48 protein-coding genes and 1 tRNA gene (2 of these 49 running past the window's edge) are annotated in these 57671 nt (G+C 67.3%); 22 read left to right on the forward strand and 27 right to left on the reverse strand.

The window, feature by feature from the left end; all coding sequences use genetic code 11:
- The 3 genes from P9A17_RS01340 to P9A17_RS01350 form a co-directional block, all read left to right on the forward strand.
- Positions 1-756, forward strand: the 3' portion of a protein-coding gene (locus tag P9A17_RS01340; RefSeq protein ID WP_278036795.1) for an ABC transporter permease. The gene continues 105 nt to the left of window position 1, outside the view; 756 of the gene's 861 nt are visible here — the last part of the coding sequence; the start codon falls outside the window, past its left edge; the stop codon is at positions 754-756.
- The gene (locus P9A17_RS01345; protein ID WP_278036796.1) at positions 756-1556 is read left to right on the forward strand and encodes an ABC transporter permease; all 801 of its coding nucleotides are present in this window, start codon (positions 756-758) and stop codon (positions 1554-1556) included. Before P9A17_RS01340 ends, P9A17_RS01345 begins: the two co-directional genes overlap by 1 nt.
- A gap of 62 nt (positions 1557-1618) precedes the next feature.
- Positions 1619-2227, forward strand: coding sequence for a DUF3887 domain-containing protein (locus P9A17_RS01350; protein WP_278036797.1), 609 nt, complete (start codon positions 1619-1621; stop codon positions 2225-2227).
- A gap of 56 nt (positions 2228-2283) precedes the next feature.
- Here the strand turns inward: P9A17_RS01350 and P9A17_RS01355 are convergent, their stop codons facing one another.
- On the reverse strand, positions 2284-3135 hold the full coding sequence (locus P9A17_RS01355; RefSeq protein ID WP_278036798.1) for an endonuclease/exonuclease/phosphatase family protein: 852 nt from the start codon (positions 3133-3135) through the stop codon (positions 2284-2286).
- Positions 3136-3371: 236 nt separating this feature from the next.
- Here P9A17_RS01355 and P9A17_RS01360 point away from each other — a divergent pair, with 236 nt between their 5' ends.
- On the forward strand, positions 3372-4223 hold the full coding sequence (locus P9A17_RS01360; protein WP_278037007.1) for a glycoside hydrolase family 16 protein: 852 nt from the start codon (positions 3372-3374) through the stop codon (positions 4221-4223).
- A gap of 60 nt (positions 4224-4283) precedes the next feature.
- On the opposite strand, the gene P9A17_RS01365 is transcribed toward P9A17_RS01360, so the two are convergent.
- The 7 genes from P9A17_RS01365 to P9A17_RS01395 all read right to left on the reverse strand — a co-directional run bounded on the left by P9A17_RS01365 (position 4284) and on the right by P9A17_RS01395 (position 11837).
- Positions 4284-6086 carry a lipocalin family protein gene (locus P9A17_RS01365; RefSeq protein WP_278036799.1) on the reverse strand — a complete coding sequence of 601 codons (1803 nt, stop codon included), beginning with the start codon at positions 6084-6086 and terminating at the stop codon, positions 4284-4286.
- Positions 6087-6181: 95 nt separating this feature from the next.
- Complete coding sequence (locus P9A17_RS01370; protein ID WP_278036800.1) at positions 6182-6679, reverse strand: hypothetical protein; 498 nt, start codon at positions 6677-6679, stop codon at positions 6182-6184.
- Positions 6680-6782: 103 nt separating this feature from the next.
- Positions 6783-8003, reverse strand: a complete 1221-nt coding sequence (locus P9A17_RS01375) for an alpha/beta fold hydrolase (RefSeq protein WP_278036801.1) — start codon at positions 8001-8003, stop codon at positions 6783-6785.
- A 78-nt stretch (positions 8004-8081) separates the two neighbouring features.
- Positions 8082-9437: an MFS transporter gene (locus P9A17_RS01380; protein WP_278036802.1), complete on the reverse strand. Its 1356-nt coding sequence runs from the start codon at positions 9435-9437 to the stop codon at positions 8082-8084.
- Entirely contained in the window at positions 9434-9922 is a 489-nt protein-coding gene (locus P9A17_RS01385; RefSeq protein WP_278036803.1) for an RpiB/LacA/LacB family sugar-phosphate isomerase, read from the reverse strand. Before P9A17_RS01385 ends, P9A17_RS01380 begins: the two co-directional genes overlap by 4 nt.
- Positions 9919-10836, reverse strand: a complete 918-nt coding sequence (locus P9A17_RS01390) for a ribokinase (RefSeq protein ID WP_278036804.1) — start codon at positions 10834-10836, stop codon at positions 9919-9921. Before P9A17_RS01390 ends, P9A17_RS01385 begins: the two co-directional genes overlap by 4 nt.
- Positions 10833-11837, reverse strand: coding sequence for a LacI family DNA-binding transcriptional regulator (locus tag P9A17_RS01395; protein WP_278036805.1), 1005 nt, complete (start codon positions 11835-11837; stop codon positions 10833-10835). Before P9A17_RS01395 ends, P9A17_RS01390 begins: the two co-directional genes overlap by 4 nt.
- 205 nt (positions 11838-12042) lie before the next feature.
- Between P9A17_RS01395 and P9A17_RS01400 the strand changes: the two genes are divergently transcribed.
- Positions 12043-13617: an alkaline phosphatase D family protein gene (locus tag P9A17_RS01400; RefSeq protein WP_278036806.1), complete on the forward strand. Its 1575-nt coding sequence runs from the start codon at positions 12043-12045 to the stop codon at positions 13615-13617.
- Between the two features lie 96 nt (positions 13618-13713).
- On the opposite strand, the gene P9A17_RS01405 is transcribed toward P9A17_RS01400, so the two are convergent.
- Positions 13714-13787, reverse strand: a tRNA-Gly gene (locus P9A17_RS01405).
- A gap of 138 nt (positions 13788-13925) precedes the next feature.
- Between P9A17_RS01405 and P9A17_RS01410 the strand changes: the two genes are divergently transcribed.
- From P9A17_RS01410 to rfbA, 9 genes are all read left to right on the forward strand, one after another.
- Entirely contained in the window at positions 13926-15071 is a 1146-nt protein-coding gene (locus P9A17_RS01410) for a hypothetical protein (protein WP_278036807.1), read from the forward strand.
- Positions 15072-15091: 20 nt separating this feature from the next.
- Positions 15092-15664, forward strand: coding sequence for a dCTP deaminase (gene dcd / locus P9A17_RS01415; protein ID WP_278036808.1), 573 nt, complete (start codon positions 15092-15094; stop codon positions 15662-15664).
- A 230-nt stretch (positions 15665-15894) separates the two neighbouring features.
- Positions 15895-17523 carry a hypothetical protein gene (locus tag P9A17_RS01420; RefSeq protein ID WP_278036809.1) on the forward strand — a complete coding sequence of 543 codons (1629 nt, stop codon included), beginning with the start codon at positions 15895-15897 and terminating at the stop codon, positions 17521-17523.
- A gap of 76 nt (positions 17524-17599) precedes the next feature.
- Positions 17600-18940 carry a UDP-glucose/GDP-mannose dehydrogenase family protein gene (locus P9A17_RS01425; protein ID WP_278036810.1) on the forward strand — a complete coding sequence of 447 codons (1341 nt, stop codon included), beginning with the start codon at positions 17600-17602 and terminating at the stop codon, positions 18938-18940.
- Between the two features lie 9 nt (positions 18941-18949).
- Positions 18950-19273 (forward strand): DUF1330 domain-containing protein, encoded by a 324-nt coding sequence (locus P9A17_RS01430; RefSeq protein ID WP_278036811.1) that lies wholly within the window; start codon positions 18950-18952, stop codon positions 19271-19273.
- Positions 19273-20607 (forward strand): cytochrome P450, encoded by a 1335-nt coding sequence (locus tag P9A17_RS01435; protein ID WP_278036812.1) that lies wholly within the window; start codon positions 19273-19275, stop codon positions 20605-20607. The genes P9A17_RS01430 and P9A17_RS01435 overlap by 1 nt, the downstream gene beginning before the upstream one ends.
- A gap of 2 nt (positions 20608-20609) precedes the next feature.
- A complete protein-coding gene (locus P9A17_RS01440; protein WP_278036813.1) occupies positions 20610-21353 on the forward strand; it encodes a maleylpyruvate isomerase family mycothiol-dependent enzyme in 744 nt (247 codons plus the stop codon).
- Between the two features lie 10 nt (positions 21354-21363).
- Positions 21364-21717 carry a nuclear transport factor 2 family protein gene (locus P9A17_RS01445; RefSeq protein WP_278036814.1) on the forward strand — a complete coding sequence of 118 codons (354 nt, stop codon included), beginning with the start codon at positions 21364-21366 and terminating at the stop codon, positions 21715-21717.
- Positions 21717-22580 carry a glucose-1-phosphate thymidylyltransferase RfbA gene (gene rfbA, locus P9A17_RS01450; protein WP_278036815.1) on the forward strand — a complete coding sequence of 288 codons (864 nt, stop codon included), beginning with the start codon at positions 21717-21719 and terminating at the stop codon, positions 22578-22580. Before P9A17_RS01445 ends, rfbA begins: the two co-directional genes overlap by 1 nt.
- Before the next feature lie 2 nt (positions 22581-22582).
- Here the strand turns inward: rfbA and P9A17_RS01455 are convergent, their stop codons facing one another.
- The 4 genes from P9A17_RS01455 to P9A17_RS01470 are packed head-to-tail and all read right to left on the reverse strand — an operon-like array spanning position 22583 to position 27461.
- Entirely contained in the window at positions 22583-24685 is a 2103-nt protein-coding gene (locus P9A17_RS01455) for a xanthine dehydrogenase family protein molybdopterin-binding subunit (RefSeq protein ID WP_278036816.1), read from the reverse strand.
- Positions 24682-25674: a xanthine dehydrogenase family protein subunit M gene (locus P9A17_RS01460; RefSeq protein WP_278036817.1), complete on the reverse strand. Its 993-nt coding sequence runs from the start codon at positions 25672-25674 to the stop codon at positions 24682-24684. The genes P9A17_RS01455 and P9A17_RS01460 overlap by 4 nt, the downstream gene beginning before the upstream one ends.
- Positions 25671-26192 carry a 2Fe-2S iron-sulfur cluster-binding protein gene (locus P9A17_RS01465; protein ID WP_278036818.1) on the reverse strand — a complete coding sequence of 174 codons (522 nt, stop codon included), beginning with the start codon at positions 26190-26192 and terminating at the stop codon, positions 25671-25673. The genes P9A17_RS01460 and P9A17_RS01465 overlap by 4 nt, the downstream gene beginning before the upstream one ends.
- Before the next feature lie 42 nt (positions 26193-26234).
- The gene (locus P9A17_RS01470) at positions 26235-27461 is read right to left on the reverse strand and encodes a YibE/F family protein (protein WP_278036819.1); all 1227 of its coding nucleotides are present in this window, start codon (positions 27459-27461) and stop codon (positions 26235-26237) included.
- Positions 27462-27528: 67 nt separating this feature from the next.
- On the opposite strand from P9A17_RS01470, the gene P9A17_RS01475 reads away from it, so the two are divergent.
- Positions 27529-28176: a DUF4304 domain-containing protein gene (locus P9A17_RS01475; protein WP_278036820.1), complete on the forward strand. Its 648-nt coding sequence runs from the start codon at positions 27529-27531 to the stop codon at positions 28174-28176.
- Here P9A17_RS01475 and P9A17_RS01480 read toward each other — a convergent pair.
- From P9A17_RS01480 to P9A17_RS01500, 5 genes are all read right to left on the reverse strand, one after another.
- Positions 28160-29455: a pyridoxal phosphate-dependent aminotransferase gene (locus P9A17_RS01480; RefSeq protein ID WP_278037008.1), complete on the reverse strand. Its 1296-nt coding sequence runs from the start codon at positions 29453-29455 to the stop codon at positions 28160-28162. The two genes, P9A17_RS01475 and P9A17_RS01480, sit on opposite strands and share 17 nt — an antisense overlap.
- A gap of 112 nt (positions 29456-29567) precedes the next feature.
- Positions 29568-30569, reverse strand: coding sequence for a nucleoside hydrolase (locus P9A17_RS01485; RefSeq protein WP_278036821.1), 1002 nt, complete (start codon positions 30567-30569; stop codon positions 29568-29570).
- A gap of 15 nt (positions 30570-30584) precedes the next feature.
- A complete protein-coding gene (locus P9A17_RS01490; RefSeq protein ID WP_278036822.1) occupies positions 30585-33785 on the reverse strand; it encodes a (Fe-S)-binding protein in 3201 nt (1066 codons plus the stop codon).
- A 142-nt stretch (positions 33786-33927) separates the two neighbouring features.
- Entirely contained in the window at positions 33928-36417 is a 2490-nt protein-coding gene (gene iniR, locus P9A17_RS01495) for an isoniazid response ATPase/transcriptional regulator IniR (RefSeq protein WP_278036823.1), read from the reverse strand.
- A 7-nt stretch (positions 36418-36424) separates the two neighbouring features.
- Entirely contained in the window at positions 36425-38221 is a 1797-nt protein-coding gene (locus P9A17_RS01500; protein WP_278036824.1) for an Hsp70 family protein, read from the reverse strand.
- 210 nt (positions 38222-38431) lie between these two features.
- Here P9A17_RS01500 and P9A17_RS01505 point away from each other — a divergent pair, with 210 nt between their 5' ends.
- From P9A17_RS01505 to P9A17_RS01530, 6 genes are all read left to right on the forward strand, one after another.
- On the forward strand, positions 38432-38947 hold the full coding sequence (locus tag P9A17_RS01505; protein ID WP_278036825.1) for an Rv0340 family IniB-related protein: 516 nt from the start codon (positions 38432-38434) through the stop codon (positions 38945-38947).
- 317 nt (positions 38948-39264) lie between these two features.
- Positions 39265-40359, forward strand: coding sequence for an IniB N-terminal domain-containing protein (locus P9A17_RS01510; RefSeq protein ID WP_278036826.1), 1095 nt, complete (start codon positions 39265-39267; stop codon positions 40357-40359).
- Between the two features lie 91 nt (positions 40360-40450).
- Positions 40451-42298, forward strand: a complete 1848-nt coding sequence (locus P9A17_RS01515; protein ID WP_278036827.1) for a dynamin-like GTPase family protein — start codon at positions 40451-40453, stop codon at positions 42296-42298.
- 253 nt (positions 42299-42551) lie between these two features.
- The gene (locus tag P9A17_RS01520; protein ID WP_278036828.1) at positions 42552-44438 is read left to right on the forward strand and encodes an Hsp70 family protein; all 1887 of its coding nucleotides are present in this window, start codon (positions 42552-42554) and stop codon (positions 44436-44438) included.
- Between the two features lie 99 nt (positions 44439-44537).
- Positions 44538-46022, forward strand: coding sequence for a dynamin-like GTPase family protein (locus P9A17_RS01525; protein ID WP_278036829.1), 1485 nt, complete (start codon positions 44538-44540; stop codon positions 46020-46022).
- A gap of 38 nt (positions 46023-46060) precedes the next feature.
- The gene (locus P9A17_RS01530) at positions 46061-47860 is read left to right on the forward strand and encodes an Hsp70 family protein (RefSeq protein ID WP_278036830.1); all 1800 of its coding nucleotides are present in this window, start codon (positions 46061-46063) and stop codon (positions 47858-47860) included.
- Position 47861: 1 nt separating this feature from the next.
- Here the strand turns inward: P9A17_RS01530 and P9A17_RS01535 are convergent, their stop codons facing one another.
- The 9 genes from P9A17_RS01535 to P9A17_RS01575 all read right to left on the reverse strand — a co-directional run bounded on the left by P9A17_RS01535 (position 47862) and on the right by P9A17_RS01575 (position 56747).
- Positions 47862-48374 carry a hypothetical protein gene (locus P9A17_RS01535; RefSeq protein ID WP_278036831.1) on the reverse strand — a complete coding sequence of 171 codons (513 nt, stop codon included), beginning with the start codon at positions 48372-48374 and terminating at the stop codon, positions 47862-47864.
- Between the two features lie 26 nt (positions 48375-48400).
- A complete protein-coding gene (locus P9A17_RS01540; RefSeq protein WP_347403820.1) occupies positions 48401-48823 on the reverse strand; it encodes a hypothetical protein in 423 nt (140 codons plus the stop codon).
- Between the two features lie 40 nt (positions 48824-48863).
- The gene (locus P9A17_RS01545) at positions 48864-49808 is read right to left on the reverse strand and encodes an LLM class F420-dependent oxidoreductase (protein ID WP_278037009.1); all 945 of its coding nucleotides are present in this window, start codon (positions 49806-49808) and stop codon (positions 48864-48866) included.
- Positions 49809-49830: 22 nt separating this feature from the next.
- Positions 49831-50454: a TIGR03085 family metal-binding protein gene (locus P9A17_RS01550; protein ID WP_278036833.1), complete on the reverse strand. Its 624-nt coding sequence runs from the start codon at positions 50452-50454 to the stop codon at positions 49831-49833.
- Between the two features lie 14 nt (positions 50455-50468).
- Positions 50469-52265, reverse strand: a complete 1797-nt coding sequence (locus P9A17_RS01555; RefSeq protein ID WP_278036834.1) for a glycoside hydrolase family 15 protein — start codon at positions 52263-52265, stop codon at positions 50469-50471.
- Entirely contained in the window at positions 52258-53658 is a 1401-nt protein-coding gene (gene zwf, locus P9A17_RS01560) for a glucose-6-phosphate dehydrogenase (RefSeq protein ID WP_278036835.1), read from the reverse strand. The genes P9A17_RS01555 and zwf overlap by 8 nt, the downstream gene beginning before the upstream one ends.
- Positions 53655-55040 carry a mycothione reductase gene (locus P9A17_RS01565; protein ID WP_278036836.1) on the reverse strand — a complete coding sequence of 462 codons (1386 nt, stop codon included), beginning with the start codon at positions 55038-55040 and terminating at the stop codon, positions 53655-53657. Before P9A17_RS01565 ends, zwf begins: the two co-directional genes overlap by 4 nt.
- A gap of 66 nt (positions 55041-55106) precedes the next feature.
- On the reverse strand, positions 55107-55649 hold the full coding sequence (locus tag P9A17_RS01570) for a hypothetical protein (RefSeq protein WP_278036837.1): 543 nt from the start codon (positions 55647-55649) through the stop codon (positions 55107-55109).
- Positions 55650-55721: 72 nt separating this feature from the next.
- Positions 55722-56747 (reverse strand): M48 family metallopeptidase, encoded by a 1026-nt coding sequence (locus tag P9A17_RS01575; protein WP_278037010.1) that lies wholly within the window; start codon positions 56745-56747, stop codon positions 55722-55724.
- A 230-nt stretch (positions 56748-56977) separates the two neighbouring features.
- On the opposite strand from P9A17_RS01575, the gene dnaK reads away from it, so the two are divergent.
- On the forward strand, positions 56978-57671 hold the 5' end (the start) of the coding sequence (gene dnaK / locus P9A17_RS01580) for a molecular chaperone DnaK (RefSeq protein WP_278036838.1). 1172 nt of this gene lie beyond the right edge of the window; only the first 694 of its 1866 coding nucleotides appear in the window; its start codon is at positions 56978-56980; the stop codon falls past the right edge of the window.

Raw genomic sequence — 57671 nt, forward strand, 5'->3', positions numbered from 1 at the left:
CTGGGATCACTTGCCGTGCTGTTGGTTTCGGCCTTCTGGAGCACCAACAGCTTCACCGGCCGAGTGGTGCACACGTTCACGACCGACAACCTGGTGCGGGTGTTCACCGACGACGTGGTCCGCGCCACGACGCTGCGGACCGTCGGGGTGGCGGTGACCGTGACGGTGTTGTGCGCGGTGCTGGCCGTCCCGTTGGCGCTGTACATGGCCAAGGTCGCCTCCCCGGCCGTGCGGATCGCTCTGGTGGTGGCGGTGACGACGCCGCTGTGGGCGAGCTATCTGGTGAAGGCCTACGCGTGGCGGATGATGCTGTCGCCGGAGGGGCCGCTGGCATGGGTGTCCGGGTGGACGCCGGGGTACGGGCTGGTCGCGACGGTGATCACGCTGACCTATTTGTGGTTGCCGTACATGGTGATTCCGGTGTTCGCGGCATTCCAGCGGGTGCCAGATGCGTTGACGGACGCCAGCGCGGACCTCGGCGCGTCGGACCTGACGACACTGCGTCTTGTCGTCGCACCTATGGTGTTCCCCGGTATCGCGGCCGGGTCGATCTTCACCTTCTCGCTGTCATTGGGTGACTACATCGCCGTCCAGATCGTCGGCGGCAAGACGCAGATGCTGGGCAACGTCATCTACGGCCAGTTGGTGACGGCGAACAACCAGTCGATGGCGGCGGCACTGTCGCTGATCCCGCTGCTGGCCATTGTGTTCTACCTGCTGGCCATGCGACGCACCGGCGCGCTGGAGAACGTCTGATGCTGACGCGCAGGCTCCGGGCCGGCACCCGCGCATGGACCGTGATGGTCCTCGTCTTCATCTACGCACCGTTGGCTCTGGTGATCGTCAACGCGTTCAACACCTCTCGCACGTTTGCATTCCCACCGTCGGGATTCACGCTGCAGTGGTGGAGCACGGCATGGCGCAGTGAGGGCATGTGGACCTCACTCGGCAACTCCGCGGTGGTGGGGCTCGCGGCGACCGGCGTTGCGCTGGTGCTGGGCACGATGTGCGCGTTCGCGGTTCAGCGGTACGACTTCTTCGGCAAGCAGACGGTGAATCTGCTTGTGGTGCTGCCGATCACGCTGCCGGGCATCGTCACCGGCATCGCGTTGAATGCGACGTTCACGTCGGCGCTGGGCATCACGCTCGGTATGGCCACGGTGATCATCGGGCACGCGACGTTCTGCATCGTCATCGTGTTCAACAACACCCAAGCGCGGTTGCGGCGTCTCGGAACGAGTTTGGAGGATGCATCGGCAGACCTCGGCGCGTCGACGTGGCAGACGTTCCGGTTCGTGACGCTGCCGATGATGCGCGGGGCACTTGTCGCCGGGGCGATTCTGGCGTTTGCGCTGAGCTTCGACGAGATCGTGGTGACGACGTTCACGGCGGGCCCCGCGGTGCAGACGTTGCCGATCTGGATCTTCGGGAACCTGTTCCGGCCGAACCAGGCGCCCGTGATCAACGTCGTCGCCGCGGCCCTGACGATCGTCGCGATCATTCCGGTATGGCTGACCCAGCGAATCGGGGGAGACCCGGCGGGAACGCGTATCTAGGCCTGCGAGGCGTTGTAAATAGATTGTTGACAGAACATCGACTGTCAAGATTAAATTGACACGTGGCTGATTCGTTCATCGCGACCGGCGAGCAGCTTCGCCGCAAGCTCGGCCAGCTCCTCGCCGCTCCGGTTCTGCGGGGCGACTCCGACTCGCTGGCGCTGATCCGCGCGGCGCGCGAGGTCCAAGAGGGGTCTGAATCGCTGATGGCTGCCGCGGTGGACCAGGCACGAGACGCGGGCCGGACGTGGAAGGAGATCGGCGAGGTGCTGGGCGTATCGCGCCAGGCCGCCTTTCAGCGTTACGGCAAACCCATCGATCCGAGAACTGGAGAGATCATGAACACCGAAGTGCTTCCCGGAGTGGACGAACTGGCCAGAAAAGTCATCGACGATCTAGCTCATGCGCGCTGGGCCGATATCACTGCGCGATTCGATGCCACGATGCGCGATCGGCTGACCGAGGACGGGTTGGCGGAGGCGTGGGCCCATATTGTGGGTTTGGCCGGGGCGTACGAGGGCCACGGAGACACCGACTCCGCGCGCGCCGGCGACTTCACCACCACCAACACGCCGCTGGCCTTCGAAGCGGGTGATTTCGTCGCGCGCATCACTTTTCGCGACGATCAGACAATTGCCGGGCTGTACATCCTCAATCCCGACGTCGGTTGACGCTGGCCGGAACGTCTTCCGCAGCAATCGAATACGAGTCCCGCGCCACCGCGCGATCAGCGGTTGAAGTTGCATCGCACCCCGAAGTGATCAGACGGGAACACACGGGGATGCTCGGGCGAAATCGGCTCGGTGCCGAGCAATTCGATGGATTCGGGTCGCCACCGCTGCCCCTTGACGAGAACGCGGTCGAACCGGACATGGCGTTTCTTGGCCGTGCTGTCGTAGCGCATGTCGTTGATCGAGGTGTCCTCGGTGTAGCCGTCTTCGCCGGGCCGCAACGCGGGCCAGACATCGTGGAACGGTGGGGCGATGAGATGGTTCTCTTTGTCGCGCATATTGAAATCGCCGAGCACGACAGCATCGGAGTCGGCCGCCAGCGCACGAAAGATTCGGCGGATCTGGCGTACGCGCAGCGGAGCCGACCGTTTACCGCTGTCGAGGTGAACCGAACAGAGCGCGGTGCGGGCACCGTCGATGACAAGATCGGCGCGCAGGAAGCCGCGCCTGGCGCGGGTGGGCACGCGTGTGTACGTCACATCGGCGATCGGCACGCGTGACAGCAGCAGCATCCCGTAAGTCCCGACTCGCCTGCCGACGATCGATGCGCTGACGTAGTGATCGCGGATCCACCCCTGCGCAAGGAACACGTCGAGCGCCGCGTCGGTGACCTCTTGAAAGACCATGACATCGGGCGGATCCGCGGCCAGCAGATCCGCGATCGCTTGATATCTGACGTCGGCGAAAAACGGGTCGAACCAGACGTTGAACGTGGAGACAGACAGTTGCGACCGGGAGGTGCTGTGGGACAGCGTCGCCGGGCCCCACTGGCCGCTGGTGCCGTCGTACCGGAGCACGTCGATCCGTCGGCTGCGCCGCCAAATGCCGAGCTTTCGGATCCATTGCACGATGGTCCGATCGTATCGGGCATCAGTGCCGACTCACCGGACGTCAAGGCAGTACTCGAACGTGCGCTGAGGGTGGAAATAGCGACGATCCGCCACCCTGGACGCACAGTCGGCTCAATGATTCTGCCGTTGAGCACATCTCGTGAGTGCCGAAGCGCAAGTGCGCAAACGCGGTGTTAGTGGGTGAATTACCGGTCATTTCGTACGACGTCGATTACGGTGCAGCCATGCCTGACATCGATCGTCGTAGTGCGCTGCTGATGATGGGATTGGGTGTGGCCGCGGTTGCGACGCCGGCCACCGCGCACGCCCAGCCGCCTGCGGTACCCGTCGAGCCACCGCCGGAGCTCGCTCAGCCGGCCCCGCTGATGCTGTTCCAAGACGAGTTCGACGGAGCGGCGGGGTCGCCCCCCGACCCGGCCCGGTGGTTCATCGTGCCCGCCCGCGAGACCATCAGGAACCCCGTCGAGTGGGACAAGCCGTTCAACATGGGCCGCTACGTCACCGACCAGGAGCATGTCTTCCAGGACGGGAACGGCAACCTCGTCATCCGTGCCACCCGGGGTGAAGGCGCCAACATCCAGGAGAAGTACGCCAGCGCGAAGATCATGGGTCTGTGGCGCGGCGGAATCGGCACGACGTGGGAGGCCCGCGTCAAACTGGACTGCCTGACCGACGGTGCCTGGCCCGCGTTCTGGCTCGTCAACGAGAACCCGGTGCGCGGCGGCGAAGTCGACCTCGTCGAGTGGTACGGCAACCGGGACTGGCCGTCGGGGACCACGGTGCACGCCCGGTTGGACGGCACCGCGTTCGCGACCGATCGTCATCCCATCGACAACGCGTGGCATACCTGGCGGATGACGTGGCAGCCGACCGGAATGTACTTCTGGAAGGACTACGAGCCGGGCATGGAGCCGTTCTTCACCGTGCCCGCCAATTCGCTGCCGGACTGGCCGTTCAACGATCCGGGTTTCACGATGGTCCCCGTGTTCAACATCGCCGTCGGCGGCTCCGGCGGACGTGAGCCTGCAGGAGGCACCTACCCCGCCGAGATGCGGGTCGACTGGATTCGCGTCTTCGCGAGCTAGCGGCTTGGTGCCTGTCAGCGCGAAAAAGGTTCAGTCACGGCGCCATTCGACGGCTCTTCCTCACACTGAGGTCGTGGTCGCCGCCGGCTGCCGAGTAGGGGTGATGCGACCCTTGACGCCGTAGACGGAGGCCCGGTCGAGCAATTCGCGATAGAACGCTTCGGAGACGACGGCGTCGCGGGTGAGCAGGAATCCGCTGCGGCCTGTCGAGTCGGTGACGACGGCCCAGCCGTAATTCGGGTCGAGATCGACGATCCAGTAGTTGCCGGGCGGGCTGGCCGATGCCGGTCCGAAGAAGCGGACGTTGAGCTTGTTGTTGGTGGAGTCGACGGGCAGCGCCGATCCGACGATCGTCGACTTCGGGCCGTTGTTCACGAAGTAGTTGCCGGAGTTCTCCACCTTGATCGAGCCGTCGGGGTTGAGGCTGTACACCGCGGTGGTGTTGACGAGCCCGATCGAGAAGAACTGCTTGACGCTGCCCACCTCGAACCAGGTGCCCAGGTAGCGATCGAGGTCGACGACCGGCGGCGGCGCGAGCACGACACCGGCCGCGTCCCCCAGCACGAGGTACTGGTCAGGGGTTCCGTAGATGCCCGTGCCGTCGTCGGGACCCAGCCCCTGGTAGAGGTCGTTGATCCAGCCGGTGGCCAACGTGTACACCGCTTGGGTGTTGCCGCGCGGCGAGATTCCGGTGGCCAGTTGCGCGAAGACATCGAAAAGCGGGTTTCCACCGATCAGCGAATCGACGTGCGAGCCGCCCGCCAGCGTGACACCGACGAACTGGCCGGCGCGCGCGGCCACCAACTCCCTTGTCGTCGCGCCGTTGGAGTTCCACGGCTGGGGTGGCGACGCAACCTGATACACCGGAACGAACGGGTCGTCGAGGCTCTTCAGCGCGTTCGCGACGACGCCGCCGAAGGAGAATCCGTCGAACATGACGACTCCGCGCAGGGCGTCGCTGCCCGGCGCATCGTCGGCGTAGTAACCACCGACCGCGGTGGCGAAGCCGCCGCCCGCGGAGTGGCCGGACATGATGAAATCCTCTGGCAGCACACCGGAATAGCCGGCGAGGAGCGCGCTGGCGGTCAACGATTCCCGGTCGCCGAGGAACATCGACGCGACGGCCTCCTGCATCGGCACGCCGTTGATCCAGCAGCTCGCGCACGCCAGAGGGAAGGACGAGATGTTGGGCGCCAGCACGATGCTGTTGGTCTGAAGCGACAGCGTCTGGGCGAGCTTGGACATCGTGGACTTGCTGCCGAGGAAACCGTGCTGCAGCCAGATCACGCCGGTGGCCGCCACCGAGCCGTCGGACTGCGTCGGCAGATACCAGTCGGCGCGGGTCTTGTAACCGTTGGGGCCTACCGGGATGGTCAGCGCGGCGCGGCCGGTCTGGACTCCGGTCACGCCGGCCGGGATCGCCTGCGGTGCCGGGGTCGCGTCTTCGGCCGCGTCGGAGCGCTGGACGACAACCTTCTCGGTGTCGCTGTCGACCGGATCGTCGGTCGTGTCGGACGCTGTGTCGGGCTCGGCCGACGAATCAGGTTCGCGGACAGCAGTTTCGGTGTCCGCAGAGCCTTCGGTGTCGACGGTGTCTTTGCTCTCGCGGGTGCGCTTGGTGGTTCCGCGCGGGGCGGACGCGGGCTCGTCCGACGCAGTGTCGGCGGCCTCGTCACGGTCGCTGACTTTGGTCATGGGCTCCGCGGACGATTCCGAGGCATTGCCCGCTGCCGACTGGCTGGACGAGTCGGTGCCCTCAGAACTGTCGGTGTCCGCGGCGGCCACGCCCTGTCCCGCGCCGAACGCGATACACGCACCTGCACCGAAGGTCCCCAGCCACAGCGCCCAGTGTCGTGATGTCACCGCGGGAATGTAGCTCGGCGTTTCCGGATGACCGAGTTAAATGTCGCAAACGTCAGCGAGCCGTCATACCTGCGAGCATCAGACACCGGGCCGGATCACAGCGGAATCCAGATCCCGTAGAACCAGAACCCCCAGTTGTTGAAACCGGTGTCGAAGACGGGCGTCACCCACTGGCCGAAGTAATCGAACGGTGGTGGGGGTGGACCCCACGGCGGTGGCAGCGGTCCGTGCGGCGGGGGCGGGGGAGGAGGTCCCCAACCCCACGGCGCCGGACCGCCGTCCCAGGGCGGCGGATGACCGCGCCAACCCGGACCGCCGGGTGGACCCCAGTTGGGCGGAGCCGGTCGTGGTCCCTGCCAACCCGGGCCACCGGGCCCGCCCGGGCCACCGGGCCCGCCCGGACCACCGGGCCCGCCCGGACCACCGGGCCCGCCTGGCCCACCCGGGCCGCCTGGCGGGGGTGGTGCCTGCCAGCTGTGGCCGGGCCCGTGGCCGCCGGGCTGAGCGAGAGCCGGCGCGGCTCCTATGCCCAGTGCGGCGGCGCCGATGCCCGCGGTGAGGGCTGCGCCTGCGATCGACGGTGTCACTTTCATCAAAGTGCTCCTAGTCTCGAGCTCCCCGACGCCCCCGCGACGGTAGTGGCCGAGATTGGCCGAGGGCTGCGATGTCACTGTCGACCCGCTGGCAGCGCGACGGTCAGGGAGTAAGCCAGTCGCGGATCTTGGCGTAGATCTCGGGGTGGTTGAGCAAGTCGAAATGGTGAAACCCGGTCAGCGTCAGACCTGCGTCGTCGGCGAACGGCAGACGCCTGCGACGACCGCGGCCGGCTGCGCTCGACGGGCGGACGAGGTGGTCGCCGAGCAGTATCCCGACGGCCGCCGGGGCCGCGGAGGTCGCGACGAAGTGGTAGTCGGCGCCGGGAAGGAAGGGCACCTCGGAGCAGCGGTCCCGCAGGAATTCGTCGGGATCGGTCGCGTCCCAGTCGCTGTCGAGCAACGCCCCGTAGCGCAAGTCCTTGATGCCGTCGCTGCGGAGATTCAGCAGCTCGGCCACAGCGCGACTCTCGCCGAACTTCGCCATGACCCAGGCCGCCGCATTCACCCCCCGTTCCAGATCGGCTCCCAGGTGTGGAGATCCGAGGCAGACGACCTGGCGTGTGGTCCTGGTCCAGCGGCGATTCTGCTCGTGTCCGTAGTGGCAGGCGCTCCGCACCACCAGGCCGCCCATCGAATGACCCACCAACGCGATGCGGCGCACCGGCACAGGCCACACTTCGAGCAGGCGGGTCAGGATCGCGTCGAGATCACGGCCATTGGTCGAGATGTGACGGCCCGTGTTGTACCGGATATCGATGGGTGTGAATCCGAGATCCTCGGACAGACGCTCGCCGTAGGGCCTGGGGTCGACGTCCGCGGTGATGCGGGGCGGACGTCGCCACGAAGATTCTGTTTGGCACAGCCCGTGGACGAACACGACCAGCGCATCGGTCGGTCGAGGGTAGGCGTCGGTGATCCCATCCGGCGTGAGCGGCACCGGCCGTCCGGCAACGCGTAGCGCCATCGGCGTGGCAAGAGCACTGTCACGCTCGGCAAGTTCGTCACCGTAGATGCCGGCCAGCGCCGCGATGGCTTCCGCTACGCCAGGTCGTTCATCCAGCGCGGGGTCGTCGTCGAACGCCAGACCGGAAGCCGCCCAGGTACACAGCGCAGGAGGAATGCGATGCCCGGCGGAGTCGAGGACGTCATAGACGGTGCCCGCGATCGTGTCGTGGACGATCTCGACAGGGCGCGAGGCCGGGCCGATCGACGTGAAGACCCGACGCGCGATGCCGCGATGCGTGCCGCGCACGAGCGAGTTGAGGACGGACAGGCCCTCGGCTGCGACGTCTCCAAGCGCCTGCATATCGGCTGTCCGCATCGCGTACTCCAGGATTGAGTGAACAAGTGTTCTCTGGAATATAGCCCGGATGCGGCATCCTCAATCGCCCCATTCCCGTCAGGCGGGCGCTGCCTCGACCGAGTTGGTGTCGGCGTCGCCCCGGATCAACGCATCCACCTCGGCGCGCTGCTTCGGGCCCCACGTCTCCTTGGTCGCCATCACGCCGGCCAGTCCGATGAACCCGACGGTGACGTAGAACAGTGCCGGTCCTATCCAGCCGAACTTGTCCGCGAGTAACACGGCGAGGAATGGTGCAAAGCCCGCGATGGATGCGGCGACCTGATAGCCGATGGACGCTCCCGAAGTCCGGGTGCTGGTGTTGAACAGCTCCGCGAACCATGCACCCTGGGTGCCGGTGAGCACCGCGTGGATGAAGCCGATGCCGATGATGAACAACAGCACGATCAGGAACGGCTCGCCGGTATTCGCCATCAGGTACATCGGTATGCCGAAGGCGATCGCCATGAGACAGCCGGCCAGGTATACCCGTCGACGACCGATTCTGTCGGTGAGACGGCCCGCGTAAAGTGTTGTGCCGACGGCGATGACGCTGGCGATGACGACGCCGGTGATGGCGATGGTGCGAGCGTCTTCGTTCTGCTTCGTGATGTATGACAGCAGATAGGTGGCGGTCAGGTAGTACGCGCAGGACTCGACCACGCGAAGTGCGATGACGCGCAAGATGTTTCGCCAGTCGCGGCGCAGGGTGGTCAGGAACGGGTTCTTCACGACGTTGCCCGCGGCTTTGACCTGTTCGAACTCCGGAGACTCGGTGACCCGCAGACGCACATACAAGCCGACGATGATGAGCAGGGCGCTGGCCAGGAACGGGACACGCCACGCCCAGTCGCTGTCGAGCGACACCGAGGCCAGGAAAGCGATGTTGGCCAACGCGATTCCGAGCGGATTGCCGGCCTGTGGAATGGCGGCGAACCGTCCTCGCTGACGCCACGGTGCATGCTCGAACGCCATCAGGACGGCACCGCCCCATTCGGCGCCGAACGCGAGACCTTGGATGACGCGGATCGTCACCAACAGGATCGGGGCGAGGATGCCGACTTGCGCGTATGTCGGCAGACAGCCGATCAGCACGGTAGCGATACCCATCATGAGCAGAGCGCCGACGAGTACCGGTTTGCGGCCGTATCGGTCGGCGAGGTAGCCACCGATGCTGCCGCCGATCGGGCGCATCAGGAAGCCGACGCCGAGTGTGGCGAAAGACAACAGGGTCCCGGTCGTGGGGTCGGACTCAGGGAAGAAGACATCGCCGAAGTAAAGCGCCGACGCCGTCCCGTAGGCGACGAAGTCGTAGTTCTCCACGCAGGTCCCGGCAGCAGAGCCGAGTGCGGTCTTGAGCTTTCCTGGTGACCCGTGTTCGGCTTGCCTGCGACGATCGTCCATAGCGGTGGTCATTGCGTTATCTCCTTTGATAATTCGCCAGACAGCCGTCTTGCGGCATTGCGTTCGAGCTCGTGCAACTTGCGGACTCGGCGGACGGTGTCCTCGTCGTCGTCGAAGCGGGCGCCGAGGAACGACTCGATGACCTCACCCGCAGTCGCCCGGCCGATCACCCACGCGCCCATCGCGAGCGCGTTGGCGTCGTCGTGCTCGACCGCCTGGTGCGCCGAATAGACATCATGGGCGAGAGCGCACCTGATGCCGGGAATCTTGTTGGCCGCCATGACGGCGCCCTGCCCGGTCCCGCACACCAGCACGGCCCGGTCGACGTCACCCTTGAGCACCGGCTCGCACGTGTCCCACGTGACATCGGGGAAATCGACGGGCTTGTCGTCCTGGGCTCCAGTGTCGATCACCTCGTGTCCAAGGTCTTCGAGAACCGCGCGGACGTGCGCCTTCAGCGAGTAACCTGCGTGGTCGTTTCCGAGTGCGATCCTCATCGCCGTTCCTCTCGTAGCGTTGTGCTGCAAGCAAGTTCATGGTCGTAGGGGATGGAGGCGATGGCTCCCTGACGGGTCACCGCGACACCTGCAGCCATCACCGCGACGTCGACTGCGTCGAGCAGGTCGGTGGGTCGAAGTGTGAGCCGTGCCGCGAGATAGCCGATGAACGTGTCGCCTGCGGCGGTGGTGTCAACAGCGTCCACATCTCGGGCCGCGACATGTTCGACACCGCCTCCGCGGCGGGTGACGTCGACACCGTCGGCGCCGAGAGTGCAGATGACGGTGCAATTGGATTGTCGGGCAAGCGAAGTGATGTCGTCGCCTAGATGATCGAGCTCGTGCTCGTTGACGACGAGGATGTCGACGTCGTCGAACAGGCTGCTCGCGTCCTCGGGCGCGGGTGTGGGGTTCATGATCACCGTGGCACCTGCGTGGGCCGCGACCCGGGCTGCGTGGCGAACCAAGAACTCGGGCGTCTCGAGTTGGAGCAGCAGCAGGTCGCCGGAACCGATGGCGCTCAATCCCTCGTCGATGTCGGTGTCGTTCAGGCAGTCGTTGGCGCCGGCGACGACCACGATGGTGTTCTCGCCCTCACCGTCGACTGTGATGAGCGCGCGGCCTGTCGCCACATCGGGGACGAGGCGGACGCGCCGCGCATCGATGTCCTGTTCGGCGAGTGCGCGCTGGAGCAGTCGGCCGTCGACGTCGTCACCGACGGTCCCGATGATCGTCGTCGGTGCGCCTGCCCGCGCCGCCGCGACAGCCTGGTTGGCGCCCTTACCTCCCGCGGTGATCGCCGCGCCGGTGGCCAGAACCGTTTCGCCTGCGGCGGGCAAACGTTTGACGTGGACCCGGTGGTCGGCGTTGAGGCTGCCGACGACGAACACCCGCGATGGGCGTGACTCCGTCACGGTGCCACCCCCGTCGAGCGGTCGATGAACCTCGTTGGGAGCACTACTGATTCGGGCTCGTCGCCGTTGATGACGCCCAACAGCAGTTCGACGGCACACCTCCCGACCGCGGCCGCGTCCTGCGCGATGACCGAGATGGGCGGATCGAAGTGGGCGAGCCACTCGATGTCGTCGAAGGCGATCACCTCGACGTCGGCACCGAGAGTCAAACCGTGCGCCCTGACTGCGGCGAGTGCGCCGAGGGCCATCAGGTTGTCCGCGGCGATGATGGCGGTCGGACGGTTCGGCATCGACAACAACTGATCTGCGGCACGCACCCCGCTCTCCTCTTGGAAGTCGCCGAAGGTGATCAGGGATACATCGGGTGTGAGGGCGTGCCTGGGGAGCGCTTCGACGAAGTCGTCATAGCGTTGGCGACCTGTCGAGATCGACTGGGGTCCACCGATGTAGCCGATCCTGGAGTGACCCGCGGCGACCAGATGCCGGACCGCTTCGTCGAGTCCGATGCGGCTGTCGGTGGTCACGCTCGGCACGTCGATACCGTCGACGATGCGGTCGACGAAGACGACGGGCATCTGACTGTCGATGAGTGCGTCGAGGCTGCCCGAGCCACGGCCTTGCGGCGCCAGCACGACGCCGTCGACGCGCTGGCTGAGGAACGTCTCGAGGTAGCGGTCCTGCTGTTCGACGTTCTCGTTGGCGTTGCCCAGCAGCGTGACGTAATCGGCCCCGAGTGCGGCCTGCTCCGCGGCGTGCGCGACGTCGGCGAAGAACGGGTTGCGGACGTCCGAGAGCAGGAGCCCGACCGCGTGGGTGCGGGTGAGCCGCAGAGAGCGCGCCTGAGCGTTGGGCCGATAACCCAGCGCGCTGACGGCCTGCGTGACGCGCTCCCGGGCCTGCGGCGAGGTGGCCGGATGTCCCGAGAGAACCCGCGACGCCGTGCCGAGGGACACCCCCGCGTGCGCGGCGACGTCCCGGATGGTGACTCCCCGACCAGCCAATGCCGCTCCTAACTCGTATGGGAACGTTTCCATGGGAACGTTTCCACGTAATCTAGGTCACAGTGTGAGGAAGAGTCAACCGTCCGGGAGGGTGGGGTGCTGATCCGTCGCATTCAGGCGCTGGGCGGGCAGGGTCGTTGAGGTGTGCACCGGGGGTTCACCGTGCGGACACCGGGACGCCCCGTGCGGTGGCAAAGCTGGGTCGGTGATACACCTCCCTCGCCGGTCGCTGCTCCGCGCGGCGCTGCTGGTCCCCGCGGGCGCAGCACTGACCGCATGCGGTTCCTCGAACAGTCCCGCGGCGCCGTCGTCTCCCCCTCTCGTGCGGGCGCGTCCCCAGCTGACCCACGGGGTCGCCGCGGGTGACGCCCGGCCCGACGGCGCCTTGGTGTGGGCGCGGTCGGACGGCCCGGCGACGATGATCGTCGAGACGGCGGCGACCGAGGAATTCGCGAATCCGCGCGAGATCCGTGGTCCGCTGCCCACCCCGGACAGCGACGGGACCGGACGGATCCGGCTCACCGGCCTCGAACCCGGCCAGCAGGTGCACTACCGGGTGACGCTCGAGGGTGACGACGGAGCCCGCGGTGAATCGATGACCGGGGTCTTCACCACTGCGCCGGTGGCGCCGTCGAACATCCGGTTCGTGTGGTCGGGTGACGTCGTCGGTCAGGGCTGGGGCATCAACGCCGACACCGGTGGCATGACGGTGTGGAAGACGATGGCCGACCGGCAGCCCGACTTCTTCATCCACTCCGGCGACGCGATCTACGCCGACAACCCGGTCGAGGCCACCCAGGAACAGAACGACGGGAAGGTCTACCGCAACGTGACCGCGCCGGCCAAGGAGCAGGTGGCCCAGACGCTGGAGGCGTTCCGCGGCAACTACGCCTACAACCTGACCGACGTGAACTATCGGCAGTTCAATGCCGCCGTCACCCAATTCGTGCAGTGGGACGACCACGAGGTCATCAACAACTGGTTCCCGGGTGAGAACCTTCGCGCTCAACAGCGGAAGGGATACTCGGAGCCGGACATGGATGCGCTGGCGCAGTTCGGATATCAGGCGTGGAGCGAATGGCAACCCATCGATGTCCGCGAGTCCGTCGACGGCCGGGTGTACCGCAAGATCGCCTACGGTCCGCTGCTCGACGTGTTCGTCCTGGACATGCGCAGCTACAAGGGTGCCAACACCGACGCCTGGTCGGCGACCGGCAACGGAATCCTCGGGCCCGAGCAGTCCCGGTGGTTGATCGATTCGTTGCGAGCGTCCACAGCGACGTGGAAGGTCGTCGCCAACGATCTGCCGATCGGCATCGTCGTCCCCGACTCCAACACCAGCCCGGAGACCGGACCGAAGGCGATGGAGGCTGTCGCGCAGGGGGATCCGGGTCAGCCGCTGGGGCGGGAAGCCGAGATCGGCCGCATCCTGGGCGCGGTGCGCGATGTCCGCAACGTCGTCTTCGTGACAGCCGACGTGCACTACACCGCCGCGATCTCCTACGACCCCGGCCGGGCTGCGTTCGCAGATTTCAGCCCGTTCTGGGAGTTCGTGTCCGGGCCGTTGAACGCGGGTGCGTTCCCGGAGAGTCCGGTGGACGGAACCTTTGGTGCCCGTTACGAATTCGTGCACGCTCCGACGGAACCGGACACATCGCCCGCGCAGGGGTTCCAGCACTTCGGGGAAGTGACGATCGACAAGGACTCGCGGGTGCTGACCGTCAACCTGTGCGACAGCACCGGCGCGGTGCTGTGGTCGAAGGCGTTGCCGCCGGGTTAGGGGTCGCGCAGGTGCTCGCCTACGCCGAGAGTGCGGTGAGGGCGAGATTTCGCGGCGTTTCCCACCCTGAGCGCACGCTCGGCGGGATTTCGTTCGTGGAGCCGATGACGGGAATCGAACCCGCGTATTCAGCTTGGGAAGCTGATGTTCTGCCATTGAACTACATCGGCGGTGTGGCTTGTGAGACTAGCAGGACCTGTGACGACGCCGTAGCGAGAGCCGCCGGACGTAGCCCACTTTTTTGCCGCGCCGTCAGCTAACCTTTGCTGCAATTAGCTTCCCAGCAAGTTCACAGGAGTCGAGTATTCATGGCGCACAGCGTGTTTCATCGGTCGCTTACCGCAGGTGTCGCGCTGGCGGGAGCCGGCGCCATCGCATTCTCGACCTTGCCGGTGTTGCCCACCCATGAAGCCGCCGCAGCCCGCGCCGCGACCGCCGTCCAGCCCGTCATCGCGCCTCGCGTCGTCACCACCGAGGTCCAGTACGTCGCATTGGTCAACGCGTTGCAGACCCTCGCCGCTGGTCTGGGCGACACGGTGGGCCAGGTCTTCGCGTCCTTCTCCACCACGATTCCGGCCCTGAACAACTACATCGGCATCGGGGTCCCCGGCGCCATGTGGGAGGACGCGGATTATCTCCGGCTGAGCCACTCGCTCTTCGGGAACATGCTGTTCGCGCCCATCGCTCCGGTGTTCGTCGGCGCGTTCACCGATGCCGTCATCGAGGTGGTGGCCCACGCTTCCGGCGATCGCGAGGACGAGGTCCGCGAGAAGCTCACCGGGTCAGTCGACTACGCCTTCGCCCGGCTCGTCGGCCCGATCATCAGCGCCATCGGCGCGACCGGCGCCGTGCATCAGGAGATCTACCGCGCGGGAACGGCCGGAAACCCGCAGGGTCAGTGGGCCGCGCTGCTGCGCGCGCCGGGCGTCATCCTCGACGCTTTCTTCAACGGTGGGTACGGCGACATCAGCACATTGCTCACCGGCGAGGTCGGTGGCGAGAGGGTCGCGGCGCCCGGTCTGTTCACGCCGTGGGGTGAATACCCGGAGGACCGCAGCGTGACCGATACCTTCCCGCCGTACACGCCGCCCGCTGAATCAGCTGCTCTCGATGAGCCCCTCGGGTCGGGAGAGACCTTCACCCTGCAGATCGCCGAGGCTGACGTAGAGACCGACGAGGCTGCCGCATCCAAGGTCTCCACCGACGAGGTTGTCGACTCGACGGAAGAGACTGCGGTGACGCCGATTTCCGAGGAGACCGAGTCCGAGGCGCCGGTCGCAGACGAGGCCGAAGCCGATGCCGCCGAAGCCGACGAGGACGACAAGCCGACCACCAAGGCGAGCCGGGCCGAGAAGGCCGCCGCGGCGGAAAAGGCCGAGAAGGCTGAGACGTCGGGCGACTCCGAGGCCAAGGACTCCGCCGACAAGGACTCCGCAGCCGACAGCGGGGAGTGAGGGCGGGATAGTCTCGTCCGGTGCTGCTCTCCGACCGCGATATCCGGGCCGAGATCCAAAACGGCAGGCTCGGCGTCGACCCCTTCGACGACGCGATGGTCCAGCCGTCGAGCGTCGACGTGCGCCTCGACAACCTGTTCCGGGTCTTCAACAACACCCGCTACACCCACATCGACCCCGCCGAGCGTCAGGACGACCTGACCACCCTCGTCGAACCGAAAGAGGGCGAGCCGTTCGTCTTGCACCCGGGGGAGTTCGTACTCGGGGCGACGCTGGAACGCTGCACCCTGCCCGACGACCTCGCCGGGCGGCTGGAAGGGAAGTCGTCGCTGGGCCGGCTCGGGCTGCTCACGCACTCGACCGCCGGGTTCATCGACCCCGGCTTCTCCGGCCACATCACGCTGGAGCTGTCGAACGTCGCGAATCTGCCGATCACGTTGTGGCCGGGCATGAAGATCGGTCAGCTCTGCCTGCTGCGCCTGACCAGTCCCGCCCAGCATCCCTATGGCAGCGACAAGGTCGGCTCGAAGTACCAGAATCAGCGCGGCCCCACACCATCGAAGTCGTATCAGAACTTCATCAAGTCCAGCTGACGAAAATTGACCACAGCGCAGGCATAGGTCTGGCTTGTAATGTCATAACCACCGGCGCATACGGTCGTTCGTGCCGCGCGTTCCGGCCAGGTCTTCACCGTCTGTCAGCTAACTGCGCCAGATGTAACGCAACTGCTGGTCACGCCGATGAAGTATCTAGTTGTCGGCTCGTCGTGCGCGTCTGATCGGTGCCGGCCACCAGGCTGCAGCAAACTTTTTTGGAGGGGTCAGTGGACATCGTATTAGGTGTGTCGATGACACCTACGACGGTGCGCATGGTGCTGGTCGAAGGCGAAAAGGCCGACGGTGTGACCGTCGACCACGACACCTTCGACATCGGTTCCGTCGAGGGCTCAGCAAATATCGCTGAGCACGTCGTTTCGGCCATTCTCGGCACCAAGGAAAGCGCCGAAACCGGCGGGCATCACCTCAAGTCGATCGGTGTCACATGGAGTGACCACGCCGAAGCCACCGCGCTGCGCGACGCGCTCGCGGCCCGCGGCGTCAAAGACGTCATGCTCGTCTCCGAAGGACACGCCGCCGCGTCGCTGGCCCAGGCCGTCGGCCGCGCCGTCGACTACGACACCACCGCGCTGCTGTTCGTCGACCGCGACACCGCCACGCTGTCGGTCGTCCAGACCGACGACGGGTCCGTCGTGAAAGTTCTGAGCCGGTCGCTCCACAGCTCCGACGCGATGGCGGTGCTCACCGAGATGGCCGAGGCGGTCGCCGCGCAGGCCTCGCCGCCGCAGGGCATCTTCGTCGTCGGCTCCGGAGTCGACATCAGCTCGGTCAAGGATCACCTCAAGCACCTCGTCTCGCTGCCGGTCAACGCGCCCGACGACGCCGAACTCGCCCTCGCCCGCGGCGCCGCGCTGGCATCCGCGTCCGCACCGCAGTTCGAAGCGACCACCGCCGGGCTGGCCTACTCCCAGGATCCCGACGGCACGACGGCCGGTTCCGTGTTCGCCGCGGCCGACACCCAGATGGCGGCCGTTGGCGCCGGCGATGTCATCGACGAGTTCGCGCCGACCGAGATGCGTCCCGCCGACGAGGAGCGCAAGCCGTTCATGCTCGTCGGCAGTGCACTGACGTCACTGTTCGTGGTCGGCGTCGTCGCGCTCGTCATCTCGCTGGCCATCAGCATCCGCCCGACCGCCGACCAGCGCCCCAGCCCTGCACAGGCCGTCATTGTGCCCAGCAGCCAGGCGCCCGCACCCGACCCGGCTCCGGCCCAGCAGGAAGCCGCCATCGTGCCCCCGCCGGCGCCCAGCGCGGAGACCATCAAGCCACCGGTGCCCGTCGTCCAGGAAGCGCCGCAGCAGGCGCCTCGGACGGTCTACGTCGAACAGGCCCCGCCGCCGGCCGCCCCGGCCCCGGCGCCCGCTCCCGCGGCACCCGCGCCGGCCCCGGCTCCCGTCGCGCCGCCGCCCGTCGTCGCGCCAGTGGTGTTGCCGCCGCCGGTGATCGTGCTTCCGCGTCCGCAGTGGACGCCGCCCCGGTGGCAATGGCCCAATCAGCAGCCGGACGAGCCCGACGATGAGCCACAGTCCCCGTGGAACCCGCCGTGGAAAGACAACGATCCGCCCACGACGCGGCCGCCGGTGACGACGAAGACGCCGCAGGTTCCGACGGTTCCTCAGGTTCCAACCATGCCGACGGTTCCGCCGGTGCCACAGCAGCCGCAGTGGCCCGGCATCGGCTCGGGCTCCGGATCCTCGGGTTCGGGGTCCAGCGGTCGTGGTGACGGCGGTTCTCGTGGTGGCGGCGGCTCCCGTGGCGGCTCCGGCACGGGTGTTCCCGGTGACATCAACGGTGACGGCTGCTTCCTGATCTTCTGCGGAACCGGCCGCAACTAGCGTTCGTCACCTTCCGTTGGTCTGGCGCTCAGTGTCGCGTCGCGATTAGCTCACCGCGGTTGCCTATAGAAGAGGTATGCGCTGCACCGTTTTCGGAACCGGATACCTCGGTGCCACCCACGCGGCGGGCATGGCGGAGCTGGGACACGAGGTCATCGGCGTCGACATCGACGCGGGCAAGATCGCCAAACTGTGCAGCGGTGAGGTCCCGTTCTACGAGCCCGGGCTGCCAGAAGTGCTGCAGCGCAACATCGATGCGGGACGGCTGCGCTTCACCACCGACTACGCCGAGGCGGCCGAATTCGCCGATGTGCACTTCCTCGGAGTCGGAACACCGCAGAAGAAGGGCGAATACGGGGCCGACCTACGCCACGTCTATGCCGTCATCGACACGCTGGTGCCGCTGCTGACGCGTCCGGCTGTGATTGTCGGCAAGTCGACGGTGCCGGTGGGCACCGCCGGCGACCTCGTCGAGCGAACCGCGGGCCTCGCTCCGGAGGGCGTCACCGTTGAGGTGGCGTGGAATCCGGAGTTCCTGCGGGAGGGTTTCGCCGTGGCGGACACCTTGCACCCCGACCGCATTGTGCTTGGGGTGCAAAAGGATTCACAGCTCGCCGAGAAGGTGCTGCGCGAGATGTACGCACCACTGCTCGCCGACGGTGTCCCGTTCCTGGTTGCTGATCTGCAGACGGCCGAACTGGTGAAGGTTTCGGCGAATGCCTTTCTGGCGACTAAGATCTCGTTCATCAACGCGATCTCGGAGGTGTGCGAGGCCGTCGACGCCGACGTCACACTGCTGGCTGACGCGCTCGGCTACGACGCCCGTATCGGGCGCCGGTTCCTCAACGCGGGACTCGGATTCGGCGGCGGCTGCCTGCCCAAGGACATCCGCGCGTTCATGGCCCGCGCCGGCGAACTCGGCGCCAACCATGCGCTGACGTTCCTCCGTGAGGTCGACAGCATCAACATGCGCCGTCGCACCCGAATGGTCGAGTTGGCCACGAAAGCGTGCGGTGGCTCCCTTCTCGGCGCCAACACCGCGGTCCTCGGCGCGGCGTTCAAACCCGAATCCGACGACGTCCGGGACTCCCCGGCCCTCAACGTCGCCGGAATGCTGCAGCTGCACGGCGCCACGGTCAACGTCTACGACCCGAAGGCCATCGAGAGCTCCCGGCGGCTGTTCCCGACACTGAACTATTCGACCTCGGTGCTGGAGGCCTGCGAGCGCGCCGACGCGGTGCTGGTGCTCACCGAATGGAACGAGTTCGTCGACATGGACCCCCACGCTTTGGCGGCCACGGTGCGGGCGAAAGTGATTGTCGACGGCCGCAATTGCCTCGACGTCGCCAAGTGGCAGGACGCGGGCTGGCGCGTCTACGCCCTCGGCCGCACCGTCGGGCAGGCGGTGCAGGCGTAGCGTCGCGGCATGTCCGTTTACGCGCTGAACCTGTTCGACATCGCCAACCGCGACGAATACCTGGCCTATTCGAAGCGCTCGCCGGCCGAGGTCGCCAAGCATGGCGGCCGTGTCGTCGCTCTCGGTCAGTTCCGGGAATCGGTCCTCGGCGACATCGAACCGCGCACCGTGCTCATCCTCGTCGAGTGGGAATCCAAGGATGCGTTCGACGGCTACCGCAACGATCCCGAACTGGCCGACCTGCACGCCCACCGCGAAAACGGTGCGTCGTCCTACGTCTGGCATCTGTTCGACCGCCTGGACGACTTGCGGCCGCTGCTTAAGCTGAACTGATGGCGGTCGATCTTCTGAGACAACGGATCCGGTGGATGGCCCTGCACGGCGTCATTCGGGGATTGTCGAAGTTCGCGGCGAAGCGGGATCGCGACCCGCAGGCCCGGCTGATCGCCGACCCCGAAGCGCGCAACGACCCGGCCAGGTTCGCCGACGAACTGCGCGGTGACGACTCCGTCATCCGGTGCCGCGCCGTCCTGCTCACCGTCGACCACCAGGCGGCCAACGAGATCCTGCGGTCGGAGGATTTCCGGGTGTCCTCGCTCGGCGCCGGGCTTCCCGCGCCGCTGCGGTGGGTCAACGAGAAACTGCATCCCGGCCTGCTGCACCCCATCGAGCCGCCGTCGCTGCTGTCGATCGAGCCGCCCGACCACACCCGCTGCCGCAAGCTGGTGTCGTCGGTGTTCACCACGCGGGCCGTCACCGCGCTGCGCGACCGCGTCCAGCAGACCGCCGACGCACTCCTCGACGACCTCGAATCGGAGTCCGGCGTCGTCGACGTCGTCGAGCGGTACTGCTCGCAGCTGCCCGTCGCCGTCATCAGCGACATCCTCGGCGTCCCCGAAAGCGACCGCAAACACATCCTGCACTTCGGTGAGCTCGGCGCCCCGAGCCTCGACATCGGGCTGTCGTGGCGCCAGTTCCGGCAGGTCCACGAGGGCATCGTCGGCTTCAACGCATGGCTCGGCGGGCACCTGGAGGAACTGCGCCGCAACCCCGGCAACGACCTGATGAGCCAGCTCATCCTGGCCAGCCAGGCCTCCGACGAAGCCGCCCAGCTGACCGACCGCGAACTGCAGGCCACCGCGGGCCTCGTCCTCGCCGCAGGCTTCGAGACCACCGTGAACCTGCTGGGCAACGGCATCCGGATGCTGCTCGACACCCCCGAACATCTCGAGACGCTGGCCGAGCGGCCCGAGCTCTGGCCCAATGCGGTGGAGGAGATCCTGCGGCTGGACTCGCCGGTCCAGATGAGCGCCCGATTCTCGCGACGCGACGCCGTCGTCGCCGGAACCCCGGTCCAGCGCGGCGAACTCGTCATCGTCCACCTCGCCGGCGCCAACCGAGACCCCAAGGTGTTCACCGATCCGCACCGCTTCGACATCGAACGCGACAACGCCGGAAAGCACCTGTCGTTCTCCGGTGGGCGGCACTTCTGCCTCGGCGCAGCACTGGCCCGCGCCGAAGGGGAAGTCGGCTTGCGAACCTTCTTCGAGCGCTATCCCGGCGCCCGCCTGGCCGGTGAGGGCAGCCGCCGCGACACCCGAGTATTACGGGGTTGGTCAACCTTGCCGATCACGCTTGGAAAGGCGCGCGCAGCGCTAGGTTCGTAGGGGTGGACTTCCGAGCAGCCCTGCTCGAGCAGACTCGAGCTTTCGGTGACCTGATCCGATCCGGAGACCCCTCGACTCCCGTGCCCACGTGCGGCGAATGGACGCTGAAGCATCTGTTCCGCCATGTGGGTCGCGGAAACCGTTGGGCCGCACAAATAATCGCTGAACGACGCAACCAGCCGCTGGACCCGCGCGACGTGCGCGACGGCCGCCCGCCGGAGGACCTCGACGCCTCGATCGAGTGGCTCAACGCCGGCGCGCAACTGATCATCGACGCCGTCGACCGGGTCGGCTCCGACAGGGTGTGGACGTTCACCGGACCCAGACCGGCGGGCTGGTGGATCCGCCGACGGGTGCACGAGGTGGCGGTGCACAGGCTGGACGCGGCGCTGGCGCTCGGTCGTGAGGTTGAACTGCCCACCGACCTCGCCGCCGACGGGCTCAGCGAGTGGATCGAGCTCGCCACCGTCGACAAGAGCCGCGCGCCCGCCCTGGAGCTGGGACAGTCCGTGCACCTGCACGCCACCGAGGAGCAACTCGGGCCGACGGGGGAGTGGACGATCCTGCACGACGACGAGGGCGTGTCCTGGTCGCACAGCCACGGGAAAGGCAGCGTCGCGCTGCGCGGACCCGTGAACGGCCTTCTGCTGGCCACCGTGCGCCGCAAAGCGGCCGCCGACGCCGGGCTCGAAGTTTTCGGCGACGAGACCGTCTGGGATGGCTGGCTGGAGCGCACTCCGTTCTAGGCTCGTAGGCATGAGCACTTCCGAGCTGGCCACCGTCCTTGCCTGGCACGACGCCCTCAACGCACGCGACTTCGACACCCTGGTGTCGTTGTCCAGCGACGACGTCGAGATCGGCGACTCCAACGGCGCCGCGCAGGGCCACGCCGCGCTGCGCGAGTGGGCGCAAGCGCTGGCCACCGCGGTCGAACCCGGCCGCATCTACGTCCACGACGGGATCGTCGTCGTCGAGCAGACCGCTTCCGGAGAGACGGTGGGGTCGGCGTTCCGGGTGGTGCACGACCACGTCACGTCGGTGTTCCGGCACGACTCCCTGGCCGACGCGCTGGCCGCCACCGAGCTGACCGAAGCGGATCTGACTGGCTGATGCGGGGAATCATCCTGGCAGGCGGATCCGGCACACGGCTGCATCCGATCACCCTGGGCATCAGCAAGCAGCTGGTGCCTGTCTATGACAAGCCGCTGATCTACTACCCGCTGTCCACGCTGATTCTCGCCGGGATCCGCGACATCCTGGTGATCACGACCCGCGACGATGCCTCCGATTTCCACCGGCTGCTCGGTGACGGATCGTCGTTCGGCGTCAATCTCACCTACGCAGTGCAGGACGAACCGGAAGGCCTCGCCCAAGCTTTCGTGATCGGAGCATCGCACATCGGCTCGGACTCGGTGGCATTGGTGTTGGGGGACAACATCTTCTACGGTCCGGGGCTCGGCACCAGCCTGCAGCGCTTCCACACCGTCGACGGCGGCGCGATCTTCGCCTACTGGGTGGCCGACCCGTCGGCGTACGGCGTCATCGAGATCGACTCCGATGGCAGGGCGTTGTCGCTGGAGGAGAAGCCGGTGAAACCCAAATCGCACTACGCGATTCCGGGACTGTACTTCTACGACAACGATGTCATCGAGATCGCCAGGGGGCTGGGGAAATCCGACCGCGGCGAGTACGAGATTACCGAGATCAACCGGACCTACCTCGACCAGGGCAAGCTCGATGTCGCGGTGCTGGCCCGCGGAACGGCGTGGCTCGATGCCGGCACGTTCGACTCGCTGTTGGACGCCGGCGACTATGTCCGCACCATCGAACGCAGGCAGGGCCTCAAGATCAGCGTGCCCGAAGAGGTGGCCTGGCGGGTCGGATTCATCGACGACGAATTCCTCGAAGCCCGGGCGCACACGCTGCTCAAATCGGGTTACGGAGCATATCTTCTGGGTCTGCTGGAGCGCTGAACCTAGGGCAGGCCGGCGAGCACCTTGTCGAGCGTCACGGGCAGGTCGCGGACCCGCACTCCGGTCGCGTGATAGACGGCGTTGGCGACAGCTGCGGCCGCGCCGACGATGCCGATCTCACCGGCACCACGGGAACCCATCGGGTTGAGGTACTCGTCGACTTCGTCGAGCCAGATCGCTTCGATGTCAGCCACATCGGCGTGCGCGCTGATGTGGTAGGTCGCGAAATCCTGTGTGACGACATGGCCGAACCGCGGATCCCGCACGCTCTCCTCGTGCAACGCCATCGACAGGCCCATCGTCATCCCGCCGATCAACTGCGAACGCAGCGTGCGGGTGTTGATGGCCCGGCCCACCGAGAACACCCCGAGCATCCGCGGAACCCGGATCTCGCCGGTGAACCGGTTGACGCGGGCCTCGACGAAGTGGGCACCGAAGGACTGGACGACGACGCTGTCGGCGCCGGGATTCTCCGGCGCTTCCGCGGTCGTGGTCGCGCCGATCGTCGGGGGATCGCCGTGATCACGCCGAAACTGCTGTGCCGCAGCGACAACGGCCGAACCCCACGAGGTCATGCCCGACGATCCGCCGGCCACCGAGGCGGGCGGCAGGTCGGTGTCGCCGATCTGCAGCCGGATGGCGCCCAGTTCGCAGCCGAGTGCGTCCGCGGCGATCTGAGCCAGCGTCGTCCACGTCCCGGTGCCGATGTCGGCGGCGCCGATCGCCACGTCGAAGCGCCCTTCGGCGCTGTAGGTGATGCGGGCGGCGTTGCCCGGCATCGCCATTCCCGGGTAAGTCGACGACGCCACGCCCGTGCCCGAAAGCCATTCGCCCGACACGCGTTTCCCTGGTTCGGGATCACGGGACGCCCAGCCGAACCGTTCGGCGCCGACCTCCAGGCATTCCACGAGATGCCGTCCCGACCAGGGCTTGCCCGTTTCTGGATCCACCTTCGGGTCATTGCGGATGCGTAGCTGAATCGGGTCGATCCCGCTGGTGACCGCGAGTTCGTCCATCGCGACCTCGGCCGCGTAGGCGCCGGGGCACTCGCCCGGGGCCCGCATCCAGAACGGGATCGGGACGTCGAGCGCCGCCAGCCGGTGGGACGTCCTACGGTTCGGCGCGGCGTACATCTTGCGCGACGTCACCGCGGTCTGCTCGGCGAATTCCTTGACCTTCGAGGTCTGTTCGAGCACATCGTGCGCGATGGCCGTCAGCCGTCCGTCGGCGTCGGATCCCAACCGGATCCGCTGGATGGTCTGCGTGCGGTACCCGACGAGGGCGAACATCTGCTGGCGTGTCAGCGCCAGCTTCACCGGACGCCCGCCGGCCCGCTGAGCCGCCATCAGCGTCAGCACATCGTGGGCATGCGGCGCACCCTTGGAGCCGAATCCGCCACCGACATGCGGGGCGACGACGCGGAGCTGTTCGGGTTCGACGCCGAAGATCGGCGCCAGGGTCTTGCGCACGACATGCACGCCCTGTGTGGAGTCGTACATCGTGATCTGCGGCGTACCGCCGTCGGAGGTCCAGCGCGCGATGCAGGCATGCGGTTCCATCGGATTGTTGTGTTCGATGGGCGTCGTGTACGTCTGGTCGACTCTGAACACTGCGTCGGTCAGCGCCGTGTCGACATCACCGTCATCGGAATCCGGCGGATACGACGGGTTGACGGACTCCGGCGTGTACAGGCCGGGATGGTCGGCCCGAAGCTCGGCGTCATGAGGTTTCTCGAGGTACTCGACGTGAACGAGAGCCGCTGCCTCCCTGGCGATTTCAGCTGACTCCGCGACGACGCCACCGATCAGCTGTCCACGGAAATGGACCTCGGCGTCCTGCAGGATTGCAAGCTCACCGTCCGAGGTGTCCGCCAGTGCCGGCGCGTCGGACACCGTCAGGATGTCGAGCACTCCGTCGAGTTCGCGAGCGACGTTGGTGTCCATGGCGATGACGCGTCCCCGAGCGATGGTGGCCTGGATGGGATGCAGGTACGCGGGCGATTCGACGGCGTGCTCGTAGGCGTAGGTCGCACTTCCGGTGACTTTCGCGTGCCCGTCGTGGCGGGCGACCGGGGCGCCGATCGACTGTGGCTCCAGAATCGTCATCGGCGACCCCGTTCGGTGAGCATGCGGAGTTGCGCGATCAGCGTACGGCGGGTCAACTCCACCTTGAATTCGTTGCCCGGCAGCGGTTCCGCTCTCGACAGTTCGGCGTCGGCGGCCGAGGCGAACGTCTCGTCGCCGGCGATTGCGCCCGCGAGGATCTGCTCAGCCCTGCGAGCCCGCCACGGCTTGTGGGCGATGCCGCCCAACGCGATTCGGGCGGTCGCGATGGACTCACCGACGAAGCTGAGCTCGGCGGCCACCGATACGAGCGCGAACGCATAGGACGCGCGGTCGCGGACCTTGCGGTAATCGGCGACCGCGTTGTCCGGCGCAGGCGGTATCTCCACCGCGGTGATCAAGTCGCCGTGGCTGAGCACGGTGTCGCGATGCGGTTCGTCGCCGGGCAGCCGGTGGAATTCCGTTGCGGGAACCCGCCGTGGTCCTTCGGGGCCTTCCACGACGATCTGGGCGTCGAGGGCCGCCATCGCGACCGCCATGTCCGAGGGATGCGCAGCGACGCACTGGGGGGAGGCTCCGAGGATGGCGTGGTAGCGCGTGTATCCGCCCAGGGCTGAGCAACCGCTGCCGGGTTCACGCTTGTTGCACGGCGTCGTCACATCCTGGAAGTACACACACCGGGTGCGCTGCAACAGGTTTCCCGCGGTGGTTGCCGAGTTGCGCAGCTGCCCGGAAGCGCCGGAGAGCAAGGCGCGGGCCAGCATCGGGTAGTGCGACCGAATGACGGGGTGAGCCGCCAAGTCACTGTTGCGGACGTTGGCGCCGATCGAGACACCGCCGTCGTCGGTCAGCGTGACGTCGGTGAGGTCGAGCCGACTGACGTCGACGAGCAGATCGGGTTCTGCCACACCGAGTTTCATGTGGTCGACCAGATTGGTGCCGCCGGCGAGGTAAGCACCGTCGGGGTGGTCGGTCAGGACGGCGACCGCATCGGCCGGGCTGGTCGCGACGTGGTAGGCGAAGGGCTTCACTGGACTGCCGCCTTGCCGATGGCGCTGACGATGTTCGGATATGCCGCGCAGCGGCACAGGTTTCCGCTCATGCGTTCCCGGATCTCGTCAGCGGTGAGCTCCGGTGACGCTTCCAGATCGTCTGTGACGAAGCTCGGTGCGCCGGCCTTGACCTCGTCGAGCATGCCGACCGCCGAACAGATCTGGCCTGGTGTGCAGTACCCGCACTGGAATGCGTCCTCGTCCTGAAAGGCCTGCGCCACCGGATGCAGAGCTCCCTTGTCGCCGAGGCCCGCCGCGGTCGTGATGCGTTCGCCGTCGGCGGCGACGGCGAAAGTCAGGCAGCTGGTCAGCCGGCGACCGCCGACGAGGACGGTGCACGATCCGCATTGACCGTGATCGCACCCCTTCTTGGGCGCGGTCGCGCCGAGACGCTCTCGGAGGGCGTCGAGCAATGTCATCCGGTTGTCGACAGTCAATGTGTGCTGCTGTCCGTCGACTTCGAGGGTTACGTCAGAGGTGTGAATGGGCTGGTTCACGCTCGGCCGAATACCCGGGGCAAACCCCGCCAAACACTGGGGTCAGTGGCGGTGCTGCGGCGTCGCCAGCAGTGCGGCGATGCCCGTCGTCAGCGGTACCGACAGCGCCAACGCGATCCCGCCGACCGCCGAGCGCGCGATCTCGATGGCCACGCTCTCACTCGTCAGCACATCGCCCAGCGACCGGTTCGCGACGCTGAACAACAGCAGCAGCGGAAGAGCGCTGCCCGCGTACGCCAGCACCAGCGTGTAGACCGTCGACGCGATGTGATCGCGGCCGACCCGCATCGCCCCGACGAAGACCTCACGCCGTGACGAGCCGTCACCGAGCGCGGCGAGCTCGAACGCCGTCGACGCCTGCGTGACGGTGACGTCGTTGAGCACACCCAGCGAGCCGATGATGAACCCGGCCAGCAGCATGCCGGTGATCGACACATTGCCCAGGTACGCCGCCACCTCGTTGTTCTGGTCCTCGGACAGCCCGGTCAGATGTGTCAGTTCGATTGCCGCCCAAGACAACACGGCCGCCAGCAGCAGGGAGGCCAGCGTGCCCAGCAGAGCCGCGCTGGTCCGCAGGCTGACGCCGTGGGCCAGGTAGATCACGGCGTACAGGATCGCCGCCGACGCCACGAGAGCCACCGGGACGGCCGGACCGCCGTCACGCAGTGCAGGCAACAGGAAGACGACGAGCACGCCGAACGCGACGACGATGCCGACCAGCGCCCGCAGACCCCGCCACCGGGCCACCGCGACGATGACGACCGCGAAGACGAGCGCGAACGCCGCCAACGGCCACGCCCGCTCGAAGTCGTAGAACGCGTAGGTGGTGGTGCCCGCCTCGTCGACCTGGCGGCTGACCCGGATGTCGTCACCCACGGCCAGGCTCGGCTGGCCGGGCCCCACACCGATCTCCAGCAGCGTGTTGGCGCCCTGGTTGGGGCCGGAATCGATGGACACCAGCGACTGCACGCATTCGGCCCCCGCTCCCTCGGCGGGCAGCGGATCCGAGGTCAGGACCGCGCCGGCTGACGGACTGCCGCACGTCGCCGCGGTGCTGGACAGCACGTGGCCGGACTCGGTGGTGACGGCCCCGCCCGCGGAGTTCTGGAACGGTAGTGGGATGCCCGCCTTTTCGCCGCTGGGCCACAGCAGGGCGGCACCGATCAGGACCGCCACGCCGATCGCGACGAGCAGGCCCACGACGATCTTGGCGGCCAGCGGGCCCAGCGGTGACGGTCCGCTCAGCGAGTGCGAGTGTGAGTGCGTCACCCGGACAGGGTAGCGGCGGAAGAAATTGGTGACGGGCAGGCCAGTGCAGGCGCTTTAGCCTGAGGACATGGTCAGAAGCGCCGCCTGGCGGTCGGCATCGAAATTGTCCTTGAAAAGAGCTTACGAATCGGTTCTCGCCAACGAGGTCGTGCCGGCCCTGCAGCCCCACGGATTCATCAGATCGCAGAACAGCTTTCGTCGATCGCGCGGGCACCTGTACGACGTCATCAACTTCCAGCCCAACTGGAACAACAGCGTCACGCCCTGGTACGGATTCTTCGTCAACGTCGGAGTCGGATCCGTCGAGGTCGACCGGGCATGCCCCGGCCACGACCGAAACTTGCACCTTGCCGAGGGATTTCTGCTGGACCGGCGCTGGGAGCATCTCGTTCCCGAGGCGCCCTACGAGGTGCGGTTCGGTCACTCCACCGACATGGAGGCCTTCGCGGCGCTCCTGTGCGGAAACCTGGCCATGGTGCTCGGCGAAATCGAACGGATGCAGTCAACCCGCGAACTGGTCGAGTACGCCGTCGCCGACAACCTGTTGATCGCCTACGAGAAGACGTGCTGCTATCTGGCGGCGACGGGGGACGTCGACACCCTGAACCGCTATGTGGCGCGGCTGCACGACACCTTCGGGCATCAGGACCGCTGGGCGATCTTCAGCAGCAGGATCAGCGGGGCGACCGGCGCCAAGGCTACTGGCGGTAGCTGACGAGGAAGTTGCCGAGCCGCTCGATGGCGTTGGCCAGATCCCGCGCCCACGGCAGCGTCACGATGCGGAGGTGATCCGGTGTGGGCCAATTGAATCCGGTGCCCTGGGTGACGAGGATCTTCTCCTGCAGCAGCAGATCGAGGACCAACTGTTCGTCGTCGGCGACGTCGTAGACCTCGGGGTCCAGCCGCGGGAACGCATACAGTGCGCCTTCGGGTTTCACGCACGAGACGCCGGGGATCTCGTTGAGCTTCTCCCACGCGACGTCGCGCTGCTCCAGGAGACGCCCGCCCGGCAGGACCAGGTCGTCAATGCTCTGGTGTCCGCCGAGCGCCACCTGAATGGCGTGCTGCGCGGGAACATTCGGGCACAGCCGCATGTTGGCCAGCAGGCTGATGCCTTCGATGAAGCTGGTGGCGTGTTCCTTGGGGCCGGTGATGACCAGCCAGCCGGACCGGTAGCCGGCGACGCGGTAGGCCTTCGACAGCCCGTTAAAGGTCAGCGTCAACAGATCCGGCGCGAGCGATGCGAGCGCGATGTGCTCGGCGTCGTCGTAGAGGATCTTGTCGTAGATCTCGTCGGCCAGCAGCAGCAGTTGATGCTTGCGCGCCAATTCGACGATCTGCATGAGGTTTTCGCGTGTGTATACGGCGCCCGTCGGGTTGTTCGGGTTGATCACGACGATCGCCTTGGTGCGGTCGGTGATCTTGGATTCCATGTCGGCGATGTCGGGCTGCCAGCCCTGTGTCTCGTCGCACAGATAGTGCACCGGGGTGCCGCCGGCCAGCGACGTCGACGCGGTCCACAGCGGATAGTCGGGGGCGGGGATGAGCACCTGGTCGCCGTTGTCGAGCAGCGCCTGCAGGGTCATCGTGATGAGCTCGGAGACACCGTTGCCGAGGTAGACGTCGTCGATGTCGAAACGTGGGAATCCCTCGACGAGCTCGTACCGGGTGAAGACCGCGCGCCGCGCGCTGGCGATGCCCTTGGAATCGGAATAGCCCTGAGCGTGCGGCAATGCCTGGATGATGTCGCGCATGATCACGTCGGGCGCCTCGAAACCGAACGGCGCCGGATTGCCGATGTTGAGCTTGAGGATGCGGTGGCCTTCGGCCTCCAGGCGCGAGGCGTGCTCGTGTACGGGACCGCGGATCTCGTACAGGACATCCTGTAGCTTGCTGGATTGCGCGAACTCACGCTGACGCCCGTGCTGGCCACTACCTGTGTGCCAAGGCGCCTGATGCGTACTCATGCGGTCAAGTCTCCCACGGTTGTCCACGCGTTTTTCCGCCGTTGAGGTCACGATGGTCCGTCGAATGTACGGTTTCTGACGGAAATCGGCCGTATTTCGTCAGAAAGCGTGCACTCGGCGCGATGCCGTTGACCAGGCGTTACGCATATGTGGCCGACAGATTGACGTATTCGGTCCATTTCCGCTGGAAATCCTGGGGGCTCAACACTGTTTCCAGATGCCCGTCCACCGGACGGAAAAGGCCGGGGTCCAGCAGCGCCAGCGCCGCCGACTGATCCCAGAAGAGCGAGCGCCCGCCGTACCCGGAATGCTCCCAGGTGTCGATGGCCCACGAGTCGGGGTGGTTCAGCAGGACCTGTTTGACGGTGTTGGGCAGCCCGACGGGCCCGAGCGCCTCGACCATGGCCCGATTCGGGCCGTGCACCGTGCCGGCGCAACCCGCCGTGTTGGGGGTCAGATCGCAATCAGTGTGCGGCACATCGACATAGCTCGTGTCCAGGCCCGGAAGTTGTTCGTGGAAGGCGGTTTCGCACGCCGACGCGTCGAACCCGCAGTTGAACGACTCCGCTGCGTCGAGTTCCGAAACGCCAACGGGTGGTCGGCCCTGAATGACGACCCGGCCGATCTTCGGCCGGATCGCCGGGGCGTAATCGACGAAGGAGGTGACGGGCCCGATGACGAGGACGTCCACCTGGCGGCAGCCTGCGACGGCGTCGACCACCTGCTGCACGTAATCGGCGCGCGCCGGGGTGGGTGGCAGGGCGGCAGGAAAGAAGTTGTTCAGCCGGTTCATCAGGGCACGAAAGACCGGGACGAAATCTCCGAACGTCGTCGCAACGTCGGCTTCTGGTCGGTCCGCACCACCGCCCACGACCATGGGAATGGGACTTTGACCCGGCTCCGCGAGCAGACGGTTGATGGCCGAGGCGCCCTGGCCCGGCAACGTGAACCCTTCCGTCGTCACGACCGCGGCGACGTGACGCGCACCCACGACCATCGGGATCGCCATCATGTCGTCGATGTCGACATCGGTGTCGATGACGACGCACGAATCAGTTGGTGTGGCGCCGGCGATGCCCGGGGAGAACATCGCCGACGCCACAAGTGCCGCAGCGGCCAGCAGCTTCGGCAGGCGCGCCATTACGCGGAGGTTCGGCTACTTGCGGCCGGGGCGACGGGCGCCCTTGGCGATCCCCAGACCCTTGACGGGCGGTTCGTCACCGACAACGCGCGCCTCACCGTTACCCGACCCGTCGGAGGCTGGCTCCGGCGTGGACTCGGGCTCGGGTGCCGCTTCGGGCTCGGGTTCCGGCTCCGACTCAGCCTCCGGCTCGGGAGCCGGTTCCGACTTGGGCGCGGGCGCCGCAGCGGGAGTGGCCTTCTTCGCGCCGGGGCGACGTGCGCCCGCCGCGATGCCGAGCCCCTTGACCTCGGGCTCGGGCTTGGGAGCTTCGGGCTCTGCCGAAGCCTCTGAAGGTGCTTCTGCCGCAGGCGCTTCCGCGGGCTCTTCGGAAGGTGCCTCGGCCGGCTTGGCGGGAGCGGCCTTCTTCGCACCGGGACGGCGTGCACCCGTGGCGATGCCGAGGCCCTTGACCTCGGGTTCCGGCTTGGGCGCTTCGGGCTCTGAAGCTTCTGAAGATGCTTCTGACGCAGCCGTTTTCGCAGGTGCAGCTGCTGCGGCGGGTGCCTTCTTGGCCCCGGGACGGCGAGCGCCACCGGCAATGCCGAGCCCCTTGACCTCAGGTTCGGCTTTGGCGGGAGCCTCCGTGGCTTCTTCGGCGGGAGCAGCGGCCGCCGGGGCAGCCTTCTTGGCGCCGGGACGCTTCGCGCCGCCTGCGATGCCCAGGCCCTTGGCCGGTGCCGCCTCGGCCGCCGGCTTCTCCTCGGCCGTCGCGGACTTCTTCGCGCCGGGACGCTTCGCGCCGCCGGCCACGCCGAGACCGGTGACGGGCTTGGATTCCGTCGCCGTGGACGCCGTGGATGCCTTCGCCTCCGAAGCCTCCGCTGGGGCGGCTTCTTCCTCGGCCTCGACCTCTTCGTCGACCTCGGCAGGCGCCTCGGCGGCGATCTTCGCCGCACGCTCTTCGGCTTCCTTTGCCGCCGTGCCCTTTTCGGGGAGTGTGAAGGTGCTCTTGTCCAGCGAGCCGAGCAGCAGCTGGGCCACGTCGAGGACCTCGACCTTTTCGATGTCCCTGGTGGCCGCGACGTCGTCGACGCCGTCGGTCATCATCACGCGGCAGAACGGGCAACCCGTCGCGATCGCCGATGCGCCGGTGTCGACTGCTTCTTCGGTGCGCTCGGTGTTGACGCGCTTGCCGATGTGCTCTTCCATCCACATCCGGGCGCCGCCCGCGCCGCAGCACAAGCCACGGTCAGCGTGGCGCGGCATCTCGGTCAGCTTCGCGCCGGACGCACCGATCAGCTCACGCGGAGCCGAGTACTCCTTGTTGTGGCGACCCAGATAACACGGGTCGTGGTAGGTGATGTCCTGCTGATCGGTCGCCTTGACCGGGATCAGCTTCTTGTCGCGCACCAGGCGGTTCAGCAGCTGGGTGTGGTGCAGGACGGTGTAGTTGCCGCCAAGCTGCGGGTACTCGCGGCCGAGGGTGTTGAAGCAGTGCGGGCACGTCACGACGACCTTGCGGTCGACCCGCTCGACGCCCTCGAACAGCTCGCTGAGCGTCTCGACGTTCTGGGCAGCGAGCTGCTGGAACAGGAACTCGTTGCCGGACCGGCGGGCGGAGTCGCCGTTGCACGTCTCGCCCTCGCCCAGCACCAGGTACTTCACGCCCGCCGCGGACAGCAGTTCAGCGACGGCCTTGGTGGTCTTCTTGGCGCGGTCCTCGTAGGCGCCGGCGCAACCGACCCAGAACAGGTACTCGAACCCGTCGAAGCTCTCGACATCCTTGCCGTAGACCGGCACGTCGAAGTCGACCTCGTCGATCCAGTTGGTGCGGTCCTTGGAGTTCTGGCCCCAGGGGTTGCCCTTGTTCTCCAGGTTCTTGAACAGCACGCCGAGCTCGCCGGGGAACTCGGATTCCATCATGACCTGGTAGCGGCGCATGTCGACGATGTGGTCGATGTGCTCGATGTCGACCGGGCACTGCTCGACGCAGGCACCACACGTGGTGCAGGACCACAGCACGTCCGGGTCGATGACACCGCCCTGCTCGAGGGTGCCGACCAGCGGCCGCAGCGCCTGCTCGGGACCCGAGCCCATGATCCGCTCGAACCCGGACTCGGGTACGTGATCGTGCGAGTGCTCTTCGTCGTGCTTCTCGCCGCCGAGGTCCTCGCCGAGCCCACCCTCGGGCGTGCTCTCCAGCGGGGACGGCTTCTCGCCGAGGATGTACGGGGCCTTCGCGAACATGTGGTCGCGAAGGTTCATGATCACGAGCTTCGGCGACAGTGGCTTGCCGGTATTCCAGGCCGGGCACTGCGACTGGCAGCGCCCGCACTCGGTGCAGGTCGTGAAGTCGAGGTAGCCCTTCCAGGTGAAGTCCTCGATCTTCCCGCGGCCGAGCACGGCGTCCTCGGCGGGATCCTCGAAGTCGACGAGCTCGCCCTTGGACTCGACGGGCAGCAGCGGGCCCAGGCCGTTGGGCATGCGCTTGAACGTGACGTTGACCGGGGCCAGACCGATGTGCAGGTGCTTGGAGTGCAGCACGATCAGCAGGAAGATCAGCATGATCGCGATGTGGCCGAGCAGCGCGACGGTCTCGATCCACTCGTTGGCGGTCTCGCCGAGCGGGTGCATCAGCCAGCCCATGGAGTGGGAGAAGAATGCGGCCCAGTTGTAGGGCAGGGTGCCCAGGGCGGCCGCGGCGCCGCGGACCAGGGCGTAGGTCCAGATGACGTTGAAGATCATGAACAGGATCAGCCAGGCGCCGCCGGTGTGGGAGCCGTAGAAGCGGGAGTCGCGGCCGTGCTTCTTCGGTTCGCGGACGATGCGGATGATCGCGAACGTGGTGATGCCGAGCAGTACGGCGAGGGCGAAGAAGTCCTGCAGGAAGCCGAGGATCGGCCAAGTGCCGATGATCGGGATGTGGAAGTGCCGGTCGAAGAGCAGGCCGAAGGCCTCGACGTAGACCGAGCCGAGGATGAAGAAGCCCCACATGGTGAAGAAGTGCGCGACGCCCGCGACGGACCAGCGCAGCAGGCGGGTTTGCCCGAAGACCTCTTCGAATTGCGTGGTGATGCGCTTCTTGAGGTTGTCCTTGCGGTTGTTGGATTCGCTCAACGGTTGCCCGGAGCGGATCAACGAGGTCAGCCAGAGCACGCGTTTGACCGCGAAGACGCCGACGATCACCGTCATCAGGCCACCGACAATCAGCCTGACCAGTATGTGGGTGTCCACGCTAGCCTCCGGTTTTCTTGTTACCCGTGGGTAACTTAGAGTATGTTACTCGAGAGTAACTTAAGCTCGGTGCCTGCTCATAGTTACATCACGCCGCAAAATAGCGCTACGAAGGATGACCTAACTAACCCGGTTAGATGGGTCAGGAGCCGGTCGCGGCGTCCAATTGAGCCCGCAACATCGACAGCATTTCCGACCGTGATTCCGCACCAAGGCGCCGTCGGATGCGGGCCACATGGTGCTCCACGGTCTTTGCCGAAATGAAGAGCTGAGAGCCGATCTCGCGATATGGCATGCCCTGCAAAAGAAGTTCTGCAACCTCGCGTTCCCTGTCCGACAGGTGCGCCGCGCCCCGCCGGGCTACTACCCGCGGCGGTGGTGCGACATCGGTCCCATCAGCGACCGGTATGGCCGCTGCGGGGTCGGTGGACGCGACCGACTGCTTGAGGTCGCGGGCCAGCTGCAGCATTGCCTGCGACACCCGAGGGTCGGTCGTCTGCAGCGCGGCCTGACCGGCCAGGCGCGTCGCGTCCCACGTGTGTCCGTACTGGGCAAGACCCCGGGCCGCCGCACCCACCTCTTCGGCATCGACATGATTGGCCAGGACGCGAAGCCACGTGCGACCTGCGTTGGCCAGGGCTTTCGCGAACGAACTCCGGGGTGCGGCGGCTGTCAGCGCCTGACCGTGCGGCGCGACAGCGTCGGGTGCGTTGGCCAGGATGCCCGCGTGTACCCCGGCCCAGTGCAGTGGCACCGACCACAGCACCGGGTCTCCGAGCGCGGTGAGCAGACCGAACGCGTCGTCGAGGACGTGTTGCAGCTGATCGACCTGCCGCATGCGGGCCGCCGCGACCCACAGCTCACCGAGCGGCAACAACGCGAACAGATCCGCCGAACTCTCGGCCAGCACCTCCATCGCCGAATACCAGTGTTTCTGCATTGCCCCGCTGTCGCCGCCTCGTCGCGCGATGCCGGTGTGTAGCGCCGCGGCCCACAACGCGTCCCTGCGGTGCGGCTCCGCGCGGTCGACGGAGTCGACCGTCGCCGCTGCCGCGGCGAATTGGCCGTCCTGCATGTGCGACCACGCCAGCAGCAGGCGGTGGCGGTGCGTGACGAAGATCGCATCGGAGCGCTCGGGCTGCCCGTCGGAGAGGACGGCACGCCCGATGACGCTGCGCGCCCGCACCGGATCGCCGCTGTGCAGCGCCGCGAGCGTCACCAGCGCGGCGGGCGTATCGGGGAGGACCCCGCCGCCGACACCGTCGGCGTTGATCGACTGGCTCAGCCGCGCGATCGCGACCGGATACGGCTGGTCGAGCGTCATCACCAGACCTTCGGTGACGCTGCGGGCCGCCCGCGCCACCGACGTCGGCGGACCGGACGGCGACTCTTCGCAGGTCGCCCTCGCCGCGGTGGCATCACCGGCAGCCAGGGCGGCGATCGTCGCCGCGGCAGCAACACCGGCATCAGGGGTGGGGCCGAGCCAGCGGAACAGGTCCGCGGCCTGCGCCGCGGCTCCGTCGTGCATCGCGATGCTGGCCGCAATGCGCACTGCCGCGGCGCGCTCAGCGGGATCCGGGGAGGCGAGCAGGCCGTCGCTCAAGCGGGCCGCGGTTGCGCAGTCGCCCGTCATTGCCAGGGCGTCGGCAAGGTGAGCGCTCAACTCGGTGGCGCCGGCATCTGCCGCGGCGCGATAGAGGCGCGCCGCACGTGCAGGGTGACCGTGGTTGCGCGCGGCGAACCCGGTCAGCGCGGTGGCGAGCCGATCGTCGCGCAGACCGTGCTCGGCCATCCGCAGGGCCAGCTCGGGGGTCAGCGTCGACAGCTCGAGCTGAGAATGCAGCACCGACACCTCGATGTCGTGATGTCTTGCCGCACCGGCGATCTGGGCAATTCCGTCGTGCACCATGCGAAGAAAGATCGATGGCTGAGACGGCTCGGTCAAGCCGCCCGCCCGTGCCCTGTCGACCGCCGCCAGCGCCGTCTGCGGGGACATCCGCAGCGCCGCCGCGACATCGTCGGGCCCGAGCCCGCTACTCAGCGAGATGACGAGCAACGTGTCGAGAAGTTCCTCGTCGAGATGCCGGAGCCGGTCGATCAGGGCGAACCGGGCGGCTTGGCGCACCGCGGCCGCGCCGTCCGCGACCATCGGCAGAACCGCGCGCAGCAGGAACGGAAAGCCTCCCGTCGCAACGCTGACTGCGCGCATCAGATCCGGCCCGACCGGGGTGCCCAGTGCCGTCGCCGTGGCGCGGGCCACCTCGACGGGCGGCAGCGGGGTCAGCACTGTCGCGGGGTTCTCCCGTTCCAGCGCGACGAACAGACGCCGAAGGCTCGCGCGGTGCGCGAGCGGCTGGGCCGCGACAACGACGGTCGAGCCGGGATCGGCGAGAAGCTCTGTCAGCCGGTCGATTTCGGCGTCGTCGAGTAGATCGGCATCGTCGACGACGACCGCGGCGTCCCCGGGCCGGGACAGCACCTGACGTCCGGCCGACCGGAAGGACGCGCGGACCGCGGCCAGCACCGTCGACTTGCCGGTGCCGACACCGCCGGTGATCAACAGCTTGGTCGATGCACCCGGATCGGCGTCGACGGCCGCGATCGCCTCCCGGGCCGCCGGCAACAGCTCCATCGCGAGGTCAGGCGCCGCCGTCGGGAACGACCGTCGTGATGATCGGCTCAGGGTCGACGGTCGGCTCGGGCTCGGGCTCCGGAGCCGCGGTCGTCGTCGGAGGCTGCGTCGTGGTCGGCGGTTGCGTCGTGGTCGGCGGCGTCGTCGTGGTTCGCGTCGTCGTCGTAGTGGGCGTGGTGGTTGTCGTCGTGGTGGTCGTCGTCGTTGTCGTGGTGGTCGACGACGTCGTCGACGGTGTGGTTGTCGTCGTTGTCGACGACGGGGGAGGCGGCGGGGGCTGGCTGACGGTGGTGGTCGCGATGCCGTCCGGTCCGACGGTCACAGTGGTGACCGGCGGAGGCAACTCGGCGGGCGTCGTCTCGGCAGGCGTCGTCGACGCGGTCTCTGTGACGGTCTCCGAGCTACCGTCGGAGCCCGTCAACGTGATCGCCAGGCCGCCGACGGCGAGAAGTGCTGCCGCAGCTGCCAATCCGAACAGCAGCGGCGGCCGTTTGTACCAAGGCAGCGGTGCGGGCTCGTCGCGGTACCCGTCATCGTCAGGGCCGAACGAGACGGGCGGTCGGGCCGCAGTTCCCGCGGGGTCGGCATAGCCCGATGTCGTGTAGTCGGCGCCGGTGTAGGGCGTCGGATCCGCGACCGCGTCGTCGTCCTGCGACCACGCCAGCGCACCGCCCGCTTCGGGCACGGCCGGGCCGAATGCGGTCGGCATGTCCGCCGCGGGCCCCATCGCGGTGGGCATGTCGGCGGCGGCGGCCATCCCGGTAGGCGCCATGCCCGTCGGTGCATCACCCTCGAGGCTCTGGTTGGCGACGAGTGCCGCTCCCGCCGCGATATTGAGCGCCGCTTGTGGCGTCGTGACGACCTGCGCGCGCAGCTGTTCTGAGAGTTGTTGCGTCACAAGCGGTATCGCGGCGCCACCACCGACCGTGGCTATCGCCGAAATATGTTGCGCTGCAACACCATTGCTCTCAAGCGTGTCGCCGATGGCGTTCAGCAGGCCGTCGAGCTGGGCGCCGATCAGCTGCTCCAACTCGGGCCGCGTCACCCTGACGTCGGAGCGGAAACCCGGCAGGTCGACCGGGACGGCCGTGGCGGTTTCGGCCGACAGCCGCTCCTTGGCGGCGCGGCACTCGTCACGCAACCGGGTGAGTGGTCCCACCGCGGCGGTGCCCGACGTGTCGGCGGCATTGCTGTCGGCGACCCCGGCGAGCACATGGTCAAGCAGCGCCCGGTCGATGCCGTCTCCGGAGAAGTCGGCGTAGCGCACCGTCTGCCCGACGGGAACGAGGTTGGCGCCGGCATCGGCGAGCGTGACGCTCGACCCGCTGCCGCCGAGATCGACGAGAACGATCACGCCACTGCTCGGCAGCCCCGGCGAGGCCTTCAGCGCGGCGAGTGCGGCCTCCGAATCGGGGATCAGCGTGGCGGGCACGCCGCCGGGTGACAGGCTCGGCACCGTGCGAATGGCCCCGCGCAGCGCCCCGACGACGCCGGGACCCCAGTACGACGGCACCGCGATGGTGACCGGCGAACCACCGTCGACGAGGCGGGTCATCGCGTCGAGTGCGGCGGCCAGCACCTGCTCCCCGCGATGAGAGGTGCCATCGGCAGCGACGAGCGGCACCGGGTCTCCGACCCGCTCGACGAAGCCGCTCAGGACGATTCCCGAGTCGAGGGACTCCCCGACCTGACCAGGCTGGCCGGCGGTCAAGGTGATGATGGAGCGGCGTGTCACGGGCGCGCGGCCAACGCGGGCCGCGACAAGATTGGTCGTCCCGATCGACAACCCCAGCGGTTCGGTCATGGGCGGCGTCTCTCCTGTCTGGGCGGTGACAACCATAGCGGCTTCAGGCCCCCGGGCCAGGGATATCCCCTAGTGTGGCGAAACCCCTAACGCGAGATCCCCTAACGTCGGCAGGAACTCGCTGGGCTAAGCACCGATCCTGGCCTCCGGTCCGCGTCGATAGCATCGTGGTCGAGATTGCAGACTCGGGCGACCGGGGAAGGTATGGCTGTGGCGAATTCGCTCCTTGACTTCGTGATGTCGCTGGTGCGCGATCCCGAGATCGCCGCGCGCTACGACGCCGACCCCGCCCAAGCTATCGCGGACGCCGGCCTCGACGACGTGACGAGTGCCGACGTCGCGAACCTGGTTCCGCTGGTATCGGAGTCTGTTTCCATGGTCGCGCCCATCCAGCAGGCCGACAACATCTGGGCCAGCGGCGCTGCGACCTCGGCGTTCGATGCTTTCGGGGCGATCGATGCGGTCGAGGCGCCCGCGTTCGACCGTACGATTTCACACGATTCGGTGATCCACGCCGACGTCGGACCCGGCGCGGACCCCCTCGACCATGAGACCTTCGGCGACGGCTATGACACCACCGGTGTCGACGACAGCGCACTGACGATCGACGACGCTGCCCCGGATGCAGCGGATGCCCCGGGCGTACTGCCTGTGGACCTGGATGATCTGCGCGATGCCGTTATCGACGCCGATCCGGCCGACGACAGCTTCGACATCTTCAGCTAATTACTCGTCGCGTGTAGGGAAATCACCCGATTCATTTGCCTCCATCCCGTAATAGCGTGGTTGCGTGCGCGTTTACCGCTGGTCAGGGAGCGTTGACGTGGCGCGATGCGTTCTCGATATTGCGTGTGCGAAAAGAGGTGAGATCTGCCCCCCGGGTGCCCCCTAATCCCCTAATGGGGATCGTTAGGTAGCCCGCAACGACAGTGTCCGAGGAGGGGTTTGCGCCCCATTTCATCTAGCGCCGAAGCCTCATAGCGTTCTCACCAGTTCACCGGAACACACCGGGCAACCGAAACTTCACACAGAAGGAAACGACAATGGCGAACCTCATCGACTACATCCTGGATCTCTTCCGCAGCCCGGAGGCGGCGGCCGCCTACGTGGCCGACCCCGAAGGCGCGATGCGCGACGCCGGTGTGCCGCCGGTGAGCCCGGCCCAGTTCCAGGCAGTTGCAGCTGCTGCCGCGCCTGCCGGCGTGGTGATGGGCGGCGGTGACCCGGTCGTCGGCCTGCAGCGCGCGGTCGCCGATCACCACCAGGTGGCGCAGAACTTTGCCTCACCTTTCTCTCCGCAGACCAACTTCGCACCCGCCACTGAGGTCGCCAGCCGCAACAACACCGACCTAGCCAGCCATAACCCGATCGCGAGCAACAACGACACCTCCCTCCTGAGCCCCCAGCAGTCTTCGGGCGCGAACTCACAGCAGGGCGGCTTCAACCTCGGCTTCGGTGACATCACCTTCGGTGACAAGACGACCCAGACCGCCACCGACGGCGGCGTCGTGGTCGGCGGCGACAGCAGCGGGGGCATCGCCAGCGGTGAGGGAGCGGTGTCCTCCGGCGCCGGCAGCGTCACCGGCGACGTGCTGACGGGAGACCGGTCGGTGCAGGGCGACAACAACTCCGGCACCAGCACCGGTGACGTCAGTACCGGCGCGGGCTCCAACGTCAACATCGGCGAGGGCGACATCGATGATCGCGGGACAACCGTCACCGGTGGCGGCGACAACATCCAGGGCAATGAGGGTCCGGTCATCAACGACAACGACATGAGCGGCGGCGGTGGCGGCAATGCCAGCGGCGGCGACGGCGGCGGCGGCCTGCTCGGCATCGGTAACGGTGGTGGCTCCGGCGGCAACGCCGGCGGCGGCTCCGGCGGAAGCATCATCCTGACCGACAATTCCGATAACTCCGTCGGCGGCAACCAGAACACCACGACCGTCGAGGGAAGCGTGTCCGGTAGCGGCGGCATCGACAACTCGGACAACTCGGGTCAGGACAACTCGGACAACCGGGACATGTCGGACAACCGGGACATGTCGGACAACCGAGACATGTCGGACAACCGGGACATGTCCGAGCACGATCAGGTTCAGGTCGACACAGAGGTGGATGCAAGCCTGCTCTTCTGATCGACGACGCGAACGAAGGACGCTGCGGGCGGGGACCGGAAGAGTCGGTCCCCGCCACGCAGCGGTTGACGACAGGGACGAGGAAGGCGCGATGACACAGCCCACGACGAGCGACCCCCGCAAGGTCAAGGTCATCGTCGAACTCATCGACCACACCACCAAGATCGCGGAAGCTTACGAGCGCGGCGACCTGGTGGATCGCATGGCCAAGGCGAAGGCACGCATCACCGACCCCCAGATCCGGGTTGTCATCGCCGGCCAGCTCAAGCAGGGCAAGAGTCAACTGCTCAATTCGCTGCTCAACGTTCCAGTCGCCCGGGTCGGTGACGACGAATCGACCGTGCTGCCGACCGTCGTCACCTACGGGGAACAGGCGGCGGCGACACTGATCGTCGCGAGGCCCGACGGCGGAGAACCGGAGGCGATCGACATCCCGCCGTCGGACGTCACGAAGGACCTGCGCCGCGCGCCGCAGGCCGGCGGCCGACCGGTGCTTCGACTCGAGATCAACGCGCCCAGCCCACTTCTCAAAGGTGGCCTCGCCTTCGTCGACACTCCCGGTGTCGGCGGCCACGGTCAGCCACACCTGTCGGCGACGCTCGGTCTGCTGCCCGACGCAGACGCAATGCTGATGGTCAGCGACCTCAGTCAGGAGTTCATCGCGCCGGAGATGACGTTCATGCGCCAAGCGCTGGAGATCTGCCCCGTCGCACGCATCGTCGTCACCAAAACCGACCTCTACCGGCAATGGCGGCAGATCGTCGAGGCCAACGGCGCGCACCTGCAGCGCGCAGGAATCCCCACACCGATGGTGCCCGTGTCATCGTTCCTGCGCAGCCAGGCCATTGCGCTCAACGACAAGGAACTCAACGAGGAATCAAACTTCCCGGCGATCGTCGACTTCCTCAGAGACAAGGTTCTGTCCCGGGAGAACGATCGGGTCCGCGACGCTGTCGTAGCTGAAATTCTTTCAGCCGCAGAACATCTGACGCTCACTGCGAGCGCCGAGCTGGCAGCTCTCAGCGACCCCGACGCCCGCGCGCGACTGACCGCCGACCTCGAAGTGCGCAAACAAGAGGCCCAGGATGCGTTGCAGCACACCGCGTTGTGGCAACAGGTTCTCAATGACGGCATCTCCGACCTCACGGCCGACGTCGAGCACGACCTGCGTGGCCGGTTCCGTGCGATCACCCAGCACAACGAGAAGGTGATCGACGCATGCGATCCGACGAGAACGTGGGCCGAAATCGGCAACGAGCTGGAGGACGCCGTCGCAACTGCGGTGGGGGACAACTTCGTCTGGGCCTACCAGCGCGCCGAGGCGCTCGCCCAGGAGGTCGCACGAACCTTCGTCGAGGCCGGCCTGGAAGCGGTGGAGATGCCCATGATCGATGCCAGGGATATGGGTGCGGGATTCGAGGGCATCAAGTCGCTGGACAAGCTTGAGGCCAAGCCGGTCAGCAAGGGCCGCAAGGCCAGCATCGGCCTGCAGGGCTCCTACGGTGGTGTGCTGATGTTCGGCATGCTGACGTCGGTGGCCGGGCTGGGCATGTTCAACCCACTCTCGCTGGGTGCCGGTGCGCTGATGGGGCGGGCCGCCTATAAGGAGAACATGGAGAATCGCATGTTGCGGGCCCGCAGCGAAGCCAAGATGAACATGCGGCGATTCGTCGACGAAGTGTCGTTCGTCGTCGGGAAGGAATCCCGCGACCGGCTCAAGGGAATCCAGCGCCAGTTGCGCGACCACTACCGGGCGATCGCGAATCAGACCACGCGCTCGCTCAACGAGTCGCTACAGGCGACGATCGCCGCGGCAAAGGTCGAGGAAAGCGAATCCAACGCCCGGATCAAAGAACTTGAGCGTCAGCTCAACATCCTCAAACAGGTCACCCAGCATGCGTCCGGCCTCGTGCCGAACGAACCGGCCAACGCGAGGTAGGACACCATGCCCGCGGCCGATTCCACCGCCGTCCCCGAAGGCGGCTCGCGCATTCGTCGACAGGCCGGAGCGGCGGCAGCACGGGATTCCTCGCACGCGGGGGTGTTATTCGAGCAAACGGTCGGCATCGCTCCGCACGGCTCCGATGAGTATTACAGTCACAAGTTGATGGGGGATTCGCGTAGTCGACTACGCGGGCGTCAACACCACCGGTCAAGCACAATTTGATGACATCGGTAGGGGGAAGCGGGCGATGACAGAGTCACTGGGGATGTCGGTAGGGTCGGCGAACCTGGTCGCGTCGGCGGCAAGCGGGCCGCCGACGGTGCGCCGGTCTGTGGTGACGTTGTTCCGGCACCGTTCGCCCGAAGTCGGTGTGCCGTCGGAGAATTCGCGCCTCGACGAGCGCGGTCTCGTGCTCGGCGACTTCGTGGGACGGGTGGGCGACCCGGTACCGATCGTGGCGTCGGACGGTTCGACGCACCGGGGTGACCGGGTGTTGGCCGAAGCGTTGAAGGCATTGGCTCGTTCGGCGAGTGTCGCAGCACCGGCCACAACCACCATCGCCGTGCCGGCGTACTGGCCCTCCCACACCGTCGATACGCTGCGCCCGCTGGTCGACGGCACCGTGGTGTCGGACGCCGTCGCAGCCCTCACCGCGCTGCAGGCTCACCCGGGGCTGCCCGCGGCCCGCGGAATCGTGCTGCTGTGCGATCTCGGTGCCTCCGGAACCTCGGTCACGCTCGCCGACGCGGGCAAGGGTTTCAGCCCGGTCTGCCCGACGCTGCGCTACGAGGATTTCTCCGGCGACCTCATCGACCAGGCCGTCCTGCGGCACGTGCTGGCCGACCTCGATGTCGACCCGTACAGCACGTCGGCGATGACCGCGCTGGGCCAATTGCGCGACCAGTGCCAGCGAGCCAAGGAACGGCTGTCGGCCGAAACGGCGACGGGACTGACCGGTCCGCTGCCGGGAGCGCAGACCACCGTCCGCCTCACCCGTCCCGAACTCGAAGCGCTCCTGCGCGAACCGCTGCAGGGCCTGCTCGCCGCGATCGACGACCTGCTGGTGCACCACGGCATCGCCCGCACCGATCTGGCGGCCGCGGCAGTGGTCGGCGGCGGTGCCCGGATGCCGTATGTCATTCAGCGGCTGTCCGAGGCACTGCGGATACCGGTGACCACGACGCACGAGCCGCAGGTCGTTTCCGCCCGCGGCGCAGCGTTGCTGGGAACCTGCCGCCGCGACGACCACACCAGGACCGCGATGGCGCTGCCTGCGGCGTCAGCGGCTGCCCCGGTCGGCGAGCCCGACGTGATGCTCGTGGCCTCAGCCGAACAGGCGCCGCAACTCGCCTGGTCGGAAGCTGCCCCCGAGGTCGACGTGACGGCGTACGCCGACACCGACGTGCTCGGCGAAGCGAGGCCCGCGGTGCAGTTCCAGCACGGCGACTCCTCCTACGACGCACCCGTTCCGCTGAAGTGGTATCGGCGACCCGGAGTGTTGTTCGGCGCCGCGGCTGCGGCGTTCCTCGCCGCCTGCGGTGGCCTGGCGCTGACCTCGCAGCTCACCGGCCTGAACCTGATCCCCAGTGGCACGACGGGGACTCCGAGCAGCAGCGCCGTCGTCCCCCCCGCCGAGGCTCCGGCATCCCAGGCCGAGGCGCCGGTATCGCGGCCCCCGGCGCCTGCATCGCCGGTCGCGGAGGTGCCCGCGCCAGCCCCTCGTCAGGTGCCCGCCCCGGCCCGCAACCAGGTGTCCTCACCGCCGGTCTGGCGGCAGGCGCCCACGTCGGCAGCACCCGCACCTGCTCCCGCGGCTCCCGCGCCCGTCCCGGAAGCGCCGGTTGCGCCGATAGCAGAAGAGCCGGCGCCCGCCCCGGAAGAGCCGGCGCCGCTGATCCCGGAGTTCCTCGAGCCGTTCTTCCCGGGTGCCCAGCAGCCTGAAGTCCCGACGACCGGAGGGGGCGCCGCTACCGGCGGAGCCGCGGATCCTGGAACGGGCGGGGGCGTCCCCGCCACCGGGGGCGGGGGAGACGCCGGTGCCGCCACCGGGGGCGGGGGAGACGCCGGGGCCGCCACCGGGGGCGGGGGAGTTCTGCCGCCCGGTGCCGTGTGTGTGACCGACCCGTGCGAGTGACTGCCGGTTTGCGCTGACTCCGTCGGCGGTCATCGACTGCAGTGCCTAAGCTGAATGACCGGTCCACACAGGCCGGGGAGGGCAGCCAGGTAAGCGCCGATGAGCACCAGTGATCAAGTGCGTGCAATCCTGGGCGGCACCGTGCGGGCCTATGAAGCCGATCCGGCCTATCGCCGACGTCCCGACGTGCACAACGAATTGCGGCGCATCGGTGCCCGATTGAATCAGCCGATCCGGATCGCTCTGGCCGGCACGCTGAAAGCCGGGAAGTCCACGCTGGTGAACGCGCTCGTCGGGGAGGACATCGCTCCGACCGACGCCACGGAAGCCACCCGTATCGTCACATGGTTCCGGCATGGAGCGACCCCGAAGGTCACCGCCAACCACCGCGGAGGCCGGCGCTCGAACGTTCCGATCGACCGAGACGGCGGACTGAGTTTCGACTTCGCTCACCTTGACCCAGAAGATGTCCTCGACCTCGACGTGGAATGGCCCGCAGCCGAACTCGTCGACGCGACGATCATCGACACCCCCGGCACGTCGTCCCTGTCGCGCGACGTCTCGGCTCGCACCCTGCGGCTCCTGGTGCCCGAGGACGGAGTGCCGCGCGTGGATGCCGTGGTGTTCCTGCTGCGGACGCTCAATGCGGCAGATACCGCGCTGCTCAAGCAGATTGGCGAACTCGTCGGCGGATCGTCGGGTGCGCTCGGCGTCATCGGGGTGGCGTCACGCGCCGACGAGATCGGGGCGGGCCGCATCGACGCGATGATGTCGGCCAAAGACGTCGCGCAACGGTTCACCACCGAGATGGAGCAGACCGGCATCTGCCAGGCCGTCGTGCCCGTATCCGGCCTGCTCGCGCTGACCGCCCGCACGCTGCGCCAGAGCGAGTTCGCGGCCCTGGAGAAGCTCGCCAACGTCGACCCCACCGACCTCGCCAAGGCCATGCTGTCGGTGGATCGCTTCACCCGTGACGACGCCACCCTGCCCGTCGACGCCGGGGTCCGCGCTGCGCTGCTGGACCGCTTCGGCATGTTCGGGATCCGCATCTCGATCGCGGTGCTGCGGGCCGGCGTCCGCGACTCGGTGGCACTGGCCTCCGAGCTCCTCGAACGCAGCGGTCTCGTCGCGCTGCGCGACGTCATCGACCAGCAGTTCGCCCAGCGCTCCGATTTACTCAAGTCACACACGGCACTTCTGTCGCTGCGGCAGTTCGTGCAACGACATCCCGTCTACGCGACGCCGCAGATCCTCGCCGACATCGACCCGCTGCTCGCTGACACGCACGCGTTCGAAGAGCTGCGCCTTCTCAGCCAGCTGCGGTCCCGCCAGACCACCTTCAACGACGACGAGATGGCGTCACTGCGCCGACTGATCGGCGGGTCGGGAACCGACGTCGCGAGCCGGCTCGGGCTGCAGACGGGCGGGGATGCTGACGGCCCGCGGGCAGCTTTCGCCGCAGCTCAGCGGTGGCGTCGCCGCGCCAACCATCCCCTCAACGACCCGTTCACCGCGAGGGCGTGCCGGGCCGCGGTGCGCAGCGCCGAGGCGATCGTCGCCGACTATGCGAAACAAGGCCGCTGACGCCTAACGTTTCGTCACCCCGAAACGACATTAAGGGCATGCGCAATTCACTAGGCATCTCGCTGGGCACAGCGAATCTCATCGCGGTCGCTGACGGTCGGCCGCTGACCCTCCCCTCAGAGGTCACGGTGCGGTCCGGGCTGTCGGTGACCGGCTTCGTCGAGCGCGTCGGCGACTTGGTGCCGCTCGTGCTCGCCGACGGCTCCCGTCATCGTGCCGACGTCCTCGCCGCGGCCGCAGTCGAGAACGCGACCCGCCAGGCGTGCCCGCAGCGGCGTCCCGAGATCGCCGCTGTCGCGGTGCCCGCCCACTGGCCCGCACCGATTGTCGCGGCGATGCGCGCCGCAGTCCCCCACATGACCGTCGTCCCCGATGCGTCGGCGGCCTTGGCCGCGCTGCATGCGGGCCCTGGCCTGCCGGTACGGGGTGTCGTCGCGCTCGTGGACCTCGGCGCGTCGGGAACCAGCATCACCCTCGTCGACGCCGGCAACGGGTTCGCGGCGATCGCGGACACCATCCGCATCGACGCCTTCTCCGGCGATCTCGTCGACCGTACGTTGTTGCAGCACGTGCTGACTGGGCTGGACACCGAACCCTCTGGAACCTCCGAAGTTGCCTCCCTGGCCGCGCTGCGCGATCACTGCCGGACGGCCAAGGCGCGATTGTCCTTCGACACGGCAACCAGTTTCGGCTTCGGCCAGTCGGCGATCCGGGTCACACGACCAGAGCTCGAGGCGCTGATCGCCGGGCCGCTGGAGCAGGTCATCGAGGTACTGGTGAGCATGCTGCACCGGCACAGCGTCGCCCCGTCGCAGCTTGTAGCGATCGCAACCGTCGGCGGTGGTGCTCGGATACCGCTTGTCACGCAACGGCTTTCGGAGGCAATGCGCAGACCCGTCGTCACTGTCCCGGATGCGCAGGCCGCGGCCGCGACCGGCGCCGAACTGCTGGCGCTGCACAGCCGCGACAACGAGGCGCCGACCATGCTGGCGTCGACGCCGGCCCCGATGACCTCGCTGAACCCGACCATGGCGGCCGTGGTGCCGCAGTTGGCGTGGTCAGAGGAGACCGTCGACCTGTCCACTCCCGACGTCGACGAGGTCGCCTATGGGACGGACTTCGCGCGGCCCGACATCGTCTTCGAAGCGGAGGAGCAGCCCGACCTCGAGCCGCTGGCATGGTATCGAAGGCCGGGCGTATTGTTCGCCGCAGCAGCATGTTTCGCCGCGATGGCGGCAACCGGCCTGGTTCTGACATCGAACATCGGACCTGCCGCACCGCCGGAGGCGGGCGCCTCGGGGATCTCGACGCCGGTGGCGACGAAGACGCCTACACCGCCGGCTGCCGCGCCGGCGCCGGTGGCCGTGACAGAGACCGTGGTTGCGACGGCCCCGGCTCCGCGCATCGTCGAGTCGGCCCCGCAGGCCACGCGGCCAGCGCGCGAGGTGACCAAACAGGCTGCGCCGCAGCCGGTTCCCCTGCCCGCAGCCCCACCGCCCGCACCGTCACCGTCGCCTTCCCCGTCTCCGGAACCATCGCCGACGCCGACGCCGACGCCGACGCCGACACCGACGCCGACGCCGACAACGACGCCGAGTCCTGAACCGTCGCCCGAGCCGCAGCCGCAGCCCGAACCCCAACCGCAGCCCGAGCCGCAACCGGAGCCGGAACCCCAACCGGAGCCGGGACCGCAGCCCGAGCCCGAACCACAACCGTCCCAAGAACAGCAGCCCGACCCGACGCCCGACGTCACTCCGGCGCCGGAGGGGTCCGCGACACCCGAGGTGACCGAACCCGCTCCCCCCGAGTGCGTGCCGACACCCGAAGTCGACTGCTAAGTCACGGAGTGGGTTCGACCGGCGGCGGCTCCGTCACCGTCTCGGTCTGAGTCTCGGTCTGAGTCACGGTGCTGGTGCTCGTGCTCACCGACGTACTCGGCGTCGTTGTTGTCGTCGTAGTCGTGGTGGTCGACGGCGTCGTGGTGGTGGTCGTCGTGGTCGGTTCCGTAGTGGTCGTCGTCGTCTCGCCGGCCGTCTCGGTGTCGGTGACCGTTGCCGGAGGCACAGCAGAAGGCGCCGACGTCGTCGTCAACGGGGTCAGCGGGGTGGTCGTGGGTTCGTCGGAATCCGACCCACCGGTGATCGCCTTGGCCAGGCCGAACACCACGAGCGCGATCAGAACGGCGCCGACCGCACCGATCGCCACCAGCGCGGCGGGTTTGCGAAACCAGGGTGTCTCCGGCTCGGCTTCGGGCGGCGCCTGGTCGTAGTCGCTGTACCCGTAGTTGCTGAGCTGAGTCGGCTCGTCTTCGGAGTAGTAGTTCTGGTCGTCAGAATCGCCGTATCGCCCCACGCCGACCGAGACTACGCGCTCGGCTCTTACGTTCCCGGGTACAGCGTGCGTGTCACGTTGGTCCGCGGCCTGCTGCGGGTCGTCTCGTCCTCGTCCTCTTGTTGTTCCTCGGTCTCACGCGTGCGGGGCGGGCGCGTGGAACGGGTGGTCGTCGTCGTCGTGGTTTCGCCGGGATTGATGTCGCTGGTCATCGGGGGACTGGTGCTGGTGATCGTCCCGGTCGTCGTCGACGTCGCAGACCGTGACGTGCTGGCCGCCGAGGACGACGGCGGAATGTAGTTCAACGGGGCCTGCTCCGGTTCACTGAACTCCCGCGCCACATACGTCACCAACATGATCACCAGCGCGATCGCAGCGATGCCCGCAACGCTCGCGCCGAGCAGGGTCGAGGTCCGGTTGTGCCACTCGACGGGCGCGTCCTGCGAGTCGTCGTCGTCCCGTCGGTTCACGGGCACCGATAGTAGCCCTGACCTGGTAACGCGTGCCTGGTCAAGAGAACTGGCCGACGATCTGCTCCGCGAAGAACTCCACATGGTCCAGGTCGGACATGTCCAATACCTGCAGGTAGACCCGTTGCACCCCTGCTTCGAGGAAGGGACCGAGCTTGTCGACGACCTCGGCGGGGGTGCCCACCGCCGGTGAATTGGACCGCAGCTCGTCGACCTCTCTGCCGATCGCCGCGGCGCGACGCGCAATCTCGCTGTCGTCGCGTCCGACGCACACCACGAAGGCCGCCGAATAGGTCATCGAGTCCTTGGCGCGTCCCACCTTCTCGACGGCCGCCGCCACCCGGGCGTACTGCTCGGTCAGCGTGTCGAGCGGAACGAACGGGATGTTGAACTCGTCGGCGAACCGCGCCGCCAGCGCCGGGGTCCGCTTGGCGCCACCGCCTCCGATGATGATCGGCGGGTGCGGGCTCTGCGCCGGTTTGGGCAGAGCCGGTGAGTCGGCGATCTGGTAGTTCTTGCCCGAATAGTCGAACGTCTCACCCACCGGAGTGGTCCACAGCCCGGTGAGGATCTCCAGTTGCTCGGTCAGCCGGTCGAAACGTTCGCCCAGCGGCGGAAACGGAATCGCGTACGCCTTGTGCTCGGCTTCGAACCATCCGGCGCCGAGGCCGAAATCGACTCGGCCACCGCTCATCTCGTCGACCTGAGCCACCGAGATGGCCAGCGGCCCGGGGTAGCGGAACGTCGCAGAAGTCACCATGGTGCCCAGCCGGATCGACGTCGTCTCACGCGCCAGACCGGCCAGCGTCACCCACGAGTCGGTAGGGCCGGGGAGGCCGTCACCGGCCATCGCGACGTAGTGGTCAGAGCGGAAGAACGCCGAATAGCCCGCAGCCTCGGCCGTCTTGGCGACGGCGAGCTGGTCGGCGTAACTGGCGCCCTGCTGAGGCTCGACGAAAACGCGGAAATCGACTCGATCTTTCACAGCCACGGAATCCAGCCTAGGCTCACATGCCGCCGCGGGCGTTCTTCATCTGCTCGACGGCTTCCGGGGCACCGTCGAACGACACCCACGCCTGATCGCGCCCGGCGGCGAACATCAGCAGTTCCCCGACGTCACCCGTCACGACCACCTCCGGCCCCTTTCCGACCGTCGTCAGCGTCTCGCCCTGCGGCGTGCGCAGCACGACGGTTGCCGGCGCCTTGCGCAGTGTCATGCGGGCCATCATCCCGACTGGCCTACGCAGCGCAGAGAGGGTCTCGTCGTCGAGCGGCCGCGGTTCCCATTCGCTTCGGGCACGCCGCACGTCTTCGTGGTGGATGAACATCTCGGCGGGGTTGGCCACCGGATCGAGCAGCTTGAACGGCGAATAGATCGGGGGCCCATCGGCCACCTCGCCGAGTAACACGTCCCAGTCCGTCGATGCGGCCTTCTGCTCCTGGACACGTTCGGTGTACCCGGCGAATGCCGGGATCAGGATGCCCGGCGACGCGTCGAGCCGCCGTTCGCGGACGACCAGATGAGCGGTCAGGTCGCGCACGTCCCAGCCCTCGCACAGCGTGGGGGCATCGGGCGGGGTGTCGCGGAATGTCGCGACCAGAGCGGCTCGCTCTCGCTGTGCAACGGTCATGGTCTGCCTTTCGTTCAGCCGAGCGCGCGGTCCAGGTTGATGGCGGCGCTGATCAATGACAGGTGGGTGAAAGCCTGCGGGAAATTGCCCACCTGATCGCCGGTCGCGCTGACCTGTTCAGCGTAGAGACCCACATGGTTGGCATAGGTGAACATCTTTTCCAGTGCGAGCTGGGCGTCGCGCAGCCGGCCCGCGCGGGTCAGTGCCTCGACGTACCAGAACGTGCACAGCGAGAACGTTCCCTCGTCGCCGTCGAGGCCGTCGGTGGCCGGGTTGTACCGGAACACCAAACTGTCCGTGACAAGCTCCTTTTCGATCGCGGCCAGCGTCGACAGGAACCGCGGGTCCGCCGGCGAGATGAACTTGACCATGGGCATCAGCAGGACGCCGGCGTCCAGCTGATCTCCACCCTCGACCTGAGTGAACGCCTGCAGGTCGGCGTTCCAGCATTTCGTCATGATGCGGTGGTACATGTCGTCGCGGGCACCAGTCCAGGTGACCAGGTCCGCGGGCAGTCCGCGCCGCCGCGCGACCCGGATGGCGCGTTCCAGGGCGACCCAGCACATCAGCCGCGATGTCGTATACGGCTGCGGTTCGTCTCTGATCTCCCACATGCCGGCGTCATCGCGGTCCCAGTTGTCCACCAGCCAGTCGATCACGTAGACGACGTCAGACCACGCGTCGTAGCTGATGCCCGCGCCGTACTTGTCGAACAGGTACACCGAGTCGATCAGGTCGCCGTAGATGTCGAGCTGTAGCTGCTCGACCGCGGCGTTGCCGACCCGCACCGGTCGAGAGTCGAGATGACCACGCAGGTGGTCGAGTTCGTACTCCTGCACGGGCTCGTCGCCGTCGATGTCGTAGAGCACCCGCAGCGGGCCGAGACCGTCGTGCTCGCGCTCACCACGGCCCAGGCGTTTGGACAGCCACTCGATGAACGCGTTGGCTTCGGCGTTGAACCCCAGCCGCAGCAGCGCGTAGAGGCTGAATCCCGCGTCGCGCATCCAGACATACCGGTAGTCCCAGTTGCGCTGTCCGCCAATGTGTTCGGGGAGGCTGGTCGTGGCGGCCGCCACCACGGCGCCCGACGGCTCGTGCGTCAGAAGCTTGAGCGTGATCGCGGAGCGTTCCACCATCTCGCGCCAGCGGCCCCGGTATCGGGACTGTGCCAGCCAGCTGCGCCAGAACTCGGCCGTCGTGTCGAACAGGTCGTCGACGTCGACCGCCTGCGGCTCGACGTCCGCTGAGTCGAGCACCTCCAACACGAACTCGGCGGTCTGACCGGATTTCAGCGTCAGCTCGGCGCTGATCACGCCGTCGTCGACGGTCAGGGCGGCCGACGAGGTCAGCCGCATCGTGAGCAGATCGGCGCGGAAGTCGACCGCGCCGTCGACCTCCGTGATCTCGAATCGTGCTCTGCCGTAGTCAGGTCGGGCATCGAGCACGGTGCGTACCGTGGTCTCCCCGCGCACCGCCACGAGCCGGCGGACCAGCCGCTGCCGGTGCTCGGCGTCGCCGGGCTTGCTGATCGGCATGAAATCGTGAACTTCGACGACACCGTCCTCGGTGAGGAAACGGGTGATCAGCGTCGCCGACTCCGGAAAGTAGAACTGGTGAGTGCGGTTGTGTTCGCACTGGGTGGAAATGCGCCAGCTGCCACCGCGTTCGGGGTCGAGGATCGCGCCGAACACACTGGGAGAATCGAAGCGTGGTGCGCAGAACCAGTCGATGGTTCCGTCGGTACCGACGAGCGCGCAGGTCCGAAGATCCCCGACCAGTCCGTGCTCGGCGATGCTCGGACCGTCAGTCATCCGGTAGCCGCCAGCCGACCTCGCCAGGCAGTTGCAGCGCCGAATCCGGTCCCCACGAACCCTTCTCGTATGACTGCACGCGCGGTGGGTTGTCCAGCACGGGCTGGCACACCTGCCAGAGCCGGTCCACCTCGTCGGCGCGGGCGAACAGCGTCTGATCACCGCGCATGACGTCGAGGAGCAGCCGCTCGTAGGCGTCGAGGCCGTCCTTCTCGTGACCATCGGCCGTCAGTTGAAGCGCCGTTTCGACCTGCTCGGCCGTGAGTTCCGGGCCCGGCTTCTTGACGCTGAGCTTCAGGACGGCGGCGGGCGTCTCGGTCAGGTCGAGCACCAGTTGGTCACGGCCCTCGGAGGGGAACAGCCCGTTGGCCGGCGCACGGAAGGTGAGGGTGACGGTTCTGCGGTTGTCTCCCATGGCTTTTCCGGTGCGCAGGTAGAACGGGACGTCGGCCCACCGGTCGTTGTCGACGAAGGCCTGCAGTGCCACCAGCGTTTCGACGTCCGAATCGTCGTCGACGCCGTCCTCGTCCCGGTAGCCGTCGTACTGGCCGAACACCACACGAGCGGGATCGAGCGGCCGCATGTCGTGAAAGACCTTGGCTTTGGCGTCACGTAGACCGTCGGCGTCCAGTGACGACGGCGGCTCCATGGCGACGAATCCGAGTACCTGACACAGATGGGTGGACACCATGTCGCGGAAGCAACCCGTCGACTCGTAGAAGCTGCCACGCCCCTCCAGGGCGATGTCCTCGGGAACGTCGATCTGCACGGACTCGACATGGCTTCTGTTCCACGAGGGTTCGAGGAGGCCGTTGGCGAAGCGCAGCGCGAGAATGTTCTGGACCGCTTCCTTCCCGAGGAAATGGTCGATTCGGTAGATGCGTTGCTCGTCGGCGACGGATTCCGTGACCGCCGAGAGGTCCCGTGAACTCTGTAGGTCGGTGCCGAACGGTTTCTCGACGATGATCCGGGCTCCGTCGGCCAACCCCTCGCGGCCCAGCATCTCGATCATCGACTTCATCGCAGCGGGCGGCACCGACAGGTAGATCAACGTCTGTGCGTTGTCGCCCAACTCGTCTTGGGCCTGGCGGACTTTGGTGGCCAGCTCTGCACCGTCTTCGTCGTTGGCGGACTGGAAGCTCAACCGGCTCAGCAGATCGTCGGCGACGGTGTCGTCGAGGTCGTCGATCGACTCTGCGAGCCCGTCGCGCACCGATTGACGAAACTCGTCGAGGCTGTCCGGTGAGGAGCGGCCGGACCCGATGATGCGGAAGTCGCCGGGTAGCCTGCCTGCTCGGGCGAGGCGGTACAGACTCGGAAAGAGCATGCGGCGGGCGAGATCTCCGCGTGCGCCGAACAGCACCAGGACGACGGGATCGGTTGCTTCCGTCACGAATCCGACTTCCGCAGATCGAGCAGCGCGTTCTCGACGACTTCGGTCAGGGCCGGATGGATCCAATAGGGCTCGTCCGCCAGCTCGTCGACGCTGATGCCGAAGTTCATCGCGACGACGAAGATCTGTATCAGCGAAGCCGCCTGCCCGCCGATGATGTGCGCCCCGAGAATCTTTCCGTCGTCGGCGGCCAGGACTTTGCACAGACCGGTCGTGTCCTGCATCGCCCAGCCGTAGGCCACCTCGGAGTACTCGGTGCGACCCACCCGATAGTCGAGATCGTCGTCACGGCAATTCTTTTCGGTGCGGCCGATCGAGGCGATCTGCGGTTGGGTGAACACTGCGGACGGTACGAGATCGTGGCTGACGGCGCGGAGGTCGTCGGGGTGTAGCAGATTGTGCTTGACCACCTGGGCCTCGCGGTTGGCGACATGTTTGAGCGGGATCGGAGTGCTGACGTCGCCGAGTGCGAAGACCCCGTCGGCGGTGGTGCGGCAGTGCTCGTCGACGACGATGCGGCCGTCGTCGTGGGTGTCGATCCCGCCCTTCTCGACGTGGAGCCGGTCGCTGTTGGACCGGCGCCCGGCCGCCACCAGAAGCGTATCGGCCCGAACGGTCGACCCGTCATCCAGTGTGAGAACGAGATCCCCTGCAGCACCTGAGATCTCGGACAGTTCGGACCCGCACCGCAGATCGTACTGCGATCGCATGAGGTCGGTGTAGATCGTGCGGACCGCCTCGTCCTGGGGACCACCAAGCAGTTGGCCCGATTTTTCGATGATGGTGATGCGGCTTCCGGCGCTGGCGAAGACGTGCGCGAGCTCGGCGGCGATGTATCCGCCGCCGAGGACGGCGAGGTGGGTGGGTGCGGACTGGAGCCGCATCACGGTGTCGGACGTTTCGTAGGGCACCCCGGATTCGGCGACGACATCGGGCACGATGGGCCGGCCACCCGCGGCGATGACGATCCGGTCGGCGGTGATGTCCACAGTGTCGCCAGTGTCGCCGTCGAGCGTCACCGTCAGCTGCCGGGAACCGGTGAAGCGCGCGTGGCCTTTGTAGACGGTGACGAAATCGCTGTCTCTACGGCCCTGTTCGCCGTCTGCGGCGATCTTGTCGGTGCGGCCGAAGACACGATCGCGAACCTGGGTCCACCGCATTCCGCGGTAGTCGGCGTCGATGTCGAAGTCGTCGGCAGTGGACGCGGTGTCGGCGACCTGAGCGGTGTAGGACAGCATCTTCGAGGGGATGCAGCCGTAGTTGACGCACGTGCCGCCGAATTTACGGTCGTCGATGATCGCGACGTCGAGATCGGCGAACCGGTCGTCGACGACCATGTTTCCCGAGCCCGCGCCGATGACGACCAGATCGTGTCTGCGCACTCGCCTGCTGTTCCCGCAAGGTGAATGGCGTCAAACCCCCAGTGCCTGACCGATCGGTGACGCGGGTCAGAAGCTCTCGACGCCCTCCACGCTGATCACCATGCCGCGGCCGGTGCCGTCATTGGTGAAACGCGTGCCGTCCTCGCCGGCGTCGATCGTCCAGCCGACCGCCGAATACGTCCGGTAGTCCAGCGTCACCGCCGGGATCGCGCCGAGATTGCCCAACACCCAGCTGAGGTCGCCGCCGGCACTCAGGCGCACCCCGTTGGCCGGCATCCCGTCGACGTCGGGCGCGTTGGTGAAGGCCGATTCGCAACCGACCTCCTGCTGGTCGAGCTGGCAGCGGGTCTTGCCCGACTTCGTCTCGATGAACACATAACCGTTCTGGGGCTGGAGCACCTCGCCGCCCGGGGCGGAACTCGTCGTCGACGGCGCCGCGGGGGTGGAGGGCGGAGCGGATGTCGGTCGGCTCGGTCGCGGCGTCGGGAACTCCGGCTCGGTGAAGGAGTTGTCCGGTTCGCGGGTGGCGGTGCCGTCGGTCGACGATTGACAGCCGGCGAGCGCCGCCGCGAACACCAGGGTGCCCGCCACGACCAGCCGTGTTCTCATCTCGTCCAGCGTACGCAGAATGTGGCATGAGTGACGAAAGTGGCGAGCGTGTTTCGCCGCGGAGATGCGGGTTCAGGCCTCCGGATCGCCGCGCCGCCACTCCGCGATCTTGCGGCCCATCGCGTCCACCGCGCTCGTCGCGGCCTGCCCCACGCCGGTGACGATGCCGGTCACGCCGTCGCGGACACCCCTGATCAACGGATCGTCGGACTGGTCGAAGCTGTCGCGGTAATGGCCTGCCGCCGCGCCGATGTCGTCGGTGAACCGCCCGGCGTCCGGTTCGCTGCGGCGCGGATAGTCGCCGCCCATCACCGCGCCGTACCCGCCCGCGTCGACCCACTGGGTCAGGGCGGCTGCGCGCAGCACCGAGAATGGATGCGACTGAAGCTCCAGATTGAGCAGCTTGAGCACACCGTCGCGCATGTCCCCGGTCCGCTCGTATTCACGGGCCTGGGCCAAGAATGCCTGCGAGTCCAGCTTGTCGAGGTGCTTGCCGCCGGCCAGTTTCATCTCCACGCGGATCGCGGTGTCGAGGTCCTGGGCGCACAGCAGGCCGGCGCGGTCGCCGGAAAGTTCCGATTTGCGTTGCCATTCCATCAGCGCCGCGACGATGGCGCGCAGCGCCCAGCCGCCCAGCGGGATGAAGCCGAACGAATCCGCAAGGCGCAGTAGGTGCATCAGCATCGTGCGGTAGACGGAGTGCCCGCTGAGCGCGTGGCCGAGTTCGTGGCCGACGACGAAGCGCAGCTCGTCGTGGTTCATCAATTCGTAGAGGCCCGACGTGACGACGATGAACGGGGCGTCCATGCCGATGCAGAACGCGTTGGGTTTCGGGTCCTGGTAGACGAACAGATCGGGCCGGTCCGGGGCATCAAGCACGGCCACGCATTCGTCGAGCAGTGCGTCGAGGTCCCCGAACTGGCGGGGGCCGACCTTGGCGGCGCTGGCCAGGTACAGCAGCCGATGCTGGCGTTCGCGCAGCATCGCCGAGAGCACCTTCAGGACCTGGTCGAAACCCTTGAGACGGCGCAGCGTGTTCAGCGCGACCCGGTCGGCGGGATGCTCCCAGGCCAGGGAGCTGATGTCGGGGAAGGCCACGGCGGGCCGTGAAGACGATTCGGTCCGGGTGGTAGCCGGGGTGTTCACGCTTCCAGCCTAGGCGCGGCCCGAGCGGGGTTCGGGAACAAAAGCTGAGGCGGCCCCGTTGACCACTTCGACAGTTGAGTGACTGACGCTCAAGTTTGGCTTGACAGGGAACCGCCCCGAAGAGCAGTCTTGAGTGCGGTGCACTCAGTACACACCGTTCATCTATTCAGGAGGCAGTAACTATGGCTCGTGCGGTCGGTATCGACCTCGGGACCACCAACTCCGTCGTCTCAGTGCTGGAGGGTGGCGACCCCGTCGTCGTCGCCAACTCCGAGGGCTCCCGGACCACCCCGTCGGTCGTCGCATTCGCGCGCAACGGCGAGGTGCTGGTCGGCCAGCCCGCCAAGAACCAGGCCGTCACCAACGTCGACCGGACCATCCGTTCGGTCAAGCGTGAGATCGGCACCGACTGGTCTGTGGAGATCGACGGCAAGAACTACACGCCGCAGGAGATCAGCGCGCGCATTCTGCAGAAGCTCAAGCGTGACGCCGAGAGCTACCTGGGCGAAGACATCGCCGACGCGGTCATCACCGTGCCCGCGTACTTCAACGACGCCCAGCGCCAGGCCACCAAGGAAGCCGGCCAGATCGCCGGCCTCAACGTGCTGCGCATCGTCAACGAGCCCACCGCGGCCGCGCTGGCCTACGGCCTCGACAAGGGCGAGAAGGAACAGACCATCCTCGTCTTCGACCTCGGCGGCGGCACGTTCGACGTGTCCCTGCTGGAGATCGGCGAAGGCGTCGTCGAGGTGCGTGCCACCTCGGGTGACAACCACCTCGGTGGCGACGACTGGGACGACCGCATCGTCGAATGGCTCGTCGACAAGTTCAAGGCCACGTCGGGCATCGACCTGACCAAGGACAAGATGGCGATGC

The organism is Mycobacterium sp. 236(2023), from assembly GCF_029623955.1.
Classification (GTDB): domain Bacteria; phylum Actinomycetota; class Actinomycetes; order Mycobacteriales; family Mycobacteriaceae; genus Mycobacterium.

What these genes read in the sequence shown, in the direction of transcription:
- P9A17_RS01345 (WP_278036796.1), top strand. Translation starts at nt 756, where the DNA reads ATGCTGACGCGCAGGCTCCGGGCCGGCACCCGCGCATGGACCGTGATG.
- P9A17_RS01370 (WP_278036800.1), bottom strand. Translation starts at nt 6,679, where the DNA reads ATGAAAGTGACACCGTCGATCGCAGGCGCAGCCCTCACCGCGGGCATC.
- P9A17_RS01375 (WP_278036801.1), bottom strand. Translation starts at nt 8,003, where the DNA reads ATGCGGACAGCCGATATGCAGGCGCTTGGAGACGTCGCAGCCGAGGGC.
- P9A17_RS01380 (WP_278036802.1), bottom strand. Translation starts at nt 9,437, where the DNA reads ATGACCACCGCTATGGACGATCGTCGCAGGCAAGCCGAACACGGGTCA.
- P9A17_RS01385 (WP_278036803.1), bottom strand. Translation starts at nt 9,922, where the DNA reads ATGAGGATCGCACTCGGAAACGACCACGCAGGTTACTCGCTGAAGGCG.
- P9A17_RS01410 (WP_278036807.1), top strand. Translation starts at nt 13,926, where the DNA reads ATGGCGCACAGCGTGTTTCATCGGTCGCTTACCGCAGGTGTCGCGCTG.
- P9A17_RS01425 (WP_278036810.1), top strand. Translation starts at nt 17,600, where the DNA reads ATGCGCTGCACCGTTTTCGGAACCGGATACCTCGGTGCCACCCACGCG.
- P9A17_RS01430 (WP_278036811.1), top strand. Translation starts at nt 18,950, where the DNA reads ATGTCCGTTTACGCGCTGAACCTGTTCGACATCGCCAACCGCGACGAA.
- P9A17_RS01435 (WP_278036812.1), top strand. Translation starts at nt 19,273, where the DNA reads ATGGCGGTCGATCTTCTGAGACAACGGATCCGGTGGATGGCCCTGCAC.
- P9A17_RS01445 (WP_278036814.1), top strand. Translation starts at nt 21,364, where the DNA reads ATGAGCACTTCCGAGCTGGCCACCGTCCTTGCCTGGCACGACGCCCTC.
- rfbA (WP_278036815.1), top strand. Translation starts at nt 21,717, where the DNA reads ATGCGGGGAATCATCCTGGCAGGCGGATCCGGCACACGGCTGCATCCG.
- P9A17_RS01455 (WP_278036816.1), bottom strand. Translation starts at nt 24,685, where the DNA reads ATGACGATTCTGGAGCCACAGTCGATCGGCGCCCCGGTCGCCCGCCAC.
- P9A17_RS01475 (WP_278036820.1), top strand. Translation starts at nt 27,529, where the DNA reads ATGGTCAGAAGCGCCGCCTGGCGGTCGGCATCGAAATTGTCCTTGAAA.
- P9A17_RS01485 (WP_278036821.1), bottom strand. Translation starts at nt 30,569, where the DNA reads ATGGCGCGCCTGCCGAAGCTGCTGGCCGCTGCGGCACTTGTGGCGTCG.
- iniR (WP_278036823.1), bottom strand. Translation starts at nt 36,417, where the DNA reads ATGGAGCTGTTGCCGGCGGCCCGGGAGGCGATCGCGGCCGTCGACGCC.
- P9A17_RS01500 (WP_278036824.1), bottom strand. Translation starts at nt 38,221, where the DNA reads ATGACCGAACCGCTGGGGTTGTCGATCGGGACGACCAATCTTGTCGCG.
- P9A17_RS01510 (WP_278036826.1), top strand. Translation starts at nt 39,265, where the DNA reads ATGGCGAACCTCATCGACTACATCCTGGATCTCTTCCGCAGCCCGGAG.
- P9A17_RS01515 (WP_278036827.1), top strand. Translation starts at nt 40,451, where the DNA reads ATGACACAGCCCACGACGAGCGACCCCCGCAAGGTCAAGGTCATCGTC.
- P9A17_RS01520 (WP_278036828.1), top strand. Translation starts at nt 42,552, where the DNA reads ATGACAGAGTCACTGGGGATGTCGGTAGGGTCGGCGAACCTGGTCGCG.
- P9A17_RS01525 (WP_278036829.1), top strand. Translation starts at nt 44,538, where the DNA reads ATGAGCACCAGTGATCAAGTGCGTGCAATCCTGGGCGGCACCGTGCGG.
- P9A17_RS01530 (WP_278036830.1), top strand. Translation starts at nt 46,061, where the DNA reads ATGCGCAATTCACTAGGCATCTCGCTGGGCACAGCGAATCTCATCGCG.
- P9A17_RS01550 (WP_278036833.1), bottom strand. Translation starts at nt 50,454, where the DNA reads ATGACCGTTGCACAGCGAGAGCGAGCCGCTCTGGTCGCGACATTCCGC.
- P9A17_RS01555 (WP_278036834.1), bottom strand. Translation starts at nt 52,265, where the DNA reads ATGACTGACGGTCCGAGCATCGCCGAGCACGGACTGGTCGGGGATCTT.
- P9A17_RS01570 (WP_278036837.1), bottom strand. Translation starts at nt 55,649, where the DNA reads ATGAGAACACGGCTGGTCGTGGCGGGCACCCTGGTGTTCGCGGCGGCG.